This is a genomic window from Kosakonia sp. S42 (genome assembly GCF_016624785.1).
GTDB lineage: Bacteria > Pseudomonadota > Gammaproteobacteria > Enterobacterales > Enterobacteriaceae > Kosakonia > Kosakonia cowanii.
This window is the reverse complement of the sequence record NZ_JACVTW010000022.1, coordinates 1-57671: the sequence shown is the minus strand read 5'-3', so window position 1 is coordinate 57671 and position 57671 is coordinate 1. Positions and strand designations below refer to the sequence as shown.

Annotated in this window: 51 protein-coding genes and 2 pseudogenes (1 of these 53 running past the window's edge); 21 read left to right on the top strand and 32 right to left on the bottom strand. The window is 56.4% G+C overall.

Annotated features, from left to right (window positions below; genetic code table 11):
- On the top strand, positions 1-436 hold the 3' portion of the coding sequence (gene ppa / locus IAE50_RS19250) for an inorganic diphosphatase (RefSeq protein ID WP_023478348.1). It extends 95 nt beyond the left edge of the window; 436 of the gene's 531 nt are visible here — the last part of the coding sequence; its start codon lies beyond the left edge, outside the window; its stop codon occupies positions 434-436.
- A gap of 485 nt (positions 437-921) precedes the next feature.
- Here the strand turns inward: ppa and IAE50_RS19245 are convergent, their stop codons facing one another.
- From IAE50_RS19245 to tamA, 3 genes are read right to left on the bottom strand one after another with little or no spacing between them, the layout of a single operon-like run.
- A complete protein-coding gene (locus IAE50_RS19245) occupies positions 922-1272 on the bottom strand; it encodes a gamma-glutamylcyclotransferase (RefSeq protein ID WP_023478402.1) in 351 nt (116 codons plus the stop codon).
- Between the two features lie 2 nt (positions 1273-1274).
- Positions 1275-5051, bottom strand: coding sequence for an autotransporter assembly complex protein TamB (tamB, locus tag IAE50_RS19240; protein ID WP_200580976.1), 3777 nt, complete (start codon positions 5049-5051; stop codon positions 1275-1277).
- Positions 5048-6781, bottom strand: coding sequence for an autotransporter assembly complex protein TamA (tamA, locus tag IAE50_RS19235; protein ID WP_023478416.1), 1734 nt, complete (start codon positions 6779-6781; stop codon positions 5048-5050). Before tamA ends, tamB begins: the two co-directional genes overlap by 4 nt.
- 246 nt (positions 6782-7027) lie before the next feature.
- Between tamA and msrA the strand changes: the two genes are divergently transcribed.
- Together msrA and IAE50_RS19225 are read left to right on the top strand one after the other, a co-directional pair.
- Positions 7028-7672 (top strand): peptide-methionine (S)-S-oxide reductase MsrA, encoded by a 645-nt coding sequence (msrA, locus tag IAE50_RS19230; RefSeq protein ID WP_200580975.1) that lies wholly within the window; start codon positions 7028-7030, stop codon positions 7670-7672.
- Positions 7673-7851: 179 nt separating this feature from the next.
- A complete protein-coding gene (locus IAE50_RS19225) occupies positions 7852-9186 on the top strand; it encodes a hemolysin family protein (protein ID WP_023478420.1) in 1335 nt (444 codons plus the stop codon).
- A gap of 75 nt (positions 9187-9261) precedes the next feature.
- Here IAE50_RS19225 and IAE50_RS19220 read toward each other — a convergent pair whose 3' ends face one another.
- Positions 9262-9468, bottom strand: a complete 207-nt coding sequence (locus IAE50_RS19220; protein ID WP_023478541.1) for a DUF1107 domain-containing protein — start codon at positions 9466-9468, stop codon at positions 9262-9264.
- A gap of 336 nt (positions 9469-9804) precedes the next feature.
- Between IAE50_RS19220 and IAE50_RS19215 the strand changes: the two genes are divergently transcribed.
- Positions 9805-10362: a YtfJ family protein gene (locus IAE50_RS19215; protein WP_023478441.1), complete on the top strand. Its 558-nt coding sequence runs from the start codon at positions 9805-9807 to the stop codon at positions 10360-10362.
- Here IAE50_RS19215 and cysQ read toward each other — a convergent pair.
- Complete coding sequence (gene cysQ, locus IAE50_RS19210; RefSeq protein ID WP_124970364.1) at positions 10352-11095, bottom strand: 3'(2'),5'-bisphosphate nucleotidase CysQ; 744 nt, start codon at positions 11093-11095, stop codon at positions 10352-10354. The genes IAE50_RS19215 and cysQ overlap by 11 nt on opposite strands.
- A gap of 188 nt (positions 11096-11283) precedes the next feature.
- Here cysQ and IAE50_RS19205 point away from each other — a divergent pair, with 188 nt between their 5' ends.
- On the top strand, positions 11284-13227 hold the full coding sequence (locus IAE50_RS19205; RefSeq protein ID WP_200580974.1) for a bifunctional 2',3'-cyclic-nucleotide 2'-phosphodiesterase/3'-nucleotidase: 1944 nt from the start codon (positions 11284-11286) through the stop codon (positions 13225-13227).
- A 36-nt stretch (positions 13228-13263) separates the two neighbouring features.
- On the opposite strand, the gene IAE50_RS19200 is transcribed toward IAE50_RS19205, so the two are convergent.
- Entirely contained in the window at positions 13264-13659 is a 396-nt protein-coding gene (locus IAE50_RS19200) for a helix-turn-helix domain-containing protein (protein ID WP_094419208.1), read from the bottom strand.
- A gap of 84 nt (positions 13660-13743) precedes the next feature.
- On the opposite strand from IAE50_RS19200, the pseudogene IAE50_RS19195 reads away from it, so the two are divergent.
- From IAE50_RS19195 to IAE50_RS19185, 3 genes and pseudogenes are all read left to right on the top strand, one after another.
- Positions 13744-14602 (top strand): annotated as a pseudogene (locus IAE50_RS19195) (SDR family oxidoreductase); the annotation flags it as partial.
- 70 nt (positions 14603-14672) lie between these two features.
- Entirely contained in the window at positions 14673-15497 is an 825-nt protein-coding gene (locus IAE50_RS19190; protein ID WP_094419206.1) for an AraC family transcriptional regulator, read from the top strand.
- A 73-nt stretch (positions 15498-15570) separates the two neighbouring features.
- Complete coding sequence (locus IAE50_RS19185; RefSeq protein WP_200580973.1) at positions 15571-16536, top strand: DMT family transporter; 966 nt, start codon at positions 15571-15573, stop codon at positions 16534-16536.
- A gap of 27 nt (positions 16537-16563) precedes the next feature.
- Here the strand turns inward: IAE50_RS19185 and IAE50_RS19180 are convergent, their stop codons facing one another.
- On the bottom strand, positions 16564-18219 hold the full coding sequence (locus IAE50_RS19180; protein WP_200580972.1) for a methyl-accepting chemotaxis protein: 1656 nt from the start codon (positions 18217-18219) through the stop codon (positions 16564-16566).
- Positions 18220-18492: 273 nt separating this feature from the next.
- Here IAE50_RS19180 and ytfE point away from each other — a divergent pair, with 273 nt between their 5' ends.
- Positions 18493-19158 (top strand): iron-sulfur cluster repair protein YtfE, encoded by a 666-nt coding sequence (ytfE, locus tag IAE50_RS19175; protein WP_094419203.1) that lies wholly within the window; start codon positions 18493-18495, stop codon positions 19156-19158.
- 58 nt (positions 19159-19216) lie between these two features.
- Here the strand turns inward: ytfE and cycA are convergent, their stop codons facing one another.
- Entirely contained in the window at positions 19217-20629 is a 1413-nt protein-coding gene (cycA, locus tag IAE50_RS19170; RefSeq protein WP_076768994.1) for a D-serine/D-alanine/glycine transporter, read from the bottom strand.
- Positions 20630-20924: 295 nt separating this feature from the next.
- On the bottom strand, positions 20925-21545 hold the full coding sequence (fklB, locus tag IAE50_RS19165) for an FKBP-type peptidyl-prolyl cis-trans isomerase (protein WP_054803029.1): 621 nt from the start codon (positions 21543-21545) through the stop codon (positions 20925-20927).
- A gap of 263 nt (positions 21546-21808) precedes the next feature.
- On the opposite strand from fklB, the gene IAE50_RS19160 reads away from it, so the two are divergent.
- The gene (locus IAE50_RS19160) at positions 21809-22450 is read left to right on the top strand and encodes a LysM-like peptidoglycan-binding domain-containing protein (protein WP_200580971.1); all 642 of its coding nucleotides are present in this window, start codon (positions 21809-21811) and stop codon (positions 22448-22450) included.
- 21 nt (positions 22451-22471) lie between these two features.
- On the opposite strand, the gene IAE50_RS19155 is transcribed toward IAE50_RS19160, so the two are convergent.
- The 5 genes from IAE50_RS19155 to rpsF form a co-directional block, all read right to left on the bottom strand.
- Positions 22472-23401, bottom strand: a complete 930-nt coding sequence (locus IAE50_RS19155; protein ID WP_200580970.1) for a DMT family transporter — start codon at positions 23399-23401, stop codon at positions 22472-22474.
- A gap of 207 nt (positions 23402-23608) precedes the next feature.
- Positions 23609-24058, bottom strand: a complete 450-nt coding sequence (rplI, locus tag IAE50_RS19150; RefSeq protein ID WP_042711846.1) for a 50S ribosomal protein L9 — start codon at positions 24056-24058, stop codon at positions 23609-23611.
- A 41-nt stretch (positions 24059-24099) separates the two neighbouring features.
- Positions 24100-24327, bottom strand: coding sequence for a 30S ribosomal protein S18 (gene rpsR / locus IAE50_RS19145; protein WP_005974788.1), 228 nt, complete (start codon positions 24325-24327; stop codon positions 24100-24102).
- Positions 24328-24331: 4 nt separating this feature from the next.
- Positions 24332-24646, bottom strand: a complete 315-nt coding sequence (gene priB, locus IAE50_RS19140) for a primosomal replication protein N (RefSeq protein ID WP_023478447.1) — start codon at positions 24644-24646, stop codon at positions 24332-24334.
- Positions 24647-24652: 6 nt separating this feature from the next.
- Positions 24653-25048 (bottom strand): 30S ribosomal protein S6, encoded by a 396-nt coding sequence (gene rpsF / locus IAE50_RS19135; RefSeq protein ID WP_042711843.1) that lies wholly within the window; start codon positions 25046-25048, stop codon positions 24653-24655.
- Between the two features lie 266 nt (positions 25049-25314).
- On the opposite strand from rpsF, the pseudogene IAE50_RS19130 reads away from it, so the two are divergent.
- Positions 25315-25500, top strand: a pseudogene (locus tag IAE50_RS19130) (hypothetical protein); the annotation flags it as partial.
- A 10-nt stretch (positions 25501-25510) separates the two neighbouring features.
- Here the strand turns inward: IAE50_RS19130 and yjfP are convergent.
- Positions 25511-26260 carry an esterase gene (gene yjfP / locus IAE50_RS19125; protein WP_200580969.1) on the bottom strand — a complete coding sequence of 250 codons (750 nt, stop codon included), beginning with the start codon at positions 26258-26260 and terminating at the stop codon, positions 25511-25513.
- Between the two features lie 214 nt (positions 26261-26474).
- Between yjfP and bsmA the strand changes: the two genes are divergently transcribed.
- The 3 genes from bsmA to IAE50_RS19110 all read left to right on the top strand — a co-directional run bounded on the left by bsmA (position 26475) and on the right by IAE50_RS19110 (position 29295).
- On the top strand, positions 26475-26777 hold the full coding sequence (gene bsmA / locus IAE50_RS19120) for a biofilm peroxide resistance protein BsmA (protein WP_232045518.1): 303 nt from the start codon (positions 26475-26477) through the stop codon (positions 26775-26777).
- Positions 26778-26899: 122 nt separating this feature from the next.
- Positions 26900-27190, top strand: a complete 291-nt coding sequence (gene yjfN / locus IAE50_RS19115; protein ID WP_042711837.1) for a DUF1471 family protease activator YjfN — start codon at positions 26900-26902, stop codon at positions 27188-27190.
- 170 nt (positions 27191-27360) lie between these two features.
- The gene (locus IAE50_RS19110) at positions 27361-29295 is read left to right on the top strand and encodes a methyl-accepting chemotaxis protein (protein ID WP_200580967.1); all 1935 of its coding nucleotides are present in this window, start codon (positions 27361-27363) and stop codon (positions 29293-29295) included.
- Here the strand turns inward: IAE50_RS19110 and IAE50_RS19105 are convergent.
- Complete coding sequence (locus tag IAE50_RS19105) at positions 29292-30911, bottom strand: isovaleryl-CoA dehydrogenase (RefSeq protein WP_200580966.1); 1620 nt, start codon at positions 30909-30911, stop codon at positions 29292-29294. The two genes, IAE50_RS19110 and IAE50_RS19105, sit on opposite strands and share 4 nt — an antisense overlap.
- Before the next feature lie 192 nt (positions 30912-31103).
- On the opposite strand from IAE50_RS19105, the gene IAE50_RS19100 reads away from it, so the two are divergent.
- The gene (locus tag IAE50_RS19100) at positions 31104-32393 is read left to right on the top strand and encodes an MFS transporter (protein WP_124970403.1); all 1290 of its coding nucleotides are present in this window, start codon (positions 31104-31106) and stop codon (positions 32391-32393) included.
- Positions 32394-32447: 54 nt separating this feature from the next.
- Here the strand turns inward: IAE50_RS19100 and rlmB are convergent, their stop codons facing one another.
- Both rlmB and IAE50_RS19090 read right to left on the bottom strand, forming a co-directional pair.
- Complete coding sequence (rlmB, locus tag IAE50_RS19095; protein ID WP_200580965.1) at positions 32448-33179, bottom strand: 23S rRNA (guanosine(2251)-2'-O)-methyltransferase RlmB; 732 nt, start codon at positions 33177-33179, stop codon at positions 32448-32450.
- Positions 33180-33326: 147 nt separating this feature from the next.
- Positions 33327-35252: a methyl-accepting chemotaxis protein gene (locus IAE50_RS19090; protein ID WP_200580964.1), complete on the bottom strand. Its 1926-nt coding sequence runs from the start codon at positions 35250-35252 to the stop codon at positions 33327-33329.
- A 688-nt stretch (positions 35253-35940) separates the two neighbouring features.
- Here IAE50_RS19090 and IAE50_RS19085 point away from each other — a divergent pair.
- The 4 genes from IAE50_RS19085 (at position 35941) to IAE50_RS19070 (ending at position 40228) form a co-directional block, all read left to right on the top strand.
- Positions 35941-36486: a YfaZ family outer membrane protein gene (locus IAE50_RS19085; protein ID WP_200580963.1), complete on the top strand. Its 546-nt coding sequence runs from the start codon at positions 35941-35943 to the stop codon at positions 36484-36486.
- A gap of 276 nt (positions 36487-36762) precedes the next feature.
- Entirely contained in the window at positions 36763-38760 is a 1998-nt protein-coding gene (locus IAE50_RS19080) for a choline BCCT transporter BetT (protein WP_200580962.1), read from the top strand.
- Between the two features lie 100 nt (positions 38761-38860).
- The gene (locus IAE50_RS19075) at positions 38861-39382 is read left to right on the top strand and encodes a DUF6882 domain-containing protein (RefSeq protein ID WP_200580961.1); all 522 of its coding nucleotides are present in this window, start codon (positions 38861-38863) and stop codon (positions 39380-39382) included.
- A gap of 561 nt (positions 39383-39943) precedes the next feature.
- Positions 39944-40228, top strand: a complete 285-nt coding sequence (locus IAE50_RS19070; RefSeq protein ID WP_042711827.1) for a hypothetical protein — start codon at positions 39944-39946, stop codon at positions 40226-40228.
- A 53-nt stretch (positions 40229-40281) separates the two neighbouring features.
- On the opposite strand, the gene IAE50_RS19065 is transcribed toward IAE50_RS19070, so the two are convergent.
- Complete coding sequence (locus IAE50_RS19065) at positions 40282-40527, bottom strand: biofilm development regulator YmgB/AriR family protein (RefSeq protein ID WP_094192953.1); 246 nt, start codon at positions 40525-40527, stop codon at positions 40282-40284.
- Between the two features lie 231 nt (positions 40528-40758).
- Here IAE50_RS19065 and IAE50_RS19060 point away from each other — a divergent pair, with 231 nt between their 5' ends.
- Positions 40759-41148 carry a hypothetical protein gene (locus IAE50_RS19060; protein WP_200580960.1) on the top strand — a complete coding sequence of 130 codons (390 nt, stop codon included), beginning with the start codon at positions 40759-40761 and terminating at the stop codon, positions 41146-41148.
- Positions 41149-41223: 75 nt separating this feature from the next.
- Here the strand turns inward: IAE50_RS19060 and rnr are convergent, their stop codons facing one another.
- From rnr to nnr, 13 genes are all read right to left on the bottom strand, one after another.
- The gene (gene rnr / locus IAE50_RS19055; protein WP_124970421.1) at positions 41224-43659 is read right to left on the bottom strand and encodes a ribonuclease R; all 2436 of its coding nucleotides are present in this window, start codon (positions 43657-43659) and stop codon (positions 41224-41226) included.
- A gap of 38 nt (positions 43660-43697) precedes the next feature.
- On the bottom strand, positions 43698-44123 hold the full coding sequence (nsrR, locus tag IAE50_RS19050; protein WP_023478375.1) for a nitric oxide-sensing transcriptional repressor NsrR: 426 nt from the start codon (positions 44121-44123) through the stop codon (positions 43698-43700).
- Between the two features lie 152 nt (positions 44124-44275).
- On the bottom strand, positions 44276-45574 hold the full coding sequence (gene purA, locus IAE50_RS19045) for an adenylosuccinate synthase (protein ID WP_023478343.1): 1299 nt from the start codon (positions 45572-45574) through the stop codon (positions 44276-44278).
- Positions 45575-45678: 104 nt separating this feature from the next.
- Positions 45679-45876 (bottom strand): DUF2065 domain-containing protein, encoded by a 198-nt coding sequence (locus IAE50_RS19040; protein WP_023478406.1) that lies wholly within the window; start codon positions 45874-45876, stop codon positions 45679-45681.
- Positions 45877-45952: 76 nt separating this feature from the next.
- Positions 45953-46957: a protease modulator HflC gene (gene hflC, locus IAE50_RS19035; RefSeq protein WP_023478485.1), complete on the bottom strand. Its 1005-nt coding sequence runs from the start codon at positions 46955-46957 to the stop codon at positions 45953-45955.
- A gap of 2 nt (positions 46958-46959) precedes the next feature.
- On the bottom strand, positions 46960-48216 hold the full coding sequence (gene hflK, locus IAE50_RS19030; protein ID WP_042711823.1) for an FtsH protease activity modulator HflK: 1257 nt from the start codon (positions 48214-48216) through the stop codon (positions 46960-46962).
- 82 nt (positions 48217-48298) lie between these two features.
- A complete protein-coding gene (hflX, locus tag IAE50_RS19025; RefSeq protein ID WP_023478522.1) occupies positions 48299-49579 on the bottom strand; it encodes a ribosome rescue GTPase HflX in 1281 nt (426 codons plus the stop codon).
- A 74-nt stretch (positions 49580-49653) separates the two neighbouring features.
- Positions 49654-49959, bottom strand: coding sequence for an RNA chaperone Hfq (hfq, locus tag IAE50_RS19020; protein ID WP_023478362.1), 306 nt, complete (start codon positions 49957-49959; stop codon positions 49654-49656).
- 96 nt (positions 49960-50055) lie between these two features.
- Positions 50056-51006, bottom strand: coding sequence for a tRNA (adenosine(37)-N6)-dimethylallyltransferase MiaA (miaA, locus tag IAE50_RS19015; protein WP_124970427.1), 951 nt, complete (start codon positions 51004-51006; stop codon positions 50056-50058).
- Positions 50999-52876 (bottom strand): DNA mismatch repair endonuclease MutL, encoded by a 1878-nt coding sequence (mutL, locus tag IAE50_RS19010; protein ID WP_200580959.1) that lies wholly within the window; start codon positions 52874-52876, stop codon positions 50999-51001. The genes miaA and mutL overlap by 8 nt, the downstream gene beginning before the upstream one ends.
- A gap of 11 nt (positions 52877-52887) precedes the next feature.
- Entirely contained in the window at positions 52888-54216 is a 1329-nt protein-coding gene (amiB, locus tag IAE50_RS19005) for an N-acetylmuramoyl-L-alanine amidase AmiB (RefSeq protein ID WP_200580958.1), read from the bottom strand.
- A 16-nt stretch (positions 54217-54232) separates the two neighbouring features.
- Positions 54233-54694, bottom strand: coding sequence for a tRNA (adenosine(37)-N6)-threonylcarbamoyltransferase complex ATPase subunit type 1 TsaE (tsaE, locus tag IAE50_RS19000; protein WP_042716066.1), 462 nt, complete (start codon positions 54692-54694; stop codon positions 54233-54235).
- Positions 54687-56198, bottom strand: coding sequence for a bifunctional ADP-dependent NAD(P)H-hydrate dehydratase/NAD(P)H-hydrate epimerase (gene nnr, locus IAE50_RS18995; RefSeq protein WP_200134184.1), 1512 nt, complete (start codon positions 56196-56198; stop codon positions 54687-54689). The genes tsaE and nnr overlap by 8 nt, the downstream gene beginning before the upstream one ends.
- A gap of 14 nt (positions 56199-56212) precedes the next feature.
- On the opposite strand from nnr, the gene queG reads away from it, so the two are divergent.
- Positions 56213-57352, top strand: coding sequence for a tRNA epoxyqueuosine(34) reductase QueG (gene queG / locus IAE50_RS18990; RefSeq protein WP_200580957.1), 1140 nt, complete (start codon positions 56213-56215; stop codon positions 57350-57352).
- The last annotated feature ends 319 nt before the right edge of the window (positions 57353-57671 follow it).

The following is a 57671-nucleotide window of genomic DNA, read 5'->3' as shown; positions in this document are numbered from 1 at the left end:
AGTCGACAAAGAGAGCGGCGCGCTGTTCGTTGACCGCTTCATGTCCACCGCAATGTTCTATCCGTGCAACTACGGTTACATCAACCACACCCTCTCTCTGGATGGTGACCCGGTAGACGTGCTGGTGCCGACGCCGTACCCGCTGGAGCCAGGCTCTGTGATCCGCTGCCGTCCGGTTGGCGTGCTGAAAATGACCGACGAATCTGGTGAAGATGCCAAGCTGGTTGCGGTTCCGCACACCAAGCTGAGCAAAGAGTACGATCACATTAAAGATGTGAACGACCTGCCGGAACTGCTGAAAGCGCAGATCACTCACTTCTTCGAGCACTACAAAGATCTCGAAAAAGGCAAATGGGTGAAAGTGGACGGTTGGGACAACGCTGAAGCGGCGAAAGCTGAAATCGTTGCCTCCTTCGAGCGCGCTGCCAAGAAGTAAGCCGTTTTCGTAAGAGAAGCCCTGTAGCGCCCTGTGCGCGCAGGGCTTTTTTTATGTGTGCGGGTTGGGGATGGCGGGTTAGCCCTCCGGCTTTCGGCGCTGACCTGCATTGCCGGATGGCGGCGGGGCCTTATCCGGCCTACGAAGTGCACACGTCCGGCTTTCGGCGCCGGCCTGCATTGCCGGATGGCGGCGGGGTCTTATCCGGCCTACGGAGTGCGCACGTCCGGCTTTCGGCGCGGGCCTGCATTGCCGGATGGCGGCGATGCCTTATCCGGCCTACGGAGTGCGCACGTCCGGCTTTCGGCGCGGGCCTGCTTTGCCGGATGGCGGCGGGGCCTTATCCGGCCTACAAAGTGCGTCGTCGGCATGCGAGATGAAAGAGGTTGCGGTCAAACGTAGGCCGGATAAGCGCAGCGCCATCCGGCAAAAATGCGCGGCGCAAAAAAAACCGCGCCATTGGCGCGGTTCTCTGTGACTGATTACTACTTTTGATAATGGTCGCGGTCAAGCCAGTCGCCGCTTTCAATCAAGGTTTTCCCCTCAACCGAACGCTGGTAGACGTACATCCATGCGCCACCGTACGGCGTCTGGATCAACTGCCGTTTATACTCGCCGCCTGCGGTACGCAGGGCGTCCAGCTCACCGAGCGTTGAGGCGTCGATGCGATAGACTTCACCCAGCACGCTGCCGTTGCCCGGCACCGCGCCTGGGTAGTGCCCCAGGCTGTACAGCTGATGATTTTCAACGCTGAAGTCGCCCAGCCACTGAGCGTTGGTCATCCAGTGGCTGTTGCCCTGCTTGCGTCGTAAACTGCCGTAGACAAATATTCGCATTGCTAAAACTCAAACTGATAGAGCAAATCAAGTGCCTGATCTACGCCAGACACCGCTTCAAGATACAGCTTAGGCATCAGACGATAACGTAACGTGAGAGTCGCCAGTGAGTCAAAAATTCCTACACCATATTTTACTTGTAGACCCGGCAGCACATAGCCGCTGACCACCACTTGTGAGGAGTCGCCGACGCCCTGTGTGTCCAGCGCCAGGTTGCTGACGCCAAAGGTCTCGCCGATTTTACCCACAACCTGCCCACTTTGCGCAACCCCAAGACCAATTAACATCGAGGTCATTGCCGCACTATCGCTCTGCTCGCTCTCCAGCCCCTGCCCGCGAAGCAGGTAGGACAACGCTTCCTGCTGCGACATCGCCGGGTCGGAGAAGATCTCCGCTTTCGGTTCATCCGCAGAGCCGGTGACGCGCACCCCGGCAATCACATCGTTCTCCGTTGCTTCCGGGTTACGGATCGCTTCGAGGTTGAGCAGCGGCTGATCCGGCGGGCCGGAGAAGAGCAGTTCCCCTTTACGCACAATCAGATCCTGCCCGTATGCGCGGAAGCGCCCTTCCGGAATATTGATCTGCCCGTTCAGCCCAAGGCCCTGCTTATCCTGCGCCACTTTCAGATCGCCCGTCAGCCGCGCTTTCAGGCCGAAGGCCGAGAGCCGCACGTTATTGCCGACATGCACCGTCACATTGCTGTTGATCGGGATTGAGGCACGCTGCTCCTCTTCCGGTTGCAGCTGATCGTTGAGCATCACCTCATCGCTGGAGACGCCGACCGCGCTCTCCGGCACATCGTGCACCACAATGCGCGCCCACGGCACATCAACATCGCCGTCGAGGGTGAACAGGCTCGGCGTCGCTTCAAACACTACATCCGGCGAGACATCGAGGCGCACCATCGGCGGCACGGTGATGCGCACCTTGCTGCCTTTCGCCGCAATACGCGCGCGCCAGTTGTCGATCTGGCTCCAGTCCGCATCGCCGCTGAGGTTAATCTGCCCCTGGCTGGTGCGCACCACACCCTGCAACGTGGAAGTGGTTCCGTTAAAGTTCATCGCCAGCTGGCTCGGCTGCATGTCGAACGGCATAAAGTTGCCCTCAACATCCAGCGCATTCAGCCCAAGCTGACCAAACAGCTGCGGGCTTTGAGCGTTGCCGCCAAGGCGCAGGTTGGCATTGAGCGTCCCCGCCGCTTTCTCGCCGCGGCTGAAGATGGCATTCGCCATCGCCAGCGAGAAGTTGCGAATGTTCACCGTTCCGCCGAGATTGCGTCGCCCTTGCGGATCGGTGACCTGGATCTGACCGTCGAACTGGCCATTATTGGTCAGCCGCATCAGCCAGCCGAGATCGGCGCGATCATTTTGCAGCTTCGCATTCAGGTTCAGCGTGTCGAAGGCGACCGGCAATGGCGCACCGTTCACCTCCTGCGTCACTTTCACCCCGCGCCCAGCAAGCGTCACCTGCCCCTGCGGCAGACCCGGTTTGGTGCTGTCCCAGCTGACATCCGCTTTGCCGCTAAAGACGCCGCTCGCCTGCGTCGCTTCCGGCATAAACGGTTTCAGCATCGCAAGATCGAAACGATTGAGATTGACCACCGCGCGCCCTGCCGCACCGGCATCAATGGTTTGCGGCACGCACAGCTCGGCATTCGGATTGAGCCAGCAGTGCGGGCCAATGGCAATCTTCTGCTCCTGGTTGCGGTAATCGAGCGCAATCGGGCGCGTCAGCGACCATGGCCCCACCGGCGTGGCGAAACGCGTGTCGCTGAGCGTCCCTTTCCAGCGCTGCTGCTGGCGATCGAAACTGCCTGCCAGCGCCAGCTGACCGGAGACCGGTTCGCCCTGCACGCGCAGCTGCAACTTGTGCTGCTTCTCATTGCCGTCGGCGGCCAGCGTCACCAGGCTGATGTTGACGCCAGGCTGGGCGATACGCTCAACGCGCACGTTCAGCTTGCCGCCAATCTGATCGCTGGATTTCACATCCCCCTCCACGCGCACGCGGGCGATGGAGAGTTCCTGCCAGCGCAGATTGTTGGCAGTAATGTCCGCCAGCGCCTGTGGCGCATCGACGGTGCCACGCACTTTCACTACGCCTTTCGCCGTGCCGCCAAGACCCGGCAGCGCGTTATCGAGGCCTGGCGCATCGATAGTGGCGTCAAGGTTGAGATCTTTTACCCCCAGCTCGCCTTTAATATCCGCGCTATTTTTGCCCAGCTCAAGGTGCAGACCCGGGATCACCCATTGCAAATAGCTGTTGCCTTTCAGCTGCCCGTCGACCTTGACCCGGTTCTGTTTAACGTTGCCGTTAAGCTTCAGCTCCGGTACATCCATCTGCCAGCTGCCGCCGTAAAGGCTGCCACGGGTTTTCACCAGGCCATTGAGCTTCGCAGGCCAATCGGGGAAGGCTTTTGCCGTATCGATGTCCTTCAGCGTCAGTTCGCCGCGCCAGCTGATCGCCTGCTGCCAGTCGAGCAGCGCTTTCAGTTCGGTGGTGCCCTGTAGTGCGGCGATGGAGAGCTTATCGATACTGATCTGCTGCGCATTGCCTTTACCGTCCAGCGTGATGGTGGCCGGCGGAACCTGCTGCCCTTTTACCGCCGTGCGGAACGAAAGCGCATAGTCGGTCATTTTGCCGCTGAGCTTCAGCTTCAGGTTATCGGCCTGGTACTGCTTCTCGCCGGTAAAAGGCCAGTAGAGCTGCTGGCTGGTGATATCGAGATTGAGCGGTAACCCCGCTTCTGCCAGCCGCGTCTGCGCCCGAAGCACCATATCCACCGGGCCAGAGAGGTTTACGCCAAGCTCCAGCTGCTTGCGCAGTTCGCCGCCCACTTTCAGCTTCACCTTCTCGCCTTTCAGCGGATCGACATTCAGCGTCGAGTTGAGGGTGATATCGACCGGCCAGCTATCGCGCAGCTGCGCGGTGCCGGTGGCGTTGACCTGGCCCTGATTCGAGTCGATATCAAAGGCGTCGAGCTTCATCTGCCCGTCAATGCTGCTCACTTTCAGCAGCAGGCTGCGCACCAGGATATCGGTGTCGCCGGTGAGGCGCAGCTGCTCACCGCGAAACGCTTCAATATTCAGATTGAGCGGCAGATGCACATCCTGCATCTCCGGCAGCAGCGGCTTCTCAAACAATGCTTTCAGCGTTTCGCCCAACGGTTTCTCTTCCGGTTTGGGGTTGTGAACCTTCGGATCGAGAACCTCTTCCTGCGCCACATCGGCCGCTTTCGGCAGCGCAATCAGCAAGCCCTGCAGCGAGGTCGGTTTCAGGGTCAGGTTTTTCTCCTGCCAGTTCAGGCCGGAGCTAAAATCCATCAGCGAGACGGTGGTGTCATCGATTTTGATATTGATGTTTTCCAGCGCCACCCGGCTCAGCGTAATCGGATATGGCGTGGAGAGGTTAAGCGGCCCACTATCTTCCTCTTCCACCTTCTGCGCAGGCGGCATCTTTTTGGTGTCGATCGCCACGTTGATATCTTTCAGCGACAGATCGTTAACGCAAACACTGCTGTTGCGCAGGCAGCCGAGGTTAAGCGCAAAGTGGATCTGCCCCGCATCGACCGCCACGCCCGGCTGGGTATAGCGGATATTTTTCAGCGACAGATCGCGCCAGCCGCCGGTGACCTGGCCAATCTCCAGCCCCGGTACCCAGCGGTTCGCTGCTTTAAACAGCAGATGCAGGCCGCTGGTGGTGCCGACCAGAAAGATCGCCGTGCCCAGCAGTAACACAAGAAACGCCACCACGCCGAGGCTGATCTTCTTCCATAAACTCATAATTCTGGCCCCAACCCGATGTAAAACTGCAACCCGTGCTCCTCTTTATCGCCGACCGGTACCGCGAAATCGAGCTTGATCGGCCCGACCGGCGACTGCCAGCGCACGCCGACGCCGGTGCCGGTTTTAAAGTTGCTGCGGCGGATATCGCTCACCGCTTCGCCGCTGTCGACAAACACCGCGCCCCACCATTTCCCGGTGACATTGTACTGGTACTCCAGCGAGCCGGTGGCCAGTTTTGAGGCGCCGATCAGTTTGCCGCGTTCGTTCTCAGGCGAGATCGATTTGTATTTATAACCACGAATGCTGCGATCGCCCCCGGCGAAGAAGCGCAGATCCGGCGGCACGCGCTGGAAATCCCCGGTTTCAATCCAGCCGAGGTTGCCACGCGCGATAAAGCGGTGGCGATCGTAGAGCGTGCGGATCCAGACGTTCTGCGCCTGCAAGACGAGGAAGTCGACATCCGATCCCCACGCGGTGTTGGAGTAATCGACCGAGTAGCGCTGAGAGTCGCCCCAGGTCGGCATCAGGCCGCCGCGCGAGCGGGTACGGCTAATCATCACGCCCGGATAGAGCAGCATGGTGGTGTTAGTAACGTTGGCCTGGGTAAAGTGATCGAGGCTCCAGCGCAGGTTGATCGCCCGCTGCCAGCCGCTGGAGAGGTCCCAGTAGCGCGACAGCGCGAGCGTCGTTGAGTCCGCTTCCGTATCGTTAAGATCGGTACGCTTGAACCCGCCCTGCACCAGGTAATACTGCTCCAGCGGATTTTTCAGCAGCGGCATTTTGTAGCTGAAATCGAGCTGCTGCTCCGGCGCCGAGACGCTCATGCTGGTGGTAAAGCTGTGGCCGTAGGAGTTGACCCACGGTTTTTTCCACGTCGCTTTGACGCGCGGCCCGACATCGGTCGAGTAACCGACGCCGGTCTCAATGGTGTTTTCCGTGCGCGGCGAAACCACGCCTCTCAGCGGCAGCACTTTGGTCTTACGCGCTTTATCAAATTCCGGCGCGACAATCACCGAGTTAAACCAGCCGGTGGCGGAGAGGCGGCGATTAAGCTCTGCCAGATCCTGGGTCTGGTAATAGTCCCCCTCGTGGAAAGGGATGAGGTTTTGCAGATACTCGTCGCGAATTTGCGAGCCCTGGAAGGTGACATCGCCGAAGCGGTAACGCTGACCGCTGTCATAATCGATATCCCAGAACGCCTGGCGGCGATCCAGCGCAATCCCCAGCTGGCTTTTGTTGAACTGGCTGTCGAAGTAGCCTTTACGCAGCGCGACGCTGGTAAGGGATTTTTTAAAGCTGTCGTAGTCGTGGTGGTTTAACACCGTGCCGATAGCCGGGCGCTTTTTCAGCAGCGAAAGGTAGTCGCTGTCGGTGCGCGCGCCGCCGCGCAGGATCACGTTGTTGCCGCCGATGCGCACAGGCTCACCCGCCGTAACGCGGGCGATCAGCACCTGGCGCCCCTTCTCCGGCGGTGGACGCAGTTCGAAAACAATGGTTGGCTCGTAGTAGCCTAACGCTTTTAACCCTTCGCGGATGGCATCATCAACGCGCGCCTGGAAACGGCGGTCGGGCGTCACTTCATCACTCTGGATAGTCGACAGTTGGGCGCGCACATTTTTTTGCAGTTGCCCGGTTAACCCCTCAAGTTGCAATCGCACATTGGCGGCGAATGCCGTTTCGCTCACCAGCAACAAACCGGCAAAACATAAAAGACGGATCTTTGGCACGTTCTCTCCTGAATATCCTCGCTCCCACTCCTGGAAGGAAACGTAAGCGCAGCTCCGCGCTGGGCCTGATTGTGCCACGACAGCAGCAGCCAGGCTGATAAAAACCCGCATTATCGGGTTGAAAAACGGACGACTAGCCCAAAATTTCTTATGTTTAAATCTAGTCTGATTTAGGTCGTACATTGTGTTAAAACACCATCCTTAACACAACCCTAACCGCAATGACACTCGCCGGGAGGTATTACCGTGAGCCTGTTCGATAAAAATAACCTTGTTTCTCAGTCTGATGCTCTGCCCGGACGCCCGACGCCGATGCCTGTCGCCAGTTTACACGCTGTTAACGAGCACTCGATGACACACGTCCCGGAAGGGATGGAGGTGGCGATTTTCGCCATGGGTTGCTTCTGGGGCGTGGAACGCCTCTTCTGGCAGCGTGAAGGGGTCTACAGCACCGCCGCAGGCTACACCGGTGGCTACACGCCAAACCCAACCTACCGCGAAGTGTGCAGCGGCGAGACCGGGCATGCCGAAGCGGTACGCGTGGTTTACGATCCGAAGGTGGTGAGCTACGAGCAGCTGTTACAGATCTTCTGGGAGAACCACGATCCGGCGCAGGGGATGCGTCAGGGCAACGATCACGGCACGCAATACCGCTCCGCCATCTATCCGCTCACCCCGGAGCAGGACGCCGCCGCCCGCGAAAGCCTGGCGCGCTTCCAGGCCGCAATGCGTGAAGCGGGTGACGCACGCACCGTCACCACTGAGATCGCCAGCGCCAAACCGTTCTATTACGCGGAAGATGAGCACCAGCAATATCTCTATAAAAATCCGCAGGGCTATTGCGGGATTGGTGGTATCGGTGTGTGCTTGCCACCGCAGCTTAACCCCTAAATAAAGGGGGGAATAGGCGACGAAAAGTGGCGAAATTAGCCGCTGGCAGGCTGTAACACGCTTACGCTATACTAACGGCGCAATTGCCGGTCCACCGCTTCGGGCCGGCATTCATTGTGTTTACCACATGGATATTCCAAAAAAACCTTCCGAGGATCCGGTTAATAGCTGGATAAATTATGTTAAACAGTATCTTAGTCATACTCTGTCTGATCGCGGTGAGCGCGTTTTTCTCGTTATCTGAGATCTCGCTTGCCGCATCGCGAAAAATCAAACTTAAACTGCTTGCCGATGATGGCAACATCAACGCCCAACGCATCCTGAAAATGCAGGAAAATCCCGGCACCTTCTTCACCGTGGTGCAGATCGGCCTGAACGCCGTCGCCATTTTGGGTGGTATCGTCGGTGACGCCGCCTTCTCTCCCGCGTTTTACAATCTGCTGCTCAATGTCGTTTCACCACAGCTTGCCGATCAGCTGAGCTTTATCATCTCGTTTACGCTGGTAACGAGTCTCTTCATCCTGTTTGCTGATTTGACCCCGAAACGCATCGGTATGATTGCGCCCGAAGTTGTGGCTTTGCGCATCATCAACCCGATGCGCTTCTGTCTCTTCGTTTTCCGCCCGCTGGTCTGGTTCTTTAACGGCATGGCGAACGTCATTTTCCGCATCTTCAAACTGCCGATGGTGCGCAAAGATGACATCACCTCTGACGATATCTACGCCGTGGTGGAAGCCGGTGCGTTAGCCGGGGTGCTGCGTAAGCAGGAGCATGAACTGATTGAGAACGTGTTTGAGCTGGAGTCGCGCACCGTTCCCTCGTCGATGACCTCGCGTGAAAACGTGATTTGGTTCGATCTGCACGAAGATGAGCAGAGCCTGAAAAACAAGGTATCTGAGCATCCGCACTCGAAGTTTCTGGTCTGTAACGGTGATATCGACCATATCGTCGGTTATGTTGATTCGAAAGATCTGCTTAACCGCGTACTGGCAAACCAGAGTATGGCCCTGAACAGCGGCGTGCAGATCCGCACGACGCTGATTGTGCCGGACACGTTGACGCTCTCTGAAGCGCTGGAAAGTTTCAAAACTGCGGGTGAAGATTTCGCCGTGATCATGAACGAATATGCGCTGGTGGTGGGGGTGATTACCCTCAACGACGTAATGACCACGCTGATGGGCGATCTGGTCGGCCAGGTGGAAGAGATGATCGTCGCCCGCGATGAAAACTCGTGGCTGATTGACGGCGGTACGCCGATTGACGACGTAATGCGCGTGCTGGATATCGATGAGTTCCCGCAGTCCGGCAATTATGAAACCATCGGCGGTTTTATGATGTTTATGCTGCGTAAAATCCCGAAACGCACCGATGCGGTGAAGTTCTCCGGCTACAAGTTTGAAGTGGTGGATATCGATAACTACCGCATCGATCAGCTGCTGGTGACGCGTATTGATGCCCGCACCACGGTGCTGACGCCGAAGTTACCGGATATGGAAGATAAAGGCGCGGCGTAAAGCCAGAAGCGGAAACATCAACGGCCCCTGTGGGGCCGTTTTTTATAGGACTTTATTACTGCATAGCACAACAGATTAAGCCATTTCGGTCTGCAGGCGCAGAACCTGGCGGTTAACTTCAGACATGACAGAGAAGTGCTGTTTGTCTTTCACTTTCGGCAGAAGGATCTTGCCCTTATCAAACTCGAAAGCGCCAACGTCCTTGATATACAACCGTCCACGGAACAGGATCTTGACGTACTTAGCCACCTGAAGTGGGTTGTAACGCTGGAAAATTTTCATTCTTCTATCTCTCCTGTAAAACAGATTACGCCCTTGCGGTGCCACATTTGGTCCGACGTTGATGAGCGCAAATTTTGATGCCCAGTGACTATAGTCCACAACATGAGCGATACATAGTCTGAATGGGTTTATTTACCTTTTGATGACAATTAATCAGAATTTTCTTTTCAAACCCTGAAACTTCGCAGTATAAGCCTACGTTTTTTAACCGATATGTGCGTTAACCCGCAAACTGGCACCCCAATTGCGGGAAAAGCGTATTGATCGCACATATGATTAAACTGCCGTACCGAGTGGTCGGATCACCTGCATATAAACATGAGAGATGGAGACACCATGACCCTACGTAACATTCTGGCAGCGACATGCTTGTTACTGCCGCTGGTCGCTTCAGCGCATAACTTTGAAACCAACCAGCGCGTGCCGCCTGTGGGCGTTGCCGACCGCGGGGAGTTGCTGCTGAATAACGACAAGTTTAGCTATAAAAACTGGAATAGCGCGCAGCTGGCTGGAAAAGTGCGCGTGGTGATGCATATTGCCGGTCGCACCTCGGCAAAAGAGAAGAATGCGGCGCTGATTGAGGCGATCAAAAGCGCCAACCTGCCGCACGACAGATACCAGACCACCACTATTGTGAACACCGACGACGCCATTCCGGGCAGCGCGATGTTTGTGCGCAGCAGCCTGGAGAGCAATAAGAAGCTCTATCCGTGGTCACAATTTATCGTCGACAGCGAAGGTTCGGTGCGTAAAGCCTGGCAGCTGGAAGAGAAAGGTTCTGCGATTGTGGTGCTCGATAAAGAGGGCCGCGTAGAGTTTGCCAAAGATGGCAGTCTGAGCCAGCAAGAGGTGCAGCAGGTGGTTGCCCTGCTGCATAAATTGCTCAGTAAATAGAGACGCGAAAACCGGGGTTGAGGAACGACTCACGCGGGGTGTAATCAAGCGTGCGCCCTTTCCAGTCATGAACGTGCGCCCCGGCCGCTACCGCCACCGCGTGGCCGGCCGCCGTATCCCAGACGCTGGTCGGCCCAAAACGCGGGTAGAGCTGCGCTTTCCCCTCCGCCACCAGGCAGAACTTCAGCGATGAACCAATCGCCGTGGTTTGATGCTCGCCCAGCTGGTGCAGATACTCCTCCAGTTCAGGATCGTTCGAGTGCGAACGGCTGATAACCACCAGCGGCGGTCGCGCATCACGCACCTGGATCGGCTGGCGATGACCGCCCTCCTCTTTCCATGCGCTGCCCTCTGCGGCGGCGTACATCACATCAAGCACCGGGGCATAGACCACGCCCAGCACCGGTTTGCCCTGCTCAATCAGCGCGATATTGACGGTAAACTCACCGTTACGCTTGATAAACTCTTTGGTGCCATCGAGCGGGTCCACCAGCCAGAAACGATCCCAGCTCTGGCGCGTCTCCCACGCGGGAGGATCTTCTTCAGACAGGATCGGAATATCCGGCGCTAACGCCTGTAGCCCACGCACAATCACATGGTGCGCGGCGATATCCGCCGCCGTCACCGGCGAGTCATCCACTTTACTGGTCACATCCATCGGCTGATGGCCGTCGTACACCTGCATAATGGCATCGCCCGCGTCGCGCGCGAGCTGACAAATTGCATCTAACATATCCACCTCTCTCTGTGCAGTGGTGTGTAACTCATTGTTTTACTTATATCGCATTGCGCCGCGATCTGCCAACTGTGAGAGGGATTGCAGTTTTATTGCTCACTTTTATGGCACTATTCACAATTCTGTAAGCAACACACTGTACATAACAATTTCTTTTGTGGCTTAGATCGAAAAGGACGCCTCTGATGATTAAGTTTAGTGCAACGCTTTTGGCCACGCTGATTGCGGCCAGCGCGCAAGCGGCAACGGTGGATTTACGAATTATGGAAACCACTGATTTGCATAGCAATATGATGGATTTTGATTACTACAAAGACTCGGCAACGGAAAAATTTGGCCTGGTGCGCACCGCCAGCCTGATTAATGCCGCGCGCGGCGAAGCGAAAAACAGTGTGCTGGTCGATAACGGCGACTTAATCCAGGGCAGCCCGCTGGGCGACTATATGGCGGCGAAGGGGCTGAAAAAAGGGGATATTCACCCGGTCTACAAGGCGCTGAACACTCTCGATTACGCGGTCGGCAACCTCGGCAACCACGAATTTAACTACGGGCTGGATTACCTGCATATGGCGCTGGCCGGGGCGAAATTCCCCTATGTGAACGCCAACATCATCGATGCCAAAACCAATAAACCGCTCTTCACCCCTTATCTGATCAAAGAGACGCCGGTGGTGGATAAAGAGGGTAAAACCCACACCCTGCGTATCGGTTATATCGGCTTCGTGCCGCCGCAAATTATGGTGTGGGACAAAGCCAACCTGAGCGGCAAAGTGACGGTAAACGACATCACGGAAACCGCTCGCCACTATGTGCCGGAGATGCGCGCGAAAGGCGCCGATCTGGTGGTCGTCGTTGCTCACTCCGGTCTCTCGGCGGAGCCTTACCAGGCAATGGCGGAGAACTCCGTTTACTACCTCAGCCAGGTGCCGGGCGTTGATGCGATCCTGTTTGGTCACGCGCACGCCGTCTTCCCGAGCAAGGAGTTTGCCGCCATTAAAGGCGCGGATATCAGCAAAGGGACGCTGAACGGTATTCCGGCGGTGATGCCGGGCATGTGGGGCGATCACCTCGGCGTGGTCGACCTGGTGCTGAATAACGATGCCGGTAAGTGGCAAGTGAGCGACGCGAAAGCGGAAGCGCGGCCGATTTATGATGCCGCCGCCAAAAAAGCGCTGGTCGGCGAAGATGCCAAGCTGGTGCAGATCCTCAAGCACGATCACGATGCTACCCGCGAGTTCGTCGGTAAACCGATCGGCAAATCGGCGGACAACATGTACAGCTACCTGTCGCTGGTGCAGGACGACCCGACCGTGCAGGTGGTGAACAACGCGCAGAAAGCCTATGTTGAGCACTTTATTCAGGGCGATCCTGATCTGGCGAAATTACCAGTGCTTTCTGCCGCCGCGCCGTTTAAAGCGGGCGGGCGTAAAAACGATCCGGCCAGCTTTGTTGAAGTGGAAAAGGGGCAGCTCACCTTCCGTAACGCCGCCGATCTCTACCTCTACCCCAATACGCTGGTAGTGGTGAAAGCGACCGGCAAAGAGGTGAAAGAGTGGCTGGAGTGCTCTGCCGGGCAGTTTAACCAGATCGATCCCAATAGCGACAAGCCGCAGAACTTAATCAACTGGGACGGGTTCCGCACCTATAACTTCGACGTTATCGACGGCGTGAAGTACCAGATTGATGTCACCCAGCCCGCGCGCTACGACGGCGAGTGCCAGAGCATCAATCCCAAGGCGGAGCGCATTAAGAACCTGACCTTTGACGGCAAGCCTATTGATCCGAATGCGGTCTTCCTTGTTGCCACCAATAACTACCGCGCTTACAGCGGCAAGTTTGCCGGTACCGGCGACAGCCATATCGCGTTTGCCTCGCCGGATGAGAACCGCGCGGTGCTGGCGAAGTGGATCAGCGATGAGACGCAGCGCGCAGGGGAGATCCACCCGGCGGCGGACAACAACTGGCGTCTGGCACCGATCAGCAGCAGCCACAAGCTGGATATTCGCTTTGAAACTGCGCCATCGGAGAAAGCGGCGGCGTTTATCAAAGAGAAAGCGCAGTATCCGATGCAGAAAGTCGGCAATGACGAGATCGGTTTCGCGCTCTACAGCATCGATTTACGCAAGTAAGCAATTTACCCGCAGTCGGTAGCGGCTGCGGGTTGATTACGCCACATCGCGCTCGCGGTGATGGGCCATCACTTCGGGCAAGTTCAGCTCAATCCAGTCTGCCAGCGCAGCAACCTTTTCACTCACCTGCTCACCAAGCGGCGTCAGGCTATATTCAACATGTGGCGGCACCACCGGAAAGGCGACGCGGTTAACAAAACCATCCTGCTCCAGCCACTGCAGGCTCTGCGCCAGCATCTTCTCACTGACGCCGCCCATCTTGCGGCGAAGATCGCTAAAGCGGTGTGTCCCTTCGCGCAGGGCAACCAGAATTAAGACGCCCCAGCGGCTGGTGACGTGTTTCAGCACATCCCGGGAGGGGCACTGCTCGGCGAAGAGATTGCCGTCGCGCATCTGTTCGCTCAGGGTTTGTGGGCGAGTTTGCTGTTTCATACTTACCTTTTTGTACGTACTTACTAAAAGTTAGTTAGGGTGCTAGCCTACCACAACACTTACCCCCCACGCAGGAGAAACATCATGATTGCACTCACCGGCGCCACCGGCCAACTCGGCCAGTTTGTTGTAGAAGCCCTGTTAAAAACCGTTCCCGCAAAAGAGATTGTCGCCATCGTGCGTAACCCGGCGAAAGCCGAAGCGCTCAGCAAACAAGGCCTTATTGTTCGCCAGGGCGATTACAACGATCAGGCCGCCCTTACCCAGGCGCTGGCGGGCGTCGAAAAACTGCTGCTCATCTCCAGCAGCGAAGTTGGCCAGCGCGCCGCGCAGCACCGCAATGTGATCAACGCTGCGAAAGCCGCAGGGGTGAAATTTATCGCCTACACCAGCCTGCTGCATGCCGATACCTCACCGCTTGGCCTGCACGTTGAGCATGTGGAAACCGAAAAGCTGCTCGCCGAATCCGGCATCCCGTTTGCCCTGCTGCGTAACGGCTGGTACAGCGAAAACTACCTCGCGAGCGCACCGGCGGCGCTGGCGCACGGCGTCTTCATCGGTGCGGCGGGCGAGGGCAAAATTGCCTCGGCAACGCGTGCCGATTATGCCGCTGCTGCCGCGCGTGTCATTAGCGAAGAGGGTCATGCCGGCAAGGTTTACGAACTGGCGGGCGACAGCGCCTGGACGCTGAGCGAACTGGCGGCGCTGCTGAGCGAGGCGAGCGGTAAGAAAGTGGTTTACCAGAACCTGAGCGAAGCGGATTTTGCCGCCGCGCTGAAAGGCGCAGGTCTGCCGGACGGGCTGGCAGAGATGCTGGCGGATTCCGATATTGGTGCCTCGAAAGGTGGGCTGTTTGACGATAGCCAGACCCTGAGCAAACTGATCGGGCGCCCGACCACCTCGATCGCCGACAGCGTTAACGATCTGCTGTAACGTTAATAATTGGTTAAATTTTATAGCCTCTCACCGGGTCATCCCTAATAATAGAGGGCATGTTCCGGGGGAGGTGAAGTGTGGAAGGCGTACCTGAGCAGTTTATTGACGAGCGCGACAGCGCGCGGTTTCGCCACCTGGCGCAGTTGCCGGGGGTGGAGCTGTACCATGCGCATATCTCCCGCTACGCCTTTGAGCCACATACCCATGAAGCGTTTGGCATTGGCGCGATTGAATCCGGTGCCGAGCGCTTTCGCTATCGCGGGACGCAGCATGTCGCCCCGACCAACGCGATCGTCACCATGAACCCCGATGAGATCCACACCGGCGAAGCGGTAGGTGAAGAGGGGTGGCGCTACCGTATGGTCTATCTTGACCCCGATCTGCTCGAGCAGGTAACCGGCGTGCGTCACTGGTGGTTTCGCGATGTCACGCGCCTCGATGCGCTGCGCGCGCGCCAGATCTCCAGCCATATTTATGCCCTCTGGCACACCGACGATCCGCTGGCGCAACAGGGCGTGCTGCTCGATCTGATTGATACCTTTCGCCCGCTGGCGCAGCACGCGCCGCAGCGCCCGGAAGGAGCGCACCGTTTTGAGCGGGTGCGCGAATACCTGCATGACAACTATATGCGCAGCCTGACGCTCGACGATCTGGCAAGCGTCGCGGCGCTTAGCCCCTATCACTTCCAGCGCCAGTTCAAAGCCCATTTCCACGTCACGCCGCACCAGATGCTGATGGCAATCCGCCTGTGGCGCGCCAAGCATTTTCTTACCCAGGGAATGCCTGCGGCAGATGTCGCTGCCCTCACTGGCCTGACGGATCAATCCCACCTCACCCGCGCCTTCACCCTGCGCTACGGCATTACCCCGGTACGCTACCAAAAGCAGGTTGCGCGCCGATAATGCGCAATCTCCTACAATACGCCCCCGCCCTGCTCCCCTACACTGGCGTCAACCAGATAAAAGAGGTGAAGAGATGGTAAGTGGTGTGTTGTATGCCTTGCTCGCCGGGCTGTTTTGGGGGCTGATTTTTGTCGGGCCGCTGATCGTGCCGGATTACCCGGCCGCCCTGCAATCGACGGGGCGCTACCTGGCGCTGGGGCTGATCGCGCTGCCGCTGGCGTGGCTTGGGCGCGCGCGTCTGCGCCAGCTAACGCGCGGCGACTGGTGGACAGCGCTGTGGCTCACGTTAATGGGTAATCTGATCTACTACGTCTGCCTTGCCAGCGCTATTCAGCGCACCGGCGGCCCGGTGTCGACGATGATTATCGCCACGCTGCCGGTGGTGATCCCGGTGTGTGCCAACCTGCTTTACAGCCAGCGTGACGGCAAGCTCGCATGGGGCCGGTTGCTACCGGCGCTGATCGCCATCGCTGTCGGGCTGGGGTGTGTGAATGTTGCCGAACTGCGGCAGGGCATTGCGGATTTTAGCTGGAGCCGGTATGGATCAGGCATAGCGCTGGCCTTTGTTTCCGTGGCCTGCTGGGCGTGGTATGCGCTGCGTAACGCGCGCTGGCTGCGGGAAAACCCGGATAAGAACCCGATGATGTGGGCAACGGCGCAGGCGCTGGTGACGCTGCCGTTGTCCCTGGTAGGCTATCTTGCGGCGTGTCTGTGGCTTGACGTTCAGCAGCCCGGCTTCGCGCTCCCCTTCGGCCCGCGTCCGCTGCTGTTTATCGGCCTGATGTTCATCATTGCGGTGCTCTGCTCGTGGGTGGGTGCGCTGTGCTGGAACATTGCCTGCCAGCGTCTGCCGACGGTGATTGTCGGCCCGCTGATCGTCTTTGAAACCCTTGCCGGGCTGCTCTATACCTTCCTGCTGCGCCAGAGCCTGCCGCCGCTCTTAACCCTGCTCGGCATTACCCTGCTGATTGGCGGCGTGGTGATGGCCGTCGCGTCGAAACCGCAGAAGGCCCGCATCACTCAGCTTGAGCAACCATAAAAAAACCCGGCTTACGCCGGGTTTTAATCAGAAGGTTTCCCAGTTGGCTTCGTTAACGCTGGCCGCAGCCGGCGTCTTCGCCATCGCAACCGGCGAGCGCAACGCAGGACGCTGAACGTCACGGCTGCGGTTCACTTTGAACACCGCAACGGTTTCGGTCAGGCGCGCAGCCTGCTCTTCCAGCGCAGCGGCCGCAGCGGCGGACTCCTGCACCAGCGAGGCGTTCTGCTGGGTCACGCGATCCATCTCCGCAACAGCCTGGCCAACCTGGTCGATACCACGGCTCTGCTCATCGGACGCAGAGGAGATTTCGCCCATGATATCCGTCACACGCGTTACCGCGCTGACGATCTCAGCCATGGTTTCACCGGCTTCGTGAACCAGCGCCGAACCGGCGCTTACGCGGTTACCGGAGTCATCAATCAGCCCTTTGATCTCTTTCGCGGCCTGCGCGCTGCGCTGTGCCAGCGTACGCACTTCACCTGCCACTACGGCAAAACCACGACCCTGCTCACCGGCACGCGCGGCTTCTACCGCGGCGTTCAGCGCCAGGATGTTGGTCTGGAAGGCGATACCGTCGATCACGTTGGTGATCTGGGCGATTTTGCTGGAGCTGGCGGCGATTTCGTCCATTGTACGCACCACGCCATCCACCACTTCACCGCCTTTCTTCGCGGTACCGGACGCGTTAAGCGCCAGCTGCGTTGCCTGACGGGCGTTGTCGGCGTTCTGTTTCACCGTCGCGGTCAGCTGCTCCATGCTGGCTGCGGTCTCTTCCAGCGAGGCCGCTTGCTGCTCGGTACGCGAGGAGAGATCGTTGTTACCGATAGAGATTTCACCAGCACCGGTATAGATAGTGTCTGCGCCATCGCGCACCACGCTGACGGTTTTCACCAGCGACTGCTGCATCTCCTGCACGTTCTGCGCCAGACGCGCCATCTCGTTGGAGCCTTCGGCGTGGATCGCGTGGGTCAAATCACCGGTCGCGATATGGCGAATGTGGCCCATAACTTCATGCAGCGGCTTCAGCAGCACGCGCTGCATTGCCACCCAACTCATAGCGATAACGCCCAGCACAACAACCATCACTGCCGCCAGGATCCAGAGAATGCGGATGTAGTCATGTTCGTTCTGCTGCACGCCTTCGCTGGCAAGCCTTGCCTGCTCGGCGCGCCAGGCGCGGTAGCTCTTCTCCATCCCTTCCTGTTTTTTCTGCGCATTCTGACGGAACATATCTTCCAGCTTACCGGCCAGCAGCAGGCGGTTCATCTCGGTCAGCGTTGCGTGGTAGGTGGTGTACTGCTTCTCCAGCTCGTCAGAGAGCGCCTGGTCCATACCCGGCGTCTGCGGCAGCTTGTAGTAAATATCGTAATGCTGCTGCGCCTGGTTAAGCAGGTTGGTGGCGTCTTGCACCAGCTCACCGAGCTGGCCACCGTTAATCTGGCTGGCGGTGCTGCTCTGTAAGCGCAGCATGCCGCGGTTCAGGGTCACACGCGCCTGGTTGAGGCTGATCCACGCATCGGTAAATTCGGATACGTTCTGGCTCGATACCTGGGAAACATTGAAGTTGTGCTTGTCATTGTTTAGCGCACTAATGAAAACGCCAGCTGAAATCAGCTGAAGTGCGCCAAGCACAACTAAAACCATGATTAATAAAGTTATAACTTTGATACGTTTGAACATCGTCGGCCTTTATTGCGTACAGAATATTGTCAGAACAGTGTCTATCGGCAGCGATGAAAAGTTGTTTAATGTCAATAATTTGCCCTATCCAAAACTTTCCAGAAAAAGTAATTGTATTCAATGTGTTAATTTCGAAAGATTTTTTGTGATGCATATCACGGTTTTTCACGCAGTAAAGGAATAAAGGCTGCCGCGTTCTCCGTAAGGGGTATATCATCGCCATAAAGATGCATTTAAAATACAACTTATAGATTCCACGATGAGGTAACTGCTATGGCTTTCCGCGATCAACCCCTGGGCGAGCTGGCGCTCTCCATCCCCCGCGCCTCTGCTCTGTTTCGTAAATATGATATGGATTACTGCTGCGGCGGTAAGCAGACGCTGGGCCGCTCGGCGGCGCGTAAAGAACTCGATATCGATGCTATCGAAGCCGAACTGGCGAAACTTGCTGAGCAGCCTCTCGACAAAGAGTGGCGCACGGCGCCGCTGGCAGAGATCATCGACCACATCATTGTGCGTTACCACGATCGCCACCGCGAACAGCTGCCGGAGCTGATTCTGCAAGCCAGCAAAGTGGAGCGCGTCCACGCCGATAAACCGAATGTGCCGCGGGGGTTAACCAAGTACCTCACCATGCTGCATGAGGAGCTCTCCAGCCACATGATGAAGGAGGAGCAGATCCTCTTCCCGATGATTAAACAGGGCATGGGCGCGCAGGCGATGGGGCCAATTAGCGTGATGGAGAGCGAGCATGATGAAGCGGGCGAACTGCTGGAGGTGATTAAGCACACCACGCAGAATGTGACGCCGCCGCCGGAAGCCTGCACCACCTGGAAGGCGATGTATAACGGTATCAACACGCTGATTGATGATTTGATGGAACACATCAGCCTGGAAAATAACAATCTTTTCCCGCGTGCCCTCGCAGGCGAAAAATAAAAAGACGCCCGAGAGCGTCCTTGATATGGAAGTTTAGAGCCGCCCTGCGGCTCTTTTTTTATGGTTTGCGGTTAGCAATGCGCTTCTTACCGGCAAAGAGCCAGCCCGCGCCGAGCACCACGAACCACAGCGGCGTGACGATCAGCGCCTGACGGGTGTCCGCTTCAAGGGTCAGCAGCACCAGCACAAACAGGAAGAACGCCATGCATACCCAGCACATCACTTTGCCGAGCGGCATCTTGTAGATCGATTTTTCGTGCAGCTGCGGGCGCTGTTTACGGTAGACCAGGTACGAGCAGAGAATAATTGTCCAGACGAACATAAACAGGATCGCCGACACGGTGGTGATCATGGTGAACGCCGCAATCGCACTCGGGTTGACATAGAGCATCACCACACCGCCCAGCAGGCAGATGCAGGAGAAGGTGAGCCCTTTCGCCGGTACCGCGCGTTTAGAGAGCTTGGCGAACGCTTTCGGTGCCACGCCATCCTGCGCCAGGCCAAACAGCATACGGCTGGTGGAGAAGACGCCGCTGTTGGCGGAAGAGGCGGCAGAAGTCAGCACCACAAAGTTGATGATGCTCGCCGCCGCCGGAATACCGACCAGCACAAACAGCTCAACAAACGGGCTCTTATCAGCTACCACGGAACTCCACGGCGTGACCGACATAATGACGATCAGCGCGAAGACGTAGAACATGATGATACGAATCGGAATCGAGTTGATGGCGCGCGGCAGGGATTTCTCCGGATCTTTCGTCTCGGCAGCGGTCGTACCAACCAGTTCAATACCGACAAAGGCAAACACCGCTATCTGGAAACCAGCAAAGAAGCCGCTGATACCTTTCGGGAAAAAGCCCCCCTCATTCCACAGGTGGCTGAAGGAGGCTTCAACGCCGGTCGGCGATTTGAAATGCATCAGCACCATACCGACGCCGACGATAATCAGCGCCACAATGGCGACGATTTTGATCATCGCGAACCAGAACTCCATCTCGCCGAACATTTTCACCGTCGCGAGGTTGAGGCTCAGCAGCACGACGACCACGGCCAGCGCGGCGATCCAGTCGGCAAGGCCGGGGTACCAGAATTGTGCATAGGCGGTAATGGCGACCACATCCGCCATGCCGGTGACGACCCAACAGAACCAGTAGGTCCAGCCGGTAAAATACCCCGCCCACGGCCCGAGCAGGTCGGCGGCGAAGTCGCTAAAAGATTTATATTCGAGGTTGGAAAGCAGTAATTCGCCCATCGCACGCATAACGAAAAACAGCATAAAGCCGATGATCATATAAACGAAGATGATTGACGGACCGGCGAGGCTAATTGTTTTGCCGGAACCCATAAATAAACCGGTACCAATAGCACCGCCAATAGCAATTAGCTGAATATGCCGGTTCGTAAGATTACGCCGTAGCGACTGTTCAGCCGGAGCCGCATTATCAGCGTCGGCTTTAACTTGATCTACCATGTTGTTTTCCTGTCTGTGTTGTTGGGCTCTGCTGGCCTTTACGTGTCTGCTTCGTCCTTAATGGACGCATCGATATTAGGTAAGAATCGGCGGGATGAATACTCTGAATTAAATCGAATGTTAAATATTTGTTTAAAGTGAGTGTTATATCACCTGGCAAATGCGAAACAGCTCACAAAAATACACCTGATTGTGCGCTTTGCAAGATAATATATTGCTAATAGTTCTGTTTACCAACGATCCGCGAAGTCAGAAACCCTCTCCGTTATTAAAAGAGAGGGCTTCACGCTGGAGCTTACAGAATTTCCAGCAGTTCCACTTCGAACACCAGCGTGCTGAATGGCGGGATGGATGCGCCAGCGCCGCGCTCGCCGTAAGCGAGGTTGTGCGGAATGGTCAGTTCCCATTTGGAGCCAACCGGCATCAGCGTCAGGGCTTCGATCCAGCCTGCGATCACGCCGTTAACCGGGAATTCAGCCGGTTCGCCGCGCGCGACGGAGCTGTCGAATACGGTGCCGTCGATCAGCTTACCGGTGTAGTGGACGCGTACGCGGTCGGTGCGCGCCGGGATAGCGCCTTCGCCCTGGGTGATAACGCGGAATTGCAGACCGGATTCGGTGCTGTTAACGCCTTCGCGCTCGCGGTTTTCATCAAGGTATTTCACGCCTTCTGCCGCCATCTCTTCGAAACGGGAGCGACGAACCGCGTCAGCACGTTCGTGGATTTCACGCAGCGCGCGATGAACAACGTCTACCGGTACAGCAGGCTGTTTGCCCGCCAGCGCATCGGCAATACCCGCGACCAGCGCTTCCGGTAACAGCCCCTCTAACCCGGATTCGCTCAGCTGCTGTCCTACCTGCAAACCAATGCCGTAGCTGGCTTGCGCTTCGATCGTGTCAAAAGTTGGGGTGGTCATGGGTTTTCCTTCCATCGCTTTTTAAAGTAGCGCGCAGCATAACAGCCGCCCTGGGCCAGGCACAACTTTGTCACGGGAAAGATGACAAAAGGGCGCGAAAGGGAAAGAATGGTTCACGTTAGCAAAACCCTGCATTGTGGTGACAAAATAGTAGTTTGTACGGGCTTTCATGCGCTTAAACGCCGCGAACGCCAATGCAGGAAGATAAAGTGTATATACTCAACGAGACAGGATATTAAATGACGCGGAGCAGGAGGAGAGCCATGCCCGGGCGATTTGAACTGAAACCTACCCTTGCGAAGATCTGGCATGCCCCGGACAATTTTCGCCTGATGGACCCGCTCCCGCCCTTTCACCGTCGCGGCCTGATTCTGGCGGCGCTGCTGGTTATTATCGGCTTTCTATTGCCGACAACGGATGAGAGCGTGCCGCAGCGCAGCGGTGAGGCACGCGATGCGCAGCTCGATCTGCAAAACTCGCCGAATGTCGCGCCGCCGCAGGTGGTCAACGATCCGCAGCTTAACGCACCCAGCGCGGAAGCGTCGATGCAGCAGCAGGAGTCGATTGAGCAGCAGCCTTCCACTGAGCAGCAGCCCACCGCAGAGCAGAACAGCCAGCCGCTGGCGACCAACAGCGGCATTGAGCAGCAGTGGCGCACCTACCGGGTGGGCGAAGGGAAAACCCTCGCGCAGCTCTTTCGCGATCATAATCTGCCGCCAACGGATGTCTATGCGATGGCGAAGGTTGAGGGCGACGGCAAGCCGCTCAGCAATCTGCAAAGCGGCCAGATGGTGAAGATCCGCCAGAACGCCAGCGGCGTGGTCACTGGCCTGACGATTGAGACCAGCGGCCAGCAGGTGCTCTTTACCCGCCAGCCGGACGGCAGCTTTATCCGCGCCCGCTAAACCTGATGCGCCGGGCAGCGATCACCCGGCGCGCTTATTGACCCACGCGATCCCCGTACAGACCAGCACCAGCGCGACAGCGTATTTCCACTCCAGAATATTCTCGCCGAGGAAAATAGCCGACAGCACCGAGCCCGCCACCGGAATCACAAAGTTAAAGGGCGCGATCATGCTGACGCGGTTCACTTTCAGCAGCGCGCTCCAGAGAGCGAAGGCGACAGAAGAGAGCAGTGTCAGGTAGGCGAGCACCGCGACTGCCGCCGCGCTATCCACCGCCAGCGTTCCGCCCGTAAGGTAGCCGCCCGCCAGCAGCGCCAGACCGCCTATCGCCAGCTGCCAGCCGGTCATCACCGTCGGATCGACCGTTTGCGAGATACGCTTACCGTACAGCGTGGCGGCAGAGAGGATAAACGCCGCCAGAATGACAAAGCCATCGCCCTGCCAGACAAAGCGGAAATCCGCCAGCCCGCTATGGAAGTTCACCAGCATCACGCCAGCGAAGCCCAGCACGCAGCCGAGGGTTTTGTTGTAGCTCAGCTTGTCATTGTGATAGATGAAGTGCGCCAGCAGCACGCTGAAGAAGGTGCCGGTAGCATTCATGATCGATCCGTTCACCCCCGTCGTATAGGCAAGGCCAATATAAAAGAAGGTGTATTGCAGCGAGGTCTGGGTCAGCCCGAGCAGCGTCAGCTGCCCAAACTGCGAAGCGCTCAGCCTGGCGATGGGTTTACGCTGCGCCAGCGCAAACAGCAGCAGTAGCGCCCCGGCAAAGAGAAAACGGTACCCGGCGAACACCACTTTAGAGGGGATGTCGTCCGTGGCGATATGGAACAGTTCATAACCGCTTTTGATCGCCGGGTAGGAGCTACCCCATAACAGACAGCAGAGCGTGGCGCAGGCGTAAGCGATATGACGCCGGGCAAAAACGGGAGCGGGCAGAGGGGAATCCATAGCTAATCTCAAAAATAAAATTGCGTTTCAATTTAGTATCTGAGAATGCGGCGCAAATAGCTACCGGGAAAGGCGGGAATTGTGGGCGGGGCAGAAAAGCAAAACGCCGGCACAAGGCCGGCGCTTCGTCTCTCGTTGTCGTTCACGTTGCAGAGGCGTTAGCGCCTGCAGACCCGAACAACTCAGAGCGCAGTGAAGAGTAAAAAATTACTCAGCAACTACGTTTACAGTCAGCTTAGCGAATACTTCGCTGTGAACCTGGAAGTCCACTTCGTGCTCACCGGTGGTACGCAGAACGCCGTTCGGCATACGAACTTCGCTCTTCGCCACTTTAACGCCAGCTGCAGTTACAGCGTCAGCGATATCGCGGGTACCGATGGAACCGAACAGTTTACCTTCGTCGCCTGCTTTAGACGCGATGGTAACGGTGCCCAGTGCATTGATTTGCTCAGCACGAGCGTTAGCAGCCGCCAGAACGTCAGCCAGTTTGGCTTCCAGCTCAGCGCGACGTGCTTCGAAATACTCAACGTTTTTCTTGGTAGCCGGAACAGCTTTACCCTGCGGTACCAGGAAGTTACGAGCGTAGCCCGCTTTAACGTTAACCTGATCACCCAGGCTACCCAGGTTTGCTACTTTATCAAGCAGAATAACTTGCATTACCTTATCCTCTCAAAGTCGTATTAATGGACCGTGACCGATTACTGATGACGATCAGTGTACGGCAGCAGGGACAGGTAGCGAGCGCGTTTGATAGCGCGTGCCAGCTGACGCTGATATTTTGCACGGGTACCGGTGATACGGCTCGGGACAATCTTACCGCTTTCGGTGATGTAGTTTTTCAGCGTAGCGATATCTTTGTAATCAATCTCAACAACGCCTTCCGCGGTGAAACGGCAGAACTTGCGACGACGGAAATAACGTGCCATTTGGCTAGTCTCCAGAATCTATCAATTCAATCTGCTCGGCATGCAGAACCATTTTGCTCAGGCCGTTCTTTGCCTTGTGGCAACTGATGAACCCCTGAACGGTTACTGCGCTACCGACCGTTATACTGTGAGTAATGGCCTGGTTCTCCTGCCCGCTGATTATTACAGGCATTTGGCACCACGCCTGCCGGTGAAAACCGGCTTCCTCCTGCACAGAGCGGTGCTCAAGCACGAACTGGCAGTGTGGAATTCCTGACGGGCTGACCTTTCGCAGCGGCGTCCTGCACACGGTGCCGGACAACACCAGACGGTTGGTCATCAGGAATTACTCTTCAGAATCCCCAGCATCTGCATCATCTGCGGTTTCATTTGCGAAATCATCGCGACGCTCACGGCGCTCGTCTTTCGCTTTAACCATCGGAGATGCTTCGGTTACCGCGTTCTTAGTACGCATAACCATGCTACGGATAACGGCGTCGTTGAAGCGGAAGTTTGTTTCCAGCTCATCGATCGCTTCCTGCGGCGCTTCAACGTTCAGCAGAACGTAGTGTGCTTTGTGCAGTTTATTGATCGGGTAAGCCAGCTGACGGCGGCCCCAGTCTTCCAGACGGTGGATCGTACCTTCTGCTGCAGTGATTGCACCAGTGTAACGTTCGATCATGCCCGGAACCTGTTCGCTCTGGTCAGGATGGACCATAAAAACGATTTCGTAATGACGCATCGAATTGCTCCTTACGGATTATTCAGCCTCCTGTCTGGGTCAGCCGAGGCCCGGGGAGGCAAGGAACGTGTTAAAGGTCGGCTGAAAAATTGACGCGTCATAATACTGGCGTCACCCCAGGAACTCAAGGTGAATTGCACAATTAATTCGCACTAAGCGCCAAGAGAAGCCGCCACGGCGAATTACACTTAACCAGCGCACCTCATAACCTAAGGAGAAGAGATGTACAGGCGATAGTTCCCGAAGACGTACTGGAGCGTAACATCATGAAATACATCGCAATTTTACTAGCAACCCTGCTGCTTAGCGCCCAGGCTAGCGCAGCGATCGCCCCTCCCCCACCGCAAGCCCGCAATATGGATGACGTGCAGAGCTTAGGTGTTATCTATATTAATCATAAGCTTACCGACGAAAGCGACGCCGAACCGGTGTTGGTTCAACGTCCGGATGCCGCCCCGCCGCTTAAAGATGACGGCTGAAGAAGCCGACCGTCGCCTCCAGCGCCTGCGGCGTAATACGATGAGCAACCCCCGCTTCCCACAGAGTGGTAAGCCTGGCGTCACGCTGTTCGTCGGCCAGCGCCTGCTGTAACCGGAAGGAGTCAGCTGCGGGCACAACATCATCCGCTTCGCCATGCCACAGCAGTAGCGGGCGATCGGCAATACACTCCAGCTGGTTCGTCACTTCCCACTTCGCCAGCGGCGCGAGAATAGCGTCGAACGTTTCCTGCTGCGCGGCGTTGGTGACCTCTAGCGGCGGGAACAGCGTGCGGGCAAGCGAGGTGAAGTAGCCCGATCCCATCAGGCTGGCGACGCAGCGCACCTCCGGGTGACGGGTCATAATGCCCAGCGCCGTCATGCCGCCCATTGATGCGCCGCCCACCGCCAGCCGGTTATCTTCAATCAGGTTGCGCTGGTGCAACGCATCGCGCAGCGCGGCAAACTCTTCAAGGTTGCCCAGCAGGATTTGCCAGAACTGACGCAAGCGGCGCTCAGCATTGCCGCTAAAGCGTGCGCCATGATCGGGCGCGTCGGGCATGATCACGCGAAAACCCGCCTGTGCCAGCGCGACGGCGAAGTAGCTGTAAACCAGCTTTGATGAGGTGAAGCCGTGGTAGAACACGACGCAGGGGAGCGGTTGTTGCCCTTTTCCGGCGGGGAAGGCGTGCAGCGCCTCATTACCTGCAAAGTGGTCTGTCTGAATTTCAATCATTTTACCCTCCGTGATCTATAGTGCAGATATGCCACTCGCAGCGGGCTGGCGCAAGCCAGATTCCGCATAAGCATTGCGCATGATGAGAGCCAGATTACGCTTTCAAAACACTTTCATTCGAAATCAGTGCTCAAGCTAACACTTCGGGAATATCACCCCCAAAGTGAAACCCATCAGGAACTACACTATGGCTATCAGTAGAGATAAGAAACCGATGCGCGCCCTGCTGCCGCTGCTGTTTGCCCTGCTTGTCAGCGGCTGTGCCGCGCTGGAAGGCAAACCGCAACCTGCGCCGCCGGCCACGGAAACGCCGCAAGAGATCAGTCGAAATCAGACGCAGGGATTGCGGGAGATCGGGGCGGTTAACGTCACGGTAATGGGCTCGCCCATGGATGTCGAAACAGCGCTCAAAGCCAAAGCCTCCGAGGCGAAAGCAGACTATTACGTCATCATCATGATGGATGACAGCGTATTCCCCGGCCGTTGGTATGGTCGCGTCCTGCTTTATCGATCGTAGCGAGGTATTGATTTTAAGGACTTTTACACTGCTTTGCGTCCATTGATGTTCTTCTGTGCACTATTGGGTTCTGACTTCTCTTGTGCGTAAGGAAGCCCCGATCCGACTCGGGGTAGCGAAAAATGGAGCTGACGACAATGAAACAATCTCTCGCCTTAAACTCGCTGTTACTCTCTGCCGGTATGCTGCACACCACTGCGCAGTCCGCCGAGTTCGCCTGCGCCGATCGCGTGACGGGGCTTAACGAAATTGGCCTTATCTCGGTCGATAACGTCGCAGGTAGCCAGCAAGATGTTGAGCGTGTCATTGCCCTGAAAGCGGATGAACAGGGTGCTTCCTGGTATCGCATTATTCGCATGCAGGAGGCGATGCAGGTTGATTCATGGCAGGTGCAGGCGATTCTCTACGCCTGAGTATCGTAAGTAAAAAGCCACCAAATCAGGGCGTTTCTTTATGCCCCTACTTTCTTTAAGATTATGTTATTCGGGTGATACATCCGTGTAACACATTGTTACAAATCTACGCTAAATGTTGTCCGCTCCCTGCCGTTAAGGAGGCTCACACATACAAAAACGGACACATTATGAGCGCCCTCTTTCGTCGTGCCAGCCTTGGTGCAAAGCTCTCTTTGCTGACTGGTGCAAGCGTTGCGACGCTATTTCTCTTGTTTACCTTTCTAATGAGCAACAACGCCAGCCAACAGCTGGAAACGCTGGCTATGGAAGATCTGCACAGCCAGTCCACCGGCGTGGTCGACATGGTAGAGATGTTCAACAGCAGCCTCACTGAAGAAGTTGAAAGCTACACCCGCTTGTTCGGCAGTTTCCTGCCGCAGCCGCTTGCCATTGATCCGCAGCAGCGCCGCGAGATTAACGGCATCGACGTTCCACTGCTGAAAGCTGGTGACGTTGAGCTGCACAACAACAACGCCATTCCCGATGATTTCCTTAACCGCACCGGCGCGATTGCCACCCTCTTCGTGCGCAGCGGCAACGAATTTGTGCGTGTTGCCACTTCCCTGCGTAAAGAGAATGGCGATCGCGCGATCGGCACCAAGCTCGATCCCGCCGGCCCGGCGTTTGCACAGGTGATGAAAGGTGAGGTCTATCGCGGCCTCGCGCTGCTGTTCGGCAAGCGCTATATCACCCAGTACCAGCCGGTAAAAGATGCCAGCGGCAATACCATCGCTATTCTGTTTGTCGGCGTCGATATCAGCCGCTCCTGGCAGGTGATGCGCGGCAAAATTCTTGGGCGCAAACTGGGCGAGAGCGGGCATTTCTTCGTGATTGACCGCAACCCTGGAAAAAACCTCGGTAACTACCTGTTCCACGGCGACCAGGAAGGCAAACGCCCGCAGTGGAGCGAAAGCGATCTGCAGGCGGTGCTGAACAACGAGAGCGGCACCCTGACACAACAGAGCGCCGATGGCCGCACGCTGCTGCTCTCCTACACCACACTGCCCGGCTGGAACTGGGCGGTCGTGGGTGAAGTCGATAAAGCCACGCTGCTGCACGATGTTAACGCGATGCGTAACCAGTTCCTGCTGGCGGGCGTGATCGTCTCCCTGCTCTTCGCGACGCTGTTTGTGGTGATTATTCGCCGCTGGCTGTCGCGTCCGCTGCGTAGCGTGATCGATCTGGCACAGCAGTATGCCGCAGGCGATCTGCGCGCCACGCTGGCAGTGGATCGTCACGATGAAGTCGGAGAGCTGATCGCCGCGATCAATGGCATTGGCGATGGGCTGCATAAAATTGTGCTGCAGGTGCGCGAATCCGCCGCCGAGATTAATCTAGGCACCAATGCGCTGGCCGCCGACAGCAGCGAGATCAGCGATCAAATCAATAAGCAGGCCAGCAGCGTGGAAGAGACCTCCGCCAGCATGGAGCAGATTGCCGCCACCGTGCAGCAAAACGCCGCCAATATGGAGCAGACTCAGCACCTGGTGAATGAAACCACTGACGCGGTGAAAAAAGGCGGCCAGACCGTCGAACACTCCGTTGAGACAATGGAAGATATTCGCGCCGCTTCACAGCGTATCGCCGATATTACCCATGTGATCGAGTCAATTGCCTTCCAGACTAACATCCTCGCGCTTAACGCAGCGGTGGAAGCGGCGCGCGCAGGCGAGCATGGCAAAGGCTTTGCCGTTGTCGCCCAGGAAGTACGCGCGCTGGCGGCACGCAGTGCTAACGCGGTGAAAGAGATCGACGCGCTGATTGGCGATACGCTAAAAAAAGTGGGCGAAGGTCACTCTCAGTCGGAAGCGACCCGCATCGCGATGCAGGCGATCATCAATCACATGAACAATATCAACCAGTTGGTTCATGAGATTAACCATGCGTCCCATGAACAGTCTGCCGGGATTAATCAGGTTAACCTGGCGATGACGCACATTGGCGATGCCACGCACATCAACGCCGGACGCGTGACCCAGAGTGAAGAGACCGCGCGCATTCTGCGTGAAAAAGGGGCGCATCTGAGCGAGCTGGTTAGCCTGTTCCGCTTAAAAATGGATTAATGGGCTCCGCCCGTGGCGCGCAGCAGCAGGTCACTTTTGACCTGTTCATCCAGTCGCGACGCGCCGCGGGTATCAAGCATCATCTGGCACCATGCCTGCGCTATCGGCGGCGATGCGTGCCGCAGCATTTGCGCACCGACGCCCAGTAGCCAAAGTTGCCGGGTAATCTCCCGCCCTTGCACCTCGTCCGGCTTACGCAGCCGCGGCTGGAGCTGTCGCCAGGCGCGTTCGAAATGGCGATCCCGCCCTTTGACCGCCGCAAACTCTTCGCTTAATAGCGCCAGCACGCCCGGCTGTTTGGCCAGCACGCGCAGCACATCCAGGCACATCACATTTCCCGAACCTTCCCAGATACTGTTGACCGGCACTTCGCGGTAGAGCCGCGGCAGTTCGCTCTCTTCGCAGTAACCGATCCCGCCCAGCACCTCCATCGCTTCGGCGACGAACGGTATGCCGCTTTTACACACTGCGAACTTCGCCACCGGCGTAAAGAGCCGCGCCCATAACGCGTCCTGTTCATCAGCCCGGTTATCCCATGCGCGGGCGAGGCGAAAGATCATTGCCGTTTGCCCCTCCAGTTGCAGTGCCATGCGGCTGAGCACGTCGCGCATTAAGGGCTGATCGACAAGGTTTTTGCCAAATGCCTGGCGATGATGGGCATGATAGAGCGCCACGGAGAAGGCGCGGCGCATCAGGCCGTGGCTGCCGAGCGCGCAGTCAAAGCGCGTCAGCCCGCCCATTTTGAGGATCTGGCGCACGCCGTCGCCCTCTTCACCCAGCAGCCAGCCGCAGGCGTCAACAAACTCCGCTTCGCTGCTGGCGTTCGAACGGTTGCCGAGCTTCTCTTTGAGCCGCTCGAGGCGCACGCCGTTACGCTCACCGTCCGGCAGAAAGCGCGGCACAAAGAAGCAGGAGAGCCCGCCCGGCGTCTGCGCCAGCACTAAATGCGCATCGCTTTGCGGCACCGAAAAGAACCACTTATGCCCCACCAGCCGGTAGTGATCGCCGCTCCTCTCCGCGCGTGTGGTGTTACTCAATACATCGGAGCCGCCCTGTTTCTCTGTCATCCCCATGCCGATAAGCAGCCCGCGCTTCTCCCCGCCCGGCAGCAGATGGGGATCGTAGCGATCGCTCAGCAGCGGTTGCTGCCAGCCAGCAAAAGCAGCGGGAAGTGCCTGCTGCAATAGTGGCGTGGCGGCAAAGGTCATAGTGACAGGGCACAGCGTGCCGGACTCCACCTGCGCATGCAGCACGAAACGGGCACTGCGCGCGACAAACGATCCGGCGCGCGCCTGCTCTTCCCACGCCAGGTTATGCACGCGGTTGCTGCACAGTCCCTGCATCAAAAGGTGCCAGGCCGGGTGAAAGCGCACATCATCCAGCCGCTCGCCGGTGCTGCTGTAGCGCAGCAGTTCCGGCGGATTGGCATTTGCCAGCCGACCAAGCTCAAGGGATTCCGCCGTGCCGAGCTGCTGGCCGATGCTGGCGAGCAGTTCTGCATCCCACGCCGCGCCCTCGCGCATCACTGCGTCGTAGAGCGGGCGGTCAGACAGAAACAGGTTGCTGTTATGCAGGGGAATGGGTTGGTTAAAAACGGTGTGCGTTTGCCAGCGCATGCTCTCGCCCTCCTTCAATGGCCACGCCGCTAAGTATGGACAGCCCGCGCTGGCGCTGCATGGGAGGGGGGTCACACAGCGGTAATATCATTGCGATCAATCGTGAAACGGCTCACATTATTCAGGAATAATATATTTCTCTGCGAACATTCTAATGAATAATTTATTCTCACCTTCACAACGAGAATCATTATGCATTCACCTCACCCTGCGCCAGATGCGCACAAGCGTGCGCTTATCGCCGGCTCGATTGGCAACTTTATCGAGTGGTACGAATTTGCGGTGTATGGCTTTCTCGCCACCGTGATTGCGAAAAACTTCTTCCAGCTGGCGGGCGACACGGGGTTGACCAGCCTGATCCTCACTTACGCCTCGTTTGCCATCGCCTTTTTCTTTCGCCCGCTGGGCGCGGTGCTGTTTGGGCGCATCGGCGATCGGCTCGGGCGCAAACCGACGCTGATTATCGTCCTGGTGCTGATGACGCTGGCGACCGCCGCTATCGGTATGGTGCCGGTCTATGCCTCGATTGGCATTGCCGCACCGCTGATCATTACCGGGCTGCGCATTTTGCAGGGGCTTTTTGCCGGCGGTGAGTATGGCGGCGCGGTGTCGCTGATGACCGAGTTCGCCCCGCGCGGTAAACGCGGGCTGTATGGCGCCTGGCAATCCTTTACCGTTGCGCTGGGGCTGCTCAGCGGCGCGGGCGTGGTGGCGCTGCTCTCGACGATCCTCACGCCGGAAGCACTGCACGAGTGGGGCTGGCGCATCCCCTTCTTCCTCGCCCTGCCGATGGGCGTGGTTGCGCTGTGGCTGCGAGTGAGCATGGAGGAGACGCCGAGCTTTGTGCAGCAGCAGGAGAAACCGGTCGCCCAGCGCGCCAACCGCGCCGCGACGCTGAAAGCGATTTTTATGGGTATCGGCCGGGTGATGGTGTGGTCCGCCGCCGGGTACACCTATCTGGTGATTATGCCGACCTACCTGCAATCGGCGCTGCATACCGGCTTTAACCAGGCGTTGCTGATTGCGGTGATCTCCAATGTCGGCTTTGCGCTGACCATCATTCCTGCCGGGATAGCGAGTGACCGTTATGGCCGCCGCACGGTGATGGTGACGGCGACCATCTTGCTGCTGATCCTCGCGCTGCCGCTGCTCAAAATCTTGCAGGCAGAGTCGAGCACGCTGGCGGTGAAAGCGGTGGTAGTGCTGATTGCGGGCGGTCTGGTGGGCGTGCTGGCAGGCCCCGGCCCGGCGATGTTGTCAGAGATGTTTCCGACGCGCGTGCGCTACACCGGCCTCGGAGTGGCCTATTCGCTCTCAAACGCGCTCTTTTCAGGCTGTGCGGGGTTGATCATTACCGGGCTGATTAAGGAGACCGGTAACCTGGATATTCCGGCCTATTACGTGATGGCGACAGCAGTGGTGAGTATTGCAGCGCTGATGACGCTCAATAAAGATGACCATCTGCGGTCGCTTGAGGAGTAACGGTGGCTATTACGTAGGCTGGATAAGCAAGGCGCCATCCGGCATTACGTGCACTTAACTGCGCTGGCGCACCGCTTCAAACAGGCAGATACCGGTCGCGACCGAAACGTTTAGCGAGGAGACGCTGCCCGCCATCGGAATGCTGATCAGCTCATCGCAGTGCTCGCGGGTCAGACGGCGCATACCTTCGCCTTCCGCGCCCATCACCAGCGCCATCGGGCCGGTCATTTTGCTCTGGAACAGGGTGTGATCCGCTTCGCCCGCAGTGCCGACGATCCAGATACTCTCTTCCTGTAACAGACGCATGGTGCGTGCCAGGTTGGTCACACGGATCAGCGGTACGTTCTCCGCCGCGCCGCAGGCCACTTTTTTCGCCGTGGCGTTCAGCTGCGCCGATTTATCCTTCGGCACGATCACCGCATGGACGCCCGCCGCATCGGCGCTACGTAAACAGGCCCCGAGGTTATGGGGATCCGTCACGCCATCGAGGATCAAAAAGAAGGGTTGATCGAGGCTGGCGATCAGATCCGGCAGATCGTTTTCCTGATACTGACGGCCAGGCTTAACGCGTGCAATGATCCCCTGGTGCACCGCGCCTTCGCTCTTCTCATCCAGATACTGGCGGTTCGCCACTTGGATCACCACGCCCTGCGCTTCCAGCGCGTGGATCAGCGGCATAAGACGCTTATCTTCGCGGCCTTTCAGAATAAAGATTTCCTGAAAACGCTCCGGGGCGCGCTCCAGCAGGGCCTGCACCGCATGGATGCCGTAAATCATTTCACTCATTGATGGTACTCATTTGGGGCGGTTTGCGCCGGGTTGTTAGGGCCGTGATAGATATCACCGGCGCCCATTATAACTAACCCACGCCTCAGGTCGAACTTAACCCGCCGCACGAGGCGGCAGGTTTATCTAAACCCCGGGCAATGCGCGTTAAAAACTCTCCCAGCTTGTCTCTGCCAGCGCCGGTTTAAGCGCGGCGGCCTTGCTTGCCGCTGGCTTTTTCGCGGCCTGCGCTTTATGGCCGGAGAGGGTAAAGATGGAGATGGTCTGCTCCAGCTCGCGCGCCTGCTCTTCGAGGGAGCTTGCCGCCGCAGAGGACTCCTCCACCAGCGCGGCGTTCTGCTGGGTGGTGGTATCCATCTCTGCCATCGCCTGACCAATCTGCGAGATGCCGCGGCTCTGCTCTTCAGACGCGCCGGCAATCTCATTCATGATATTACGTACCTGAGCCACAGAGGTGACGATCCCCTCCATCGCTTCACCGGCACCCGCCACCAGCTTAGAGCCGTTCTCAACCTGGCTGCCCGCTTCGTGGATCAGGGCTTCAATCTCTTTCGCCGCCGTGGCGCTGCGCTGCGCCAGCGTTCTTACCTCGCCTGCGACCACCGCAAACCCGCGTCCCTGTTCGCCCGCACGCGCCGCTTCTACCGCAGCGTTGAGCGCGAGGATATTGGTCTGGAAAGCGATGCTGTTAATAACGTTGATGATATCGCCAATTTTGTGCGAGCTGGCGCGGATCCCCTCCATGGTGGTGACCACTTCACCAACAATCTTGCCGCCGCGATCGGCGCTGGAAGAGGCCTCTGCCGCCAGTTTGCTGGCGTGGCTGGCGTTTTCCGCATTCTGTTTCACCGTCGAGGTCAGCTCCTCCATGCTGGCGGCAGTTTCCACTACCGCAGCGGACTGCTGTTCCGTACGCGAAGAGAGATCGATATTGCCGGCGGCAATTTCTGCCGAGGCGCGCGACACGCTCTCCACGCCGCTACGCACACGAGAGATCACCTCTTTCAGGTTCTCATTCATCACGGAAACCGCTTGCAGCAGCAGCCCCGGCTCATCGCGACGTTGGGTTGAGATGGACATGGTGAGATCGCCCTGCGAAATGCGCTCGGCAATATGCAGCGTTTCACGCAGCGGACGGGTAATGTTGCGGGTGATGCGCCAGGCAATCAGCAGTGCAATCGCAATGCCTACTGCGGCGGCAATCAGCATGATAGTCATCGCATGAGACATGGTTTCCTTCACCTGCGCCTGCTGCCAGACGAAGAAATTCTCAACGGATTCGTTTAACTGAGTGGCGGTACCGGTCAGGGTTTTCGACTGCGTCGCCTGATTGGCAAACGTAGTAACGAACTGGTCAATATTCCCCTGCAGGCTGGCAAGCTCGGTGGTCAATGCGGCATTTAAAGAGGCGAGATCTCCGCCCTGCGCGACCAGCGCTTGACCATATTCCGCGCTTTGCTGAAGCGCGGTGCTGAGACGGGCGGCGGTATCAGCGCTGCCGGAATCAATCAGCTCTTCAATTAACAGCGCCGACTGCTGCAACCGGGCTTCAAGGCGCACGGCCACCACCGCGCTTTCCGGTGTAAGGCTATCGCTGGTGCTCAGTGCCGCGGCCTGCCGGGCGATATCTTCAATCTTTGCGCTGCGCAACGCGGCGGCCAGTTCATTACGGTGCTGTATTGATGAGACAAAGACGCTCCTTTGTGCCATGTACGTTTCGGTTTGCTGTTGCAGGCTGTCAATTTTTGCCTGCCCTTCCTGGCTCCAGGAAAAGGTATCCAGTGTTTTCGCCAGCTCGATAATTTGTTGTAAAGCCTTGAGGTTTTTATCCGCGTTTTCTGCCGAGCCGGTATATTGATAAAGGGTGCGGTTAAGGCGTGCGGTGCTGAGTGTATTTACCATCTGCACGGTAACCGCTTCTTTGTCCGCATTTTCTTCAACTTTTTTAAAGCCAATAAGACCTGTTGCAACGGTAATCATCATAATAATAAGCACGATAATAAAACTGGAGGTCAGTTTTTTGCCGACGCTTAGATTATTCGCGATGTTTCCTACAAAAGCGGTAACGGACATACGGTTCACCATAAAGTTAGATTGGGGGCGCTATTTCCAGTTATCGTCAGCCCTAAAATTTAACTTTATGATTTATTCTTCAGCTTATGCGTAAAGTACAGTATTCATGATCTAAATCACGTATTACTGCAACGCACAACGAATTCATTTCGGCATAAAATATTACCACCTCGCTTAGGATATATCATATTTATTTAGCTTTTTAGCGGTGGCATTTTATTAGGGTGCTATTAATGTCGTTAAAAATAATTTTACACCACGCGGTTGCGCGCTGGAGCAAGCGTGCTTTAGCGAAGCGGAGCAGCCCCTCAGCAATGGCCGATAGATAATGCAAACCTGTAAGCAAGCAGGGTTATAAAGTTCGTGACAGATATAATTATTTCAAAGAATGTAACTGCATATTAAGGTCAAAGAGAAATGATTATTATTAATTGCGACGGTAATACTTTTCACATTTAAATCGATGGTTAAAAAAAGAGCAACCAGGGAAAATATTCACTATTAATTGAGGCGGGGAATTAAACCAACGCTAAACCAGACGGGTAACCAGCATTGACTTCGTTAAATAATAGCCATAACGAGCATTAAATATCAGTCGTTACGCAATTTACATTTTGAGACCAGCGCAATTTTTCAGACAGCCGCTCACTTGATAAGTTCATTGCGAAATTATTGAGGAGTAGCAAACGTGAAAAAATTATCCGTACTTTTATCTTTATCTCTGGTGATGGCATCGGGTTCAGCGCTGGCAATGGGTTTTACCGCCGAACAAAGTAAGAACTACACCAATCTCAATGCTGAATTAGGCAAAAGCTCAGACGGCTTATATGCAGAGAGCAACTGGGTAAAAAATACCAAAGATGGCGCGCAGCTCGGCAGCCTGGGCGTGGGCTATAACTTTGGCCTTGGTCCGTTGACCCTCTCAGCCGGCACAAAAGCCGTCTACCTCGGGCCGAAAAAAGGCGATAACGGCGTGGCCTTCCCGATTGGCGGCGGCATCGACTGGGCGCTGACGGACAGCATTCATCTCTATGGCGAAGGCTACTCTGCACCGGAAGGTCTGACCAACAGTGTGAAAAACTACGTTGAAGCGAATGGCGGCATCAAGTGGACACCTTTCACCCCGCTTACGCTCAAAGCCGGTTACCGCCACGCAAGCGTCGATGGCAAAGATGGTCGTCCGGGCCACACCATTATTGACGGGGCCTATTTGGGCGCTGGCGTCACCTTCTGATATTTGTGCATACCGGGGAGAATGCTTCTCCCCGTTTCCCTCGCCTTAACATTGGCGTGCAGGCAGGATCGATCCTCTACTGCGCCTCTCCTTCCAGTAACAAAGACAAAACCCTGCGGGCCCAGGGATGACACCAGCCCAGGCATTACCGCATAAAGCTTATTTTTTACATGCTTATATTCATTCGAATAATAACTTCTCTTGACCATCATATTTGTTACTATTTCGATGTTCTTTATATCCGTTCAGGGCAACCAACCATGGAATGAATAGATTATGAGCGAACAACATCTTTTGACCGAAAAGGCCGGGAACACGATCAATAAGCCAGTGTTTTTCTCATCGGCGTTATTAATCGTGCTCCTTGTGGCTTTCGCATCGCTTTTCCCCGAACTCGCCGACACGAAATTCAAGCTCTTACAGCAGGAGCTTTTCACCAATGCCAGCTGGTTTTATATCCTTGCCGTCGCGCTGATCCTGCTGAGCGTCACCTTCCTTGGGCTTTCGCGTTACGGCGATATAAAACTTGGCCCCGACCATGCACAACCCTATTTCAGCTACCACTCCTGGTTCGCCATGCTCTTCTCGGCAGGGATGGGGATCGGCCTGATGTTCTTTGGTGTGGCAGAGCCGGTGATGCACTATTTATCGCCACCGGTGGGGACACCTGAAACCATTGAGGCGGCGAAGCAGGCGATGCGCCTGACCTTTTTTCACTGGGGTCTGCATGCCTGGGCCATCTACGCGATTGTCGCGCTGATCCTCGCCTTCTTCAGCTATCGTCACGGTTTACCGTTGACGCTGCGCTCCGCGCTCTACCCGATTATCGGCGATCGTATTTATGGGCCTTTGGGTCACGCCGTCGATATTTTCGCGGTGATCGGTACGGTCTTTGGCGTCGCCACCTCGCTGGGCTACGGCGTATTGCAGGTCAATGCTGGTCTGAATCACCTTTTCGGTGTGCCGATTAATGAAACCGTGCAGGTCATTTTGATCGTCGTAATCACCGGCCTTGCCACCATTTCCGTGGTATCGGGGCTCGATAAAGGGATCCGCATCCTCTCTGAACTGAACCTCAGCCTGGCGCTACTGTTGTTGGCACTGGTGATGCTGCTTGGCCCGACGGTGCTGCTGCTTAAATCCTTTGTCGAGAATACCGGTGGATATCTCTCTGAACTGGTGAGTAAGACCTTTAACCTTTACGCCTATGAGCCGAAATCGAGCAACTGGCTGGGCGGCTGGACGCTGCTCTACTGGGGCTGGTGGCTCTCCTGGTCGCCGTTTGTCGGTATGTTTATCGCCCGCGTCTCCCGTGGCAGAACGATCCGTGAGTTTGTCACCGGCGTACTGTTTGTTCCGGCAGGTTTCACGCTGTTGTGGATGACGGTGTTTGGTAACAGCGCGATCCATCTCATCATGACCGAAGGCGCGCGCGACCTGGCTGACACCGTGCAGCAGGATGTCGCGCTGGCGCTGTTTAACTTCCTTGAGCATTTCCCCTTCTCCAGCATCCTGTCGTTTATCGCCATGGCGATGGTGATCGTCTTCTTTGTCACCTCTGCTGACTCTGGTGCCATGGTGGTGGATACGCTTGCCTCCGGTGGCTCAAGCCATACGCCGGTCTGGCAGCGCATCTTCTGGGCAGGGCTGATGGGCGTGGTGGCGATTGCGCTACTGCTGGCGGGCGGCTTAAGCGCCCTGCAAACGGTGACCATTGCCAGTGCGCTGCCCTTCTCGGTGATCCTGCTGATCTCGATTTATGGGCTGTTGAAAGCGTTGCGCCGGGATCTCACAAAACGTGAAAGCCAAAGCATGGCGACCATCGCGCCGACTGCGGCGCGCAACCCGATTCCGTGGCAGCGCCGGTTACGCAATATCGCCTATCTGCCCAAACGCTCGCTGGTAAAACGCTTTATGGATGATGTTATCCAGCCGGCCATGACGCTGGTGCAGGAGGAGCTGAATAAGCAGGGAACGCGCAGCACCATCAGCGACGCGGCGGACGATCGTATTCGCTTCGAAGTCGACCTCGGCGATGAGCTTAACTTTATCTATGAAGTGAGGCTGCGCGGGTATAACACCCCTACCTTTGCGATTTCGGGTCTGGAGAGCGATGAACAACAGGCGGAGCAGCATAAGTACTACCGCGCGGAAATCTACCTCAAAGAGGGCGGGCAAAACTATGATGTGATGGGCTGGAACCAGGAGCAGTTGATCAACGATATTCTTGATCAATATGAAAAGCATCTACACTTCCTGCATCTGGTTCGTTAACCACGACAACACCGCCTGCGGGCGGTGTTTTTTCATCTGGTTATCTAAGCCTGACGCGCTTAATTTTGCCGAAATGACAACAAGTTAATGGAGACCCTGGATGGCCAATTTTTTTAAGAAGTGGTTTGGCGGCGGTAACGATAACGCGAAGGATGAAGCGCTTCGCGAACCCGAGCTGACCATTGCCCGCGCCAATAATGAGATGCAGCAGCGTACGCAGGCGGCAACGGAGATGTGGGGGATCGACAGCGCCGAGTGGGGTGTCGATCTCGATGCCGGCACCATTACCTTTACCAATCATGAAAAGGGGTGGGTCATTACCGCGCCGGTTCAAGTGGTGGGCACCTATGATACGGAAGAGGGCTCCTGGTTATGGGGCTGGGAGCACCCTTCTGTGCGCGAACCGCTCGGCGAATATGCCGCCTGCGTGCGCACGTTCGGCGAGCAGCATGGTCTTGAGGCCTTAACCACACGCCAGATTAGCGCTTCAACAGAAGATGCCTGGACCTTTACCGCACTCGCCTGCAATCTTGGCGGCGGTCAGGGTGGATATAGCGGCCTCGCTGGCACGACCCGGGTATTTATGGTCTATGACAATGTGACTATTAATAAACAAGCGTAACCGTATGTTGCAGATCTGGAAAATAACCTTCACGGCAGCTTTTTTCCGGATCTCAGCATTAAGCAAAATCTCAATTCATGCTCAACTGTTATCAAATAAATAGAGCAGACTGTTATGGTTTTTAATAACTTCCCATAGCCACCCGCCTGATACAAAAAAACATCTAACTATATGAAATACAAACTCTTTTAAACCACAGCTTTTATGCATATTTATTATTAATAACAGAATAAAAAGCAGATAGTTCTCAAAAAAAAGAGAGCGCGCAAATGTCTTTTATAATTAAATAAACAGTGATTAATTCAAAACAGCGGCTTATTATTTATTATACAAAGTGTCTTACCGCTTATAAGAAAACTTTTTTTAGCGACAACGCTTATAAGGCGATTTAAATATGCATCTTTATTCGCTCAGGGCGATTTTTTATTAATTAAAAGATGCAGGTTTGACTCAGCTGGAGATCTTTTCCAGAGAACGCTCACCAACGCAGGGGCGGCAGAAAAAGCAGAGCGCACTGAAAGAGTGAGAGCCTCGCTTCGCAGCCCCTTACAGGAGGAGACCATGAGCACCATTGATACCGAAAAAAAGGCAGGCGTGCTTATCGAGAAAGCTGTTAAACAGCTGCTGAACACGGATGAGGCAGTCTCTTTTCGCGCCGTGCTGGAAATACTCAATGACAAACGCAAACAGGCAGTAAACCGCGAAGGCATTGCCGCCTGCGACAGCGCTATTGATGAGATTCAGGCGATGATTGCCAAAACGACGAACGAACGTTCGCGTGCGCCGGTGAGCCGTAAGAACTTCCTCGCACAGTGGAAGCCAGGCGCAGACGATAAGATCCATTAATAAAAAACGGCAGCCTCCGCTTGCGCAGAGGCTGCCGCGATAAATCCATTTACTTAGATATCATCCTGAGTGCGATGAACAATCATCTCCAGCGCGTTGCGCAGGATGTCATTCTGGACAACATCGGATTCCGTCTCGAGGCGGCTAATAAGGGCCAGAATCAGATCCTTATTGGTTACCACGGTTTTCACTGATTTCAGTGCAAAGGTCAGCTCGTCAATAATCTGTTTTTCGGCCTCAAAGGCATGAAGCTTGCTGTCTGTAGTCTCAAATGTCTTAAAAGTCGCGTTATTCATCATAAACTCGCTAGAAAAAGTGACGTGGCTATCCTTTGCAGTCAGCCCAGTATGTTGTACAGATTTCCCCACGAAACTTGTACAACACCGACAAGTTAGACGTGAAAACGTTAGCGCGCAATCTTTTTAAAGATATATCCTCTCGTTTTGATAACCTTCTCCCTACCGAACCCTTGTAGAGCGCGCTCTGACGCGGCTTTTCGTGGGGATGCAAACCTGCTCAGGAGAGAAGAAATGGGCTGCGATGACCGCGATTTTTATCAAGATGATGAAGGTATAACGACAGATTTAACCCTGCCCGCTTTTGGCGCGCAGGCGGTGCAATGTACTGCCCTTGAGTGCGATGTGGTGGATGAAAATATAAGGGAGACAATCGCCTTTCTTATTCATCAGCAACACGCCATTTTTGATACCGCGATTATCGCAGCGCAGAACTATACGGCGCGGATCTATTCCGCAGCGCTCAGCGATCTGACATTAATAAAAATCTATCTACTGTCGCAGGAAGAGAGGGAGTTCGGTTTACTCTTTTCGACGGAAATCGATCCAGAGCACGGCATCGGTATGAAATTCAATGGATATGACTTAACGGAAATTGGTAGCGCCGAAACGGCTTTCCTCTGACGCATTATTTCGCGGAGCGTTATTGCCCTGACGCTATAAAGAAAAACCCCCTCTTTGCAGAAGGGGTTTTGATTATCAATCGGCTTTTTTCTTGCGCGACGCGCGTTTTGCTTTGGTCGCGGCGGCTATTTTTTGCGTTTTCTCAGAGGGCTTTTTCGCTTTTTTTGCTTTGCCCTTGGCTTTATCGCCACGGAATTCGCTATCCGGTTCGAAATTCACCTTTTTATTGGCCTGCCGACGCGGCGGTTTTTTGCTCGCGTTGCTGCGACCTGCGGTGCCTTTCTTATTACGCTCGCGATCGGTTTTACCCGGGTTACGCGGGGCGCGCTCGCTGGAGATAAGCGAGAAGTCGATCTTACGCTCATCCATATTGACCGCTTCAACCTTCACTTCAACCCGGTCGCCCAGGCGATAGGTCTGACCGCCGGATTCGCCAATCAGGCGCTGACCAACCTGGTCAAAGCGGTAGTAGTCGTTATCCAGCGACGATACGTGCACCAGACCATCGATAAACAGGTCAACAAGACGCACGAAGAAGCCAAAGCCGGTGACGCTGGCGATGACGCCGGAGAAGGTGTTACCCACCTGATCCTGCATAAAGTCGCACTTCAGCCAGTCCGCAACATCACGGGTCGCTTCGTCGGCGCGGCGCTCGGCCATCGAACAGTGCTGACCCAGCTGGAGGATCTCTTCCATGCTGTAGTGCCAGCCGCCCGTTGCGGTGCTGTTACCCTTCTCGCCGTTCTCTTTCGCCAGCAGATACTTGATCGCACGGTGCAACGAGAGATCCGGGTAGCGGCGAATCGGCGAGGTAAAGTGCGCATAGGATTGCAGCGCCAGGCCAAAGTGGCCGCGGTTTTCCGGATCGTAGATCGCCTGTTTCATCGAGCGCAGCAGCATGGTTTGCAGCATCTCGTGATCGGGACGATCGGCGATCGACTCCAGCAGCGCGGCATAATCACGCGGCTCCGGCTTGTTGCCGCCCGGCAGCTCCAGACCCAGCTCGGCGAGCACAGTACGGAACGAGGTAATAGCGTCGTTGGTCGGTTTATCGTGAATACGGAATAGCGCTGGCTCTTCTGCCTTCTCAACGAAGCGTGCCGCAGAGATATTGGCGAGGATCATGCACTCTTCAATCAGCTTGTGCGCGTCGTTACGCTGCGTCTGCTCAATGCGCTCAATGCGGCGTTCGGCGTTGAAAATGAACTTCGCCTCTTCGCTCTCAAAGGAGATGCCGCCGCGCTCTGCGCGCGCCTGCTCAAGGGTTTTATAGAGGGTATGCAGCTCTTCAATGTGTTTTACCAGCGGCGCGTATTGCTCGCGCAGCTCGCCATCGCCCTGCAGCATATGCCACACCTTGGTGTAGGTCAGACGCGCGTGGGAGCTCATCACCGCTTCGTAGAACTTGTAGCCGGTCAGACGCCCTTTGGCGGAGATGGTCATCTCACACACCATACAGAGGCGATCGACCTGCGGGTTCAGCGAGCAGAGGCCGTTGGAGAGCACTTCCGGCAGCATTGGAACAACCTGCGACGGGAAGTAGACGGAGGTGCCGCGATTACGCGCTTCGTTGTCCAGCGGCGTACCGTGGCGCACGTAGTAGCTGACATCGGCGATGGCAACCCATAAGCGCCAGCCACCGCCGCGTTTCTTCTCGCAGTAAACGGCGTCATCAAAGTCGCGGGCATCTTCGCCATCAATGGTGACCAGCGGCAGATTACGCAGATCGACGCGGCCCACTTTGGCCTCTTCCGGCACCTGCTCTTTCAGGTCGGCAATCTGCTTCTCAACTTCTGGCGGCCACTGGTAGGGAATTTCATGGGTGCGCAGCGCCATATCGACGGCCATGCCGGTGCCCATGTTATCGCCCAGCACTTCAACGATTTTACCCACCGCTTTGGTGCGGCGAGTCGGGCGCTGGGTCAGTTCGACCACCACTACAAAGCCCATGCGCGCGCCCATAATCTCTTCAGGCGGGATAAGGATATCGAAGCTCAGGCGGCTGTCGTCCGGCACCACAAAGCCGACGCCAGCGTCGGTGAAGTAGCGGCCGACAATCTGCCCGGTTTTCGGCACCAGCACGCGGACAATGCGCGCTTCGCGACGCCCTTTGCGATCCGCGCCCAGCGGCTGTGCCAGCACCTGATCGCCGTGGATACAGGTTTTCATCTGCTCGCTGGAGAGATAGAGATCGTCTTTGCGGCCTTCGACGCGCAGAAAACCGTAGCCGTCGCGGTGGCCGATAACAATGCCTTTCAGCAGGTCGAGACGTTCCGGTAAGGCGTAGCACTGGCGGCGGGTGAAGACCAGCTGCCCGTCGCGCTCCATGGCGCGCAGACGGCGGCGCAGGGCTTCGTGTTGTTCTTCGCCTTCGATATTGAGCTCAACAGCCAGTTCATCGCGGCTGGCAGGCTTTTCGCGTTTGGAGAGATGGTCGAGGATAAATTCGCGGCTGGGAATAGGATTAGAGTATTTTTCAGTTTCGCGTTCGAGGAAAGGATCTTGTGACATAGCGGTTCCTCCGTTGTCAGCTCTGGCGGAGCGTTTCGTCATTCCACCAGCAATAATTTGTAAAGCGGTTGATTCTCTTCAACCAAATCGGCAAGCGTGTAGTTATCAAGTTCCTTCAGGAAACTCTGCACGGCTTTTGAGAGGGCGACTTTCAGTCGGCAAGCGTTGGTGATGTGGCAAAAATCGCTGTGGCAGTTCACCAGCGTTAGCGGTTCAAGGGAGCGCACAACATCACTGATACGAATATCTCGCGCGGGCTTGCCCAGACGGATACCGCCATTTTTTCCACGCACCGCCGCGACATAGCCTTCACGACTTAGCTGATTGATTATCTTAACCATATGATTACGGGAGACACCATACGTTTCTGTCACTGCAGAAATGTTGGTCATCTGCCCTTCCGGCAATGCCGCCATGTAAATCAAAGCGCGTAAACCGTAATCGGTAAAGCTTGTTAACTGCACACCAACCTCAATAACAGGAAAAAAAGCGAGATACCCGCAGGTATTGACTTTATTGATGATAAACCAGCCACCAGTCAGGTCGCTAATTTATTTGAACAGAAAGGTAAAAAAAGCGAGGAGAAAGGGCGCGGATTTCGCGCCCTTAAGCAGGATTATGCGTCGAACGGGTCGCGCAGAATCATGGTCTCAGTGCGATCCGGACCGGTAGAGATGATATCGATCGGTACACCAGTAAGTTCTTCAATACGTTTGATGTAATTGAGCGCTGCCTGCGGCAGACCGCTGCGCTCTTTCACGCCAAAGGTGGTTTCAGACCAGCCCGGCATGGTTTCGTAGATCGGCTCGATACCTTCCCAGTTGTCGGCAGCCAGCGGCGTGGTGTCCACTTCGCGGCCATCCGGCATACGGTAAGCGACGCAGATTTTCACCTCTTTCAGGCCATCCAGCACGTCCAGCTTGGTCAGGCAGAAACCAGAGAGGGAGTTGATCTGTACGGCACGGCGCACGGCAACGGCGTCCAGCCAGCCGGTACGACGACGACGACCGGTTGTCGCGCCAAATTCGTTACCCTGCTTGCAGAGGAACTCGCCGGTTTCATCAAACAGTTCGGTCGGGAACGGACCTGCACCCACACGGGTGGAGTAGGCTTTGATGATGCCCAGCACGTAATCAACGTAGCGCGGGCCAAGGCCGGAACCGGTCGCAACACCGCCAGCGGTGGTGTTAGAGGAGGTGACGTACGGATAGGTACCGTGGTCGATATCCAGCAGCGTGCCCTGCGCGCCTTCGAACATCACGAAGTCGCCGCGCTTACGCGCCTGATCCAGCAAGTCGGAAACGTCAACAACCATGGCGGTCAGGATGTCGGCGATTGCCATCACATCGTCCAGCACTTTCTGGTAGTCAACCGCTTCAACTTTGTAGTAGTTCACCAGCTGGAAGTTATGATATTCCATCACTTCTTTCAGTTTATCGGCGAAGGTCGCTTTATCGAACAGGTCGCCAACGCGCAGACCGCGACGGGCAACTTTATCTTCATAGGCCGGGCCGATACCGCGACCGGTGGTGCCGATCGCTTTCGCACCGCGCGCTTTTTCGCGAGCGACATCCAGCGCAACGTGATAATCAAGGATTAACGGGCAGGCTTCAGAGAGCAGCAGACGTTCGCGAACCGGGATACCACGGTCTTCCAGTTCTTTCATCTCTTTCATCAGCGCAGCAGGCGACAGCACAACACCATTACCGATGATGCTGGTGACGTTTTCGCGAAGAATGCCTGATGGAATAAGATGGAGGACGGTTTTTTCACCGTTGATTACGAGAGTATGGCCTGCGTTGTGACCGCCCTGGTAGCGTACAACATATTTAGCCCGTTCAGTCAGAAGATCGACAATCTTCCCTTTACCTTCGTCACCCCATTGGGTGCCCAGTACGACGACGTTGTTACCCATTTTTTCAAAATCACCGTTTGCTTAAAAATGGATTCTACCACCGCTTTTTTAGAGAATCAGCACTTTTTCCGTGCAAAATTCCCGCGAGTTAGCCGATTATTGCCTCAGCCAATCGTTTTCCTCAACATGTAGTAGACAACGATGCCTGCAACCACAAGTCCGCCGCCAAAACGGCGCAAAATATTATCCGGAAGCTGGCTCAATGAGGCGATCATTCGCCGCCAGGCACGCGGATAAAGCATCGGGCCAAGCCCTTCAAGCACCAAAACTAACGCCAGCGCGAGCCAGATTGTTGCGTTCATGGGTCATCCTCACAAAAGAAAAACCACCGCCCGGATTGAGGCGGTGGTTTTCATTATCAAAACCGTTGACGCGATATTAACGTGCGGTTGAGGTCGGCGTCTTCATATAACGGAAGAAATCGCTGTCCGGGCTCAGCACCATCACATCCTGGTTGCTGTCGAAGCTGTTTTCGTACGCACGCAGGCTACGGATAAAGGCGTAGAAGTCCGGATCCTGGCTAAAGGCATCAGCAAACAGTTTCGCCGCTTCGGCATCGCCTTCACCACGCATGATGCGACCCTGACGCTCGGCTTCCGCCAGCGTTTTCGTCACTTCATAGTCCGCAGTAGCGCGCAGTTTTTCCGCCTCTTCCTGACCCTGTGAACGGTGGCGACGCGCAACCGCTTCACGCTCGGCGCGCATACGGTTGTAGATCGCATCCGACACTTCCGTCGGCAGGTTGATCTGCTTGATACGCACATCGACCACTTCAATGCCCAGCGCGGCCATACTGTTCGGGTTGATGACCGGCACTTTACCGTTCGTTTCAGCCTGAACGCGTTCAGCGGCTTTCGCGATAGCGTCATCCGCCGCTGGCGTGACCACTTCATCTTCGGTGCCCGCAGAGCCGGAGTTCAGCGCGTCGCGCACTTCCGAGGTCAAACGGCCGCGGGAGTCGGTGACGATATCTTTAACATCCAGGCGACCAATCTCAGAACGCAGACGGTCAGAGAACTTACGTTTCAGCAGCACTTCTGCCTGGGAGACGTCACCGCCGCCGGTAGCCAGGTAGTAACGGCTGAAATCGCTGATGCGCCACTTGATATAGGAGTCGACGATCAGGTCTTTCTTCTCTTTGGTCACAAAGCGATCCGCCTGGTTATCCATGGTCTGGATACGCGCATCAAGCAGTTTGACCGATTCAATAAACGGCAGTTTGAAGTGCAGGCCCGGTTCGAAGACTAACGGCTTGTTGTCGCCGTCACGCAGCACTTTACCGAAGCGCAGCGAAATTCCGCGCTCGCCCTCTCGCACCACGAAAATCGAGGTGAAAAACACTACCAGCACGATGATGATGATCGCGATTACTGACTTACGCATCGTTATTCCCCCTGACGCTGGTAGTCGTTACGCTGCGCGTTGACGCGGCGTTGATCCATGATATCTCCCGCTGAGGAAGTCGAATTGCTGTTGGCGTTGCTGCCAGAATTGGAGGCAGGCGGCAGACGCAGCAGATTATTTGCGCCGTTGCTGTCGCTCTTCGCCGCCGGCGCGTTACCGCCTTTCAGCATCTGATCCAGCGGAAGCACCATCAGGTTGCCGCCTTTATCATTCACCAGCACTTTACGGGTGTGGCTCAGCACTTTCTCCATCGCTTCGATATAGAGACGCTCACGGGTGATTTCCGGAGCAGCTTTATACTCAGGCAGGATCTTGGCAAAACGCGCCACTTCACCCTGCGCTTCCAGCACGGTCTGCGTTTTGTACGCGCGCGCCTCTTCGAGGATACGCTGCGCCTGACCGTTTGCACGCGGCTGCACTTCGTTGGTGTAGGCTTCCGCTTCACGGATGAACTGCTGCTCGTTCTCACGGGCGGCAATCGCATCATCAAACGCGGCTTTCACCTCTTCCGGCGGACGAGCGGCCTGGAAGTTGACGTCCAGCAGAGTAATACCCATGTTGTAAGGACGAATGGTCTCTTCCAGCTCGCGCTGGGTATCGCTACGAATAACGGTACGCCCTTCGGTCAGAATACGATCCATGGTGTATTTACCGATCACGCCGCGCAGGGCGCTGTCCGTCGCCTGACGCAGACTGTCGTCAGCGCTGGTGACGCTAAACAGATAGCGCTGAGGATCGGTTACGCGGTACTGCACGTTCATCTCAACGCGCACGACGTTTTCATCAGAGGTGAGCATCACGCCAGAGGCAGCCAGTTCACGAACGGATTCGACGTTCACCGCCGTCACGTTGTCGATAAAGGTTGGCTTCCAGTTCAGACCCGGTTCAACCAGGTGACTGAACTTACCAAAGCGTGTCACCACGCCGCGCTCCGCTTCTTTAATGGTGTAGAAGCCGGTCGCAGCCCAGATCACCACGGCAGCAACGGCAGCGATGCCGAACACGCGCCCGCCCAGTGGACTGCGAGGGCCAGAAGCGCCTGGATTACTCCCGCCGGTGCCTTTGCCACCGCCCAGACCGCCGAGCTTTTTGCTCAGCTTGCGGAAGATATCATCCAGATCAGGTGGCCCCTGATCGCGACCGCCTTTGTTTCCATTTCCCTCAGAGTTGCCGCCTGGTTTGCTGCTTCCCCACGGGTCGCGGTCTTGTCCGTTGTTACCGGGCTGATTCCACGCCATGTATGTGCTCCATATTTATTTTGCGGTGTATGCCCGCACAGGCGGGCACCCCCAAAGGGGAAAAATCTTCAGGCTTTGCCGATCAAACGATGTACTCTTCGAGCGCCGGTTCTTGTTTACAGAGTCGACGCCAGTCAACGATGGGCATCCGTATCTGCATACCTACGCTGCCATCCTCTTCCGTCCACTCTTTTTCTATTGCCTGAAGCTGATAAAACCGGCTTCTTAAACGCCCCTCTTCCGCTGGCAGTCGCAGCGTGTGCTGCGCAACTTCGCCGGCAAGACGTTCTGTCAAAGCCTGGAATAACAGTGGTACGCCAGCCCCCGTCTGGGCGGAGAGCCAGACGCGGGTCGGTTTGTTCTCTTCATCTCTGTCGATACGCGGTTCGAAATCCTCCAGCATATCGATCTTGTTCATCACCAGCAGCGTCGGGATCTCGTGTGCGTCGATCTCTTCGAGCACCGTGTTCACCGCGTCGATATTTTCCTGTACGCGCACATCAGCGCCGTCAATCACGTGCAGCAGCAGCGTCGCCTGGCGCGTCTCCTGCAGCGTCGCTTTAAACGCGGCAACCAGATCGTGCGGCAGATGGCGAATAAAGCCGACGGTATCGGCCAGTACGGTTTCACCGACATCGGCAACGTCAATGCGTCGCAGCGTCGGATCCAGCGTGGCGAACAGCTGGTCAGCTGCGTAGACCTGCGCTTCGGTTATCTGGTTAAACAGCGTCGATTTACCGGCGTTGGTATAACCCACCAGTGAAACCGTAGGAATATCCGCCTTGGTACGGGAACGACGCCCCTGTTCACGCTGCTTCTCAACCTTTTCCAGGCGCGAGAGGATTTGGGTAATGCGATTACGTAACAAACGACGGTCGGTTTCGAGCTGGGTTTCACCCGGACCACGCAAACCAATCCCGCCCTTCTGTCTTTCAAGGTGGGTCCAGCCACGCACAAGGCGCGTCGCCAGATGGCGCAACTGCGCCAGTTCTACCTGCAATTTCCCCTCGTGCGTTCGTGCACGCTGGGCAAAAATATCCAAAATCAGGCCGGTGCGATCGATAACGCGACATTCGCACAGTCGCTCCAGGTTACGTTCCTGGGCAGGGGATAGCGCATGATCAAAGAGTACGACGGACGCACCCGTTGCTTTTACGGCTTCTGCAATCTCGACTGCTTTACCTTCACCAACGAAATATTTGGGGTGCGGTGCTTTACGGCTACCGGTAATCACCTGCATTGCTTCGACACCGGCGGAAGAGACCAGAGCTTCAAACTCCTGGAGATCTTCCATATCTTTGTCTTGCGAAAAATAGATGTGTACCAGCACCGCCTGCTCACCGGCGTCATAACGGTCAAACAAGCGTAAACCCTCATTAAATACCAGCGGGGAACACAGCGAAACTGGCTCCCCGATCTGGAAATCAGCCTTCAACCTTACTCGGTTTCTTCGCTGTCCTGCTGTGCAGAGCCTTGCGCGTTGCTACCATGGTGGTAGTTGTTGTTGGAGCCGCCACCCGCATTGTTGCTGTGATGTGAAACCGGGCGGGACGGAACAACAGTTGAAATCGCGTGCTTATAAACCATCTGGCTGACTGTATTCTTCAGCAAAATTACGAACTGATCGAAAGACTCAATCTGTCCTTGCAGTTTGATACCATTCACCAAATAAATTGAAACTGGAACACGTTCCCGACGCAGTGCGTTCAGGAACGGATCTTGTAAAGATTGCCCCTTAGCCATTCTATCTTTTCCTTATATGCTTGTTTTGTACTTAGAACCCGGAAGCTCTGAAAACTGCGTAAAAATTTGCGCACGATACGCGGTAATTGTACACATTCACCCTGCGATAGCACTAACTACCTGTAACACGTCATGGTAAGACTTTTCTGGCTTTTCACTCTCTAACCAGTGAACCTCATCCCATCCGCGTAGCCAGGTCATCTGTCGCTTGGCTAACTGCCTCGTCGCGCAAATACCTCGATAAACCATTTCATCGTATGAAATCTCGCCTTCGAGATAGGACCACATCTGGCGGTATCCCACACAACGAACGGAAGGCATATCCGTATGCAAATCTCCGCGAGCAAATAGCGCCCGCACTTCTGCTTCAAAACCTGAAGCTAACATCTGGTGAAAACGCTGCTCGATTCGCTGATGGAGCAGTTCACGGCTCGCCGGGGCGATGGCGAACTGATGCACCTGGTAAGGCAGAGCGTCTCCTGACGTTTGCGTCAGATCTGTTAAAGTTTTACCCGAAATGAAAAAAACTTCCAGTGCCCGGGAAAGCCTTTGCGGATCATTCGGATGGATTCGTGCTGCAGCGACAGGATCGATTATCTGTAACTGCGCATGTAACGCATCCCATCCACGCTCTGCAGCCTGCTGTTCAATCTCGGCTCGTACCTTCGGATCGGCTGATGGCAAGGGGGATAATCCTTCCAGCAGCGCCTTAAAGTAGAGCATCGTGCCGCCCACCAGCAGAGGAATACGGCCCGCATCGGTGATGGCTTTCATTTCTGCCAGCGCATCGCGGCGGAAATCCGCTGCCGAGTAGGCCTGCGCCGGATCCCGGATATCAAGCAACCGGTGCGGCGCAGCGCGAAGCTCTTCCGCGTTCGGTTTAGCTGTACCGATATCCATGCCTTGATAAATAAGGGCTGAATCAACGCTTATCAACTCAACTGGCAAAACTTTACGTAACGCGATTGCGAGCGCTGTTTTACCGGAGGCCGTTGGGCCCATCAAAAAAATTGCCTTCGGCAGGCTTGCCTTACTCACTTCACTCATCGTTCAGGGCGTTCATCGCCTTTTGTAAATCAACAGGTTGTAATAAACCATCCGGCGGGGTCTTTACCAGATGCGGACAAAGCCGTTCGACGTCGGCCAATAAAGTGATCGCCTGAGCGACGCTCCACTGCGCATGTTCAGTCGCCAGACGGCGCGCCAGCCAGTGGGCAATATTCACCGCGTCAATGCTTGTCTGCTGCGCCAGGTAGCCTAACAGTTCAGGAATCAAGTTTTGTAAATTTTGTTGGCGCAAGGGTAAAGGCACCGCGCGAATGGTCACGTGATGGCCATCCGGCACAAATTCGATGCCCATTTGCGTCAGCACGGGCTGCGCGCGCTTAAGCGCCGCGCGCTCGTCAGTAGAAATTTTCAGCCGTACCGGAATCAACAACGGCTGCCCGCAGCCCGGCCCATTATCGGGCGAGAGCTGCGCATGACGCAGCCAGCGCTCGGCCACCGGCAGTGCCAGCAGCGCCAGCTTGCCGTCGCGCTCAAGCAGGGCATAGTGCGGGGCAATCAGCGTCAGCACGCGACCAAAACTCTGGCTATGCCCGTCGAGCGCAGGCGTCGCAGCGGGTGCTCGCTTCTCCGCTTTCGGTTCAACCACCGGCGTTTCCAGCAGCTTTTGGTAGAGCGCGCCCTGCTGTTTCTGATAACCCGGCTGCGCATTCGGCCAGCCGCGATCGCTATTTGCAGGCGTACGGGAAGAGGCACCGGAGGAGGATCCACCGCTGGAAGAGGGTGAATAAGATCCTGTCTCGGGTTCGCGCGCAGCACGCGGTTCAGCGAACTGATTGCGCCCGGCGGCCACGCGGTTTTCCGGAAGCACGCGCGGCGCAGGTTCGTCCGAGAGCGTCAGCGTCGCGTCAAGCTGCTGCTGCAGAACGCTCAGCACGCCCTGATAGATAAAATCATGCACCAGCCGCGACTGGTGAAAGCGCACTTCATGCTTGGCCGGATGGACGTTAACATCCACCTGGTGTGGGTCAATCTCCAGATAGAGCACAAAAGCGGGTTGCTGATCGGCGCCCAGCTTATCTTCGCAGGCCTGGCGAATGGCATGGTTAATCAACCGGTCGCGCATCATGCGGCCATTCACATAGCAATATTGAATATCGGTAAACGCAGCGGTATTGCTCTTCGGATCGGCAACCCAGCCGCGCAGGGCTAAATCGCCGTGCTGCCACTCAATCGCCAGCGCCTGCTCCAGGAAAGAGGTCCCGCAAATGGCACCGAGACGACGCTCTTTCTGCCCGCCTTGCGCCACTGCGCGGTACTGGCGCACCATCTTACCGTTATGACTGAGGTTAATGGTGACGTCGAAGCGCGCCAGCGCGATGCGGCGGATCACCTCATCGATATGGTTGAACTCGGTCTTTTCCGTGCGCATAAACTTGCGCCGCGCCGGGGTGTTATAGAAGAGATCCAACACTTCAAGGGTGGTGCCAACCGGGTGAGCGGCCGGTTTTACCGTGACCGCCATCTCGCGCCCTTCGGCATAGGCCTGCCACGCTTCCTGCTGCTCAGCGGTGCGCGAGGTGAGCGTTAAGCGCGAAACCGAACTGATACTCGCCAGCGCTTCGCCGCGAAAGCCGAGGCTAATGATCGCTTCTAAATCATCGAGAGAGGCAATCTTACTGGTGGCATGACGCGCTAACGCCAGCGCCAGCTCCTCTTTTTTGATGCCGCAGCCGTTATCGCGGATGCGGATAAGCTTGGCACCGCCGCGCTCAATATCGATATCGATACGCGTCGCACCAGCATCCAGGCTGTTCTCCACCAGCTCTTTTACAACCGACGCAGGGCGCTCAACCACTTCGCCTGCGGCGATCTGGTTCGCAAGCTGTGGCGGTAGAACCTGTATCGGCATGAAAAGAATCCTTAGTTAAGCAGACCATCTGCGGGCGCGCCCGCATTCGCCATTTGCGCGCCGCCCTGCGGGGCTGATTGCAGAGGATGCGCAAGGAAGTAGTTACGCAGACCGCCATAAATGGCCGCTGCGATTTGCTGTTGGTAATCGTCGCTGGCAAGCAGCCGCTCTTCGCTGCGATTGCTGATAAACCCGGTTTCCACCAGCACCGAGGGAATATCCGGCGAGCGCAGCACGCCAAGGCTCGCATGCTCCGGGCGGCGTTTATGCAGCGCGCCCACGCGCTGAAGCTGGCTCAGCATATTGGTGGCGACATCATAGCCAACACGCTGGGAGTGGCCGAATTGCAGATCAAGCACCGCCTGGCTGAGGTAAGGGTCGGACTGGCTGTTAGCCAGCACATCGCCCGCGCCGCCCAGCAGTTCGGACTGCTTCTCGTGCTGCTCAAGCCAGCTTGCCATTTCGCTATTCGCGCGGCGGTTTGAGAGCACCCACACCGAGGCGCCCGTCGCGTCGCGGTTCGGCGCGGCATCCGCATGAATTGAGACCAGGAAGTTGGCATTCTGTTTACGCGCCACGTCGGAACGGCCCATTACCGAAATAAAGTAGTCGCCGTCGCGGGTCATTACCGGCTTAAACATCGGGTCGGCATTGAGCAAAGCGCGAAGCTTACGCGCAATGGCAATCGTCACGCTCTTCTCCTGCGTGCCGCCTGCGCCAATTGCGCCAGGATCCTGGCCGCCGTGACCGGCATCAATGGCGATAATCACTTTATCGCCCGGGGCGACTCGCGCCTGTGCGGCGGGCCGGGTGGTGGTATTACTGCTCACCACGCTGGTGATGCGATCGTTGCCCGGTTTAAACGGGTTGCGCGCAGGCGCGCTCGGCTGCGATGTCATGACCGGCGTCTCGGCGCGCTTCACCACCACAGGTGGTGGCGGAGGCGGAGGTGGTGCATCAGCATCGATGGTGAAAACCACCGTATACCCTGCCCCGCTCTGCTGCTTTACCGCGCGGGTTTTGCCGTTTTGCGTCAGGTCGACCACCAGGCGGATCGACTGGTTATCCTTCGCCGTCCCGGCACGGATGCTCTTTACCAGGTTGTTACCGCTAAATTGCAACGGCAGACCCTGAATAATGCCGGTCTGCTTAATATCGAGCGCCACGCTGCGCTTGCCCTGCTGGCTAAACGCATAGTCAGGATCGCCCATAAAACTGAAGGTGATACGTGCCTGGCTCTCGCCATTCGATACCTGAATATCCGCTAAACTCGCGGCGTTAACCTGGAAACAGAGCATCAACAGCGTAAGCGCCAACCAACTTGTCATGCGAGAGATCATCCCGTCACCTTTCCTGTTAACCAGCCATACGCGCCAGTAACGATTCGCCCGATGAGGATACCGCGCCAATGCGCGCCTCACGCCCCTGCGCCTGATACTCTAAATGGATTTCAATATCCGGCTCCGGCAATACGCCTGTGCCCTGCTGCGGCCACTCGACGAGGCAGATTGCGTCGTTGGCAAAATAGTCGCGGATGCCCATAAACTCCAGCTCTTCCGGATCGGCAAGCCGATAGAGATCGAAGTGATAGACCATCAGCTTATCGAGGTCGTACGGCTCTACCAGCGTGTAGGTCGGGCTTTTTACATTCCCGTTGTGACCCAATGCCTGCAGGAAGCCGCGGCTAAAGGTGGTTTTGCCGGCACCAAGATCGCCATACAGATAGATCACCGTTGCGCCCGCGCACGCTTGCGCCACGCGCTGGCCGAGATCGAGGGTGGCTTGTTCATCAGGTAAAGGAATCACGCGATTAATCATTTTCTGTATCAATTACATCCGGGTTAACAACACGCAGCAGCGTGCTAAAAAGATCGGTAGCCAGCATGCCGCGCTGGCCATACTGCGCTGCCCGCAGATCCGCCGCCGCGCCGTGCGCGACGCAGCCTGCACAGGCAGCATCATACAAACTGAATTTCTGTCCAAGCAGCGCGCCGATAATACCAGAGAGCACATCGCCCATGCCGCCGCTGCCCATTCCGGCATTGCCGGCATCAATGATACCGCATTCGCCGTCCGCGCTCGCCACCACCGTGCCCGCGCCTTTCAGCACTACCACGCCCGCATAGCGTTTTACCAGACGCTGTGCCGAAAGTAAGCGATCACTCTCAATTTCCGCCACGCTACAGTTAAGCAGACGTGCCGCTTCGCCGGGGTGCGGCGTCAATACGCGATTGTGACGTTTATCGGGGTTGATTGCCAGAAGGTTCAGCGCATCCGCATCCCACAGCATCGGTTTACGGAAGTTCTCCACTTTTTGCAGGGCTTTTTTGCCCCACTCCTGCTGCCCAAGGCCGGGGCCAATTACCACCACGTCGGCCCATTCGAGGCTCTCATCAAGGGACGCTGGAGTAAGTTCATCAACCATAAGCTCTGGCCGCTGGGTGATGATGGGGGCAATGTTCTCGCGCCGCGTCAGAATACGCACTAAACCAGCACCGGTGCGCAGAGCCGCTTCGCCCGTCATGCGGATCGCACCCGCCGTACCGTGGTCACCGCCAATAATCACCAGTCGCCCGTTGTCGCCTTTATGGGAGGTTGGCGGGCGCGGCGTAAACCATTCTGAAAGTTGGTTGGCGTCAAAACGGGAAAGGGGTGGCTGCTGCCCATCAAGCCAGGCCTCAAGGCCCAGCGCATGGTGATGCAGTTGGCCTACCACATCGCGCGCTTTGCCGGTCAGCAGGCCTGGTTTCAAGGCGATAAAAGTAATGGTATGACTGGCCTGAATAACAGCGCCAGGTGTCGTGCCGGTCTGCGCATTAAGGCCCGAAGGGATATCGAGCGCAATACGCGGCGCAGCGTGCTGGTTGGCACGCGTAATCAGCGCCGCAACGTTGTCGCGCGGCGCGCTACTCAAGCCGGTGCCGAGCAGGCCGTCGATAATCAGATCAATGCCTTCAGGCCAGAGCGCCTCTTCGGCGTGGATTGTGCCGCCAGCATTGAGCCAGGCCTCACGCGCCTGCGCCGCCTCTTCCGGTAGCGGTTTATCGCTCTCGATCGCGATGAGCGTAATCTCAATGCCCGCAGCGGCAGCAAGGCGCGCGACCACATAGCCATCGCCGCCGTTATTGCCATGCCCGCAGAGCACCAGCCAGTGCTGCGCCGCAGGGAAATTATCCCGCGCCACCTGAAAGGCGGCCTGGCCAGCGCGCAGCATCAATTCGTATAACGTAATGCCGAGGCTGTCGGCCGCCTCTTGTTCGAGACGTTTCAGGTCGCCAGCAGGCCAGATGGAGTGTGGTATACTTGCCGCGTTTTTTTTCATCTCTATGGTCCGTCATGTCACAGCCCCTCGATCTCAATCAGTTAGCGAAACAAATCAAGCAGTGGGGCACTGAATTAGGTTTTCAGCAGGTCGGTATTACCGATACCGATCTCACCGCCAGCGAGCCGAAGCTGCAGGCGTGGCTGGATAAGCAGTATCACGGCGAGATGGAGTGGATGGCGCGTCACGGTATGATGCGCGCCCGCCCCCATGAGCTTCTCCCCGGCACGCTTCGCGTTATCAGCGTACGTATGAACTATTTGCCGCCGAACGCGGCCTTCGCCAGCACGCTGAAAAACCCGGCGCTCGGCTATGTCAGCCGCTACGCGCTGGGCCGCGATTATCATAAGCTGCTGCGCAGCCGCCTTAAAAAGCTCGGCGAGTTGATTCAGCAGCAGTGTGCTTCGCTGAATTTTAGACCGTTTGTCGACTCCGCGCCCATTCTTGAGCGGCCGCTGGCGGAAAAAGCCGGGCTTGGCTGGACAGGTAAGCACTCACTTATTCTCAGCCGTGATGCGGGGTCGTTTTTCTTCCTCGGCGAACTGCTGATTGACCTCCCCCTGCCCGTCGATCAACCAGTCGAGGAAGCATGCGGACGCTGTGTCGCCTGTATGACCATCTGCCCAACCGGGGCGATAGTCGAGCCCTATACCGTCGATGCACGTCGCTGTATCTCCTATCTCACCATTGAGTTAGAGGGCGCGATCCCCGAGGAATTCCGCCCGCTTATCGGGAACCGGATTTACGGCTGCGATGACTGCCAGCTTATCTGCCCGTGGAACCGCTTCTCGCAGCTTACGGATGAGCCGGATTTCAGCCCGCGCAAAGCCCTGCACGCGCCAGCATTGGTTGAATTGTTCGCCTGGAGTGAAGCGCACTTTTTAAAAGTCACGGAGGGATCGGCTATTCGCCGTATCGGTCATCTGCGCTGGCTGCGCAATATTGCGGTCGCGCTGGGCAATGCGCCGTGGGACGAGGCAAATATCGCGGCGCTGGAGCAGCGGCTGGGTGAGCACCCACTTCTTGATGAGCACATAGCCTGGGCGATTGCGCAGCAAATTGAGAAGCGTAATGCCTGCGTCGTAGAGGTACAGCTGCCACAAAAACAGCGCCTGGTGCGGGTGGTGGAAAAGGGTCTGCCGCGCGATGCCTGAGCCATCCACAGCTTGTGAATAAAATAAAAAACACATTACGTTTCAACGTTAACAAATTCGTCAAGCGATCGTGTTAACATTTTGAAATGTTATTTTTATTTTATAATTCAGATAGTTATAAAGAAATAATTTGGTAAGCGAAGCAATAGAAATCCGGCTAAGCAAAGCTCGCCCTGTGGATAACTCTGTTCACAATACTTTTTCAGCACGAAAGGAAATCGCCCGCAGCGCGGTTCTTCGCTGTGGATAATTTTTTGGAGATGAAAGATTGGAGCGGGAAACGAGACTCGAACTCGCGACCCCGACCTTGGCAAGGTCG

What these genes read in the sequence shown, in the direction of transcription:
- IAE50_RS19245 (WP_023478402.1), bottom strand. Translation starts at nt 1,272, where the DNA reads ATGCGAATATTTGTCTACGGCAGTTTACGACGCAAGCAGGGCAACAGC.
- tamB (WP_200580976.1), bottom strand. Translation starts at nt 5,051, where the DNA reads ATGAGTTTATGGAAGAAGATCAGCCTCGGCGTGGTGGCGTTTCTTGTG.
- IAE50_RS19225 (WP_023478420.1), top strand. Translation starts at nt 7,852, where the DNA reads ATGTTAAACAGTATCTTAGTCATACTCTGTCTGATCGCGGTGAGCGCG.
- IAE50_RS19220 (WP_023478541.1), bottom strand. Translation starts at nt 9,468, where the DNA reads ATGAAAATTTTCCAGCGTTACAACCCACTTCAGGTGGCTAAGTACGTC.
- IAE50_RS19215 (WP_023478441.1), top strand. Translation starts at nt 9,805, where the DNA reads ATGACCCTACGTAACATTCTGGCAGCGACATGCTTGTTACTGCCGCTG.
- cysQ (WP_124970364.1), bottom strand. Translation starts at nt 11,095, where the DNA reads ATGTTAGATGCAATTTGTCAGCTCGCGCGCGACGCGGGCGATGCCATT.
- IAE50_RS19205 (WP_200580974.1), top strand. Translation starts at nt 11,284, where the DNA reads ATGATTAAGTTTAGTGCAACGCTTTTGGCCACGCTGATTGCGGCCAGC.
- IAE50_RS19200 (WP_094419208.1), bottom strand. Translation starts at nt 13,659, where the DNA reads ATGAAACAGCAAACTCGCCCACAAACCCTGAGCGAACAGATGCGCGAC.
- IAE50_RS19185 (WP_200580973.1), top strand. Translation starts at nt 15,571, where the DNA reads ATGGTAAGTGGTGTGTTGTATGCCTTGCTCGCCGGGCTGTTTTGGGGG.
- IAE50_RS19180 (WP_200580972.1), bottom strand. Translation starts at nt 18,219, where the DNA reads ATGTTCAAACGTATCAAAGTTATAACTTTATTAATCATGGTTTTAGTT.
- ytfE (WP_094419203.1), top strand. Translation starts at nt 18,493, where the DNA reads ATGGCTTTCCGCGATCAACCCCTGGGCGAGCTGGCGCTCTCCATCCCC.
- cycA (WP_076768994.1), bottom strand. Translation starts at nt 20,629, where the DNA reads ATGGTAGATCAAGTTAAAGCCGACGCTGATAATGCGGCTCCGGCTGAA.
- fklB (WP_054803029.1), bottom strand. Translation starts at nt 21,545, where the DNA reads ATGACCACCCCAACTTTTGACACGATCGAAGCGCAAGCCAGCTACGGC.
- IAE50_RS19160 (WP_200580971.1), top strand. Translation starts at nt 21,809, where the DNA reads ATGCCCGGGCGATTTGAACTGAAACCTACCCTTGCGAAGATCTGGCAT.
- IAE50_RS19155 (WP_200580970.1), bottom strand. Translation starts at nt 23,401, where the DNA reads ATGGATTCCCCTCTGCCCGCTCCCGTTTTTGCCCGGCGTCATATCGCT.
- rplI (WP_042711846.1), bottom strand. Translation starts at nt 24,058, where the DNA reads ATGCAAGTTATTCTGCTTGATAAAGTAGCAAACCTGGGTAGCCTGGGT.
- rpsR (WP_005974788.1), bottom strand. Translation starts at nt 24,327, where the DNA reads ATGGCACGTTATTTCCGTCGTCGCAAGTTCTGCCGTTTCACCGCGGAA.
- priB (WP_023478447.1), bottom strand. Translation starts at nt 24,646, where the DNA reads ATGACCAACCGTCTGGTGTTGTCCGGCACCGTGTGCAGGACGCCGCTG.
- rpsF (WP_042711843.1), bottom strand. Translation starts at nt 25,048, where the DNA reads ATGCGTCATTACGAAATCGTTTTTATGGTCCATCCTGACCAGAGCGAA.
- yjfP (WP_200580969.1), bottom strand. Translation starts at nt 26,260, where the DNA reads ATGATTGAAATTCAGACAGACCACTTTGCAGGTAATGAGGCGCTGCAC.
- bsmA (WP_232045518.1), top strand. Translation starts at nt 26,475, where the DNA reads ATGCGCGCCCTGCTGCCGCTGCTGTTTGCCCTGCTTGTCAGCGGCTGT.
- yjfN (WP_042711837.1), top strand. Translation starts at nt 26,900, where the DNA reads ATGGAGCTGACGACAATGAAACAATCTCTCGCCTTAAACTCGCTGTTA.
- IAE50_RS19110 (WP_200580967.1), top strand. Translation starts at nt 27,361, where the DNA reads ATGAGCGCCCTCTTTCGTCGTGCCAGCCTTGGTGCAAAGCTCTCTTTG.
- IAE50_RS19105 (WP_200580966.1), bottom strand. Translation starts at nt 30,911, where the DNA reads ATGCGCTGGCAAACGCACACCGTTTTTAACCAACCCATTCCCCTGCAT.
- IAE50_RS19100 (WP_124970403.1), top strand. Translation starts at nt 31,104, where the DNA reads ATGCATTCACCTCACCCTGCGCCAGATGCGCACAAGCGTGCGCTTATC.
- rlmB (WP_200580965.1), bottom strand. Translation starts at nt 33,179, where the DNA reads ATGAGTGAAATGATTTACGGCATCCATGCGGTGCAGGCCCTGCTGGAG.
- IAE50_RS19090 (WP_200580964.1), bottom strand. Translation starts at nt 35,252, where the DNA reads ATGTCCGTTACCGCTTTTGTAGGAAACATCGCGAATAATCTAAGCGTC.
- IAE50_RS19080 (WP_200580962.1), top strand. Translation starts at nt 36,763, where the DNA reads ATGAGCGAACAACATCTTTTGACCGAAAAGGCCGGGAACACGATCAAT.
- IAE50_RS19075 (WP_200580961.1), top strand. Translation starts at nt 38,861, where the DNA reads ATGGCCAATTTTTTTAAGAAGTGGTTTGGCGGCGGTAACGATAACGCG.
- IAE50_RS19070 (WP_042711827.1), top strand. Translation starts at nt 39,944, where the DNA reads ATGAGCACCATTGATACCGAAAAAAAGGCAGGCGTGCTTATCGAGAAA.
- IAE50_RS19065 (WP_094192953.1), bottom strand. Translation starts at nt 40,527, where the DNA reads ATGATGAATAACGCGACTTTTAAGACATTTGAGACTACAGACAGCAAG.
- IAE50_RS19060 (WP_200580960.1), top strand. Translation starts at nt 40,759, where the DNA reads ATGGGCTGCGATGACCGCGATTTTTATCAAGATGATGAAGGTATAACG.
- rnr (WP_124970421.1), bottom strand. Translation starts at nt 43,659, where the DNA reads ATGTCACAAGATCCTTTCCTCGAACGCGAAACTGAAAAATACTCTAAT.
- purA (WP_023478343.1), bottom strand. Translation starts at nt 45,574, where the DNA reads ATGGGTAACAACGTCGTCGTACTGGGCACCCAATGGGGTGACGAAGGT.
- IAE50_RS19040 (WP_023478406.1), bottom strand. Translation starts at nt 45,876, where the DNA reads ATGAACGCAACAATCTGGCTCGCGCTGGCGTTAGTTTTGGTGCTTGAA.
- hflC (WP_023478485.1), bottom strand. Translation starts at nt 46,957, where the DNA reads ATGCGTAAGTCAGTAATCGCGATCATCATCATCGTGCTGGTAGTGTTT.
- hflK (WP_042711823.1), bottom strand. Translation starts at nt 48,216, where the DNA reads ATGGCGTGGAATCAGCCCGGTAACAACGGACAAGACCGCGACCCGTGG.
- hfq (WP_023478362.1), bottom strand. Translation starts at nt 49,959, where the DNA reads ATGGCTAAGGGGCAATCTTTACAAGATCCGTTCCTGAACGCACTGCGT.
- miaA (WP_124970427.1), bottom strand. Translation starts at nt 51,006, where the DNA reads ATGAGTGAAGTGAGTAAGGCAAGCCTGCCGAAGGCAATTTTTTTGATG.
- mutL (WP_200580959.1), bottom strand. Translation starts at nt 52,876, where the DNA reads ATGCCGATACAGGTTCTACCGCCACAGCTTGCGAACCAGATCGCCGCA.
- amiB (WP_200580958.1), bottom strand. Translation starts at nt 54,216, where the DNA reads ATGATCTCTCGCATGACAAGTTGGTTGGCGCTTACGCTGTTGATGCTC.
- tsaE (WP_042716066.1), bottom strand. Translation starts at nt 54,694, where the DNA reads ATGATTAATCGCGTGATTCCTTTACCTGATGAACAAGCCACCCTCGAT.
- nnr (WP_200134184.1), bottom strand. Translation starts at nt 56,198, where the DNA reads ATGAAAAAAAACGCGGCAAGTATACCACACTCCATCTGGCCTGCTGGC.
- queG (WP_200580957.1), top strand. Translation starts at nt 56,213, where the DNA reads ATGTCACAGCCCCTCGATCTCAATCAGTTAGCGAAACAAATCAAGCAG.